At 72.4% G+C, this 51,113-nt stretch carries 43 protein-coding genes; 15 read left to right on the top strand and 28 right to left on the bottom strand.

Going from position 1 to position 51,113, the window contains the following annotated elements; translation table 11 throughout:
• Positions 1 to 593, bottom strand: a 593-nt coding sequence (locus IEZ17_RS09255; RefSeq protein WP_189298308.1) for a PHP domain-containing protein, incomplete at its 3' end; no start/stop codon positions are given.
• Positions 594 to 880: 287 nt separating this feature from the next.
• On the opposite strand from IEZ17_RS09255, the gene IEZ17_RS09250 reads away from it, so the two are divergent.
• From IEZ17_RS09250 to IEZ17_RS09235, 4 genes are all read left to right on the top strand, one after another.
• Positions 881 to 1,537: a hypothetical protein gene (locus IEZ17_RS09250; protein WP_189298306.1), complete on the top strand. Its 657-nt coding sequence runs from the start codon at positions 881 to 883 to the stop codon at positions 1,535 to 1,537.
• Between the two features lie 110 nt (positions 1,538 to 1,647).
• Positions 1,648 to 2,496 carry a thioredoxin domain-containing protein gene (locus IEZ17_RS09245; RefSeq protein WP_189298304.1) on the top strand — a complete coding sequence of 283 codons (849 nt, stop codon included), beginning with the start codon at positions 1,648 to 1,650 and terminating at the stop codon, positions 2,494 to 2,496.
• Positions 2,497 to 2,748: 252 nt separating this feature from the next.
• Positions 2,749 to 3,411 carry a hypothetical protein gene (locus IEZ17_RS09240; RefSeq protein ID WP_189298302.1) on the top strand — a complete coding sequence of 221 codons (663 nt, stop codon included), beginning with the start codon at positions 2,749 to 2,751 and terminating at the stop codon, positions 3,409 to 3,411.
• A gap of 60 nt (positions 3,412 to 3,471) precedes the next feature.
• Complete coding sequence (locus IEZ17_RS09235; RefSeq protein ID WP_189298300.1) at positions 3,472 to 4,377, top strand: thioredoxin domain-containing protein; 906 nt, start codon at positions 3,472 to 3,474, stop codon at positions 4,375 to 4,377.
• 78 nt (positions 4,378 to 4,455) lie between these two features.
• On the opposite strand, the gene IEZ17_RS09230 is transcribed toward IEZ17_RS09235, so the two are convergent.
• Positions 4,456 to 5,067, bottom strand: coding sequence for a dienelactone hydrolase family protein (locus IEZ17_RS09230; protein WP_189298298.1), 612 nt, complete (start codon positions 5,065 to 5,067; stop codon positions 4,456 to 4,458).
• Positions 5,068 to 5,197: 130 nt separating this feature from the next.
• On the opposite strand from IEZ17_RS09230, the gene IEZ17_RS09225 reads away from it, so the two are divergent.
• A complete protein-coding gene (locus IEZ17_RS09225; protein ID WP_189298406.1) occupies positions 5,198 to 6,292 on the top strand; it encodes a mechanosensitive ion channel family protein in 1,095 nt (364 codons plus the stop codon).
• Between the two features lie 21 nt (positions 6,293 to 6,313).
• Here IEZ17_RS09225 and IEZ17_RS09220 read toward each other — a convergent pair whose 3' ends face one another.
• From IEZ17_RS09220 to IEZ17_RS09205, 4 genes are all read right to left on the bottom strand, one after another.
• Positions 6,314 to 7,906, bottom strand: coding sequence for a Na+/H+ antiporter (locus IEZ17_RS09220; protein ID WP_189298296.1), 1,593 nt, complete (start codon positions 7,904 to 7,906; stop codon positions 6,314 to 6,316).
• A gap of 90 nt (positions 7,907 to 7,996) precedes the next feature.
• The gene (locus IEZ17_RS09215; protein WP_189298294.1) at positions 7,997 to 8,938 is read right to left on the bottom strand and encodes an RluA family pseudouridine synthase; all 942 of its coding nucleotides are present in this window, start codon (positions 8,936 to 8,938) and stop codon (positions 7,997 to 7,999) included.
• 99 nt (positions 8,939 to 9,037) lie between these two features.
• Positions 9,038 to 9,640, bottom strand: a complete 603-nt coding sequence (gene lspA / locus IEZ17_RS09210) for a signal peptidase II (protein WP_189298292.1) — start codon at positions 9,638 to 9,640, stop codon at positions 9,038 to 9,040.
• A gap of 126 nt (positions 9,641 to 9,766) precedes the next feature.
• On the bottom strand, positions 9,767 to 10,522 hold the full coding sequence (locus IEZ17_RS09205; protein ID WP_189298290.1) for a TraR/DksA family transcriptional regulator: 756 nt from the start codon (positions 10,520 to 10,522) through the stop codon (positions 9,767 to 9,769).
• A gap of 579 nt (positions 10,523 to 11,101) precedes the next feature.
• Between IEZ17_RS09205 and ileS the strand changes: the two genes are divergently transcribed.
• A complete protein-coding gene (ileS, locus tag IEZ17_RS09200; RefSeq protein ID WP_189298288.1) occupies positions 11,102 to 14,245 on the top strand; it encodes an isoleucine--tRNA ligase in 3,144 nt (1,047 codons plus the stop codon).
• A 219-nt stretch (positions 14,246 to 14,464) separates the two neighbouring features.
• On the opposite strand, the gene IEZ17_RS09195 is transcribed toward ileS, so the two are convergent.
• From IEZ17_RS09195 to rsmH, 16 genes are all read right to left on the bottom strand, one after another.
• Positions 14,465 to 15,568, bottom strand: a complete 1,104-nt coding sequence (locus tag IEZ17_RS09195) for a DivIVA domain-containing protein (RefSeq protein ID WP_189298286.1) — start codon at positions 15,566 to 15,568, stop codon at positions 14,465 to 14,467.
• 49 nt (positions 15,569 to 15,617) lie between these two features.
• Entirely contained in the window at positions 15,618 to 15,911 is a 294-nt protein-coding gene (locus tag IEZ17_RS09190; protein ID WP_189298284.1) for a YggT family protein, read from the bottom strand.
• A 66-nt stretch (positions 15,912 to 15,977) separates the two neighbouring features.
• Complete coding sequence (locus tag IEZ17_RS09185) at positions 15,978 to 16,598, bottom strand: cell division protein SepF (protein ID WP_043263944.1); 621 nt, start codon at positions 16,596 to 16,598, stop codon at positions 15,978 to 15,980.
• Positions 16,599 to 16,721: 123 nt separating this feature from the next.
• On the bottom strand, positions 16,722 to 17,456 hold the full coding sequence (locus IEZ17_RS09180) for a YggS family pyridoxal phosphate-dependent enzyme (protein ID WP_373299763.1): 735 nt from the start codon (positions 17,454 to 17,456) through the stop codon (positions 16,722 to 16,724).
• Positions 17,453 to 18,217, bottom strand: a complete 765-nt coding sequence (gene pgeF, locus IEZ17_RS09175) for a peptidoglycan editing factor PgeF (protein WP_189298280.1) — start codon at positions 18,215 to 18,217, stop codon at positions 17,453 to 17,455. Before pgeF ends, IEZ17_RS09180 begins: the two co-directional genes overlap by 4 nt.
• Before the next feature lie 13 nt (positions 18,218 to 18,230).
• Positions 18,231 to 19,469, bottom strand: a complete 1,239-nt coding sequence (gene ftsZ, locus IEZ17_RS09170; protein ID WP_189298278.1) for a cell division protein FtsZ — start codon at positions 19,467 to 19,469, stop codon at positions 18,231 to 18,233.
• A gap of 281 nt (positions 19,470 to 19,750) precedes the next feature.
• A complete protein-coding gene (locus IEZ17_RS09165) occupies positions 19,751 to 20,566 on the bottom strand; it encodes a cell division protein FtsQ/DivIB (protein ID WP_189298276.1) in 816 nt (271 codons plus the stop codon).
• Positions 20,567 to 20,588: 22 nt separating this feature from the next.
• Positions 20,589 to 21,680, bottom strand: a complete 1,092-nt coding sequence (murG, locus tag IEZ17_RS09160; RefSeq protein WP_159504319.1) for an undecaprenyldiphospho-muramoylpentapeptide beta-N-acetylglucosaminyltransferase — start codon at positions 21,678 to 21,680, stop codon at positions 20,589 to 20,591.
• 6 nt (positions 21,681 to 21,686) lie between these two features.
• The gene (gene ftsW / locus IEZ17_RS09155; protein ID WP_189298274.1) at positions 21,687 to 23,039 is read right to left on the bottom strand and encodes a putative lipid II flippase FtsW; all 1,353 of its coding nucleotides are present in this window, start codon (positions 23,037 to 23,039) and stop codon (positions 21,687 to 21,689) included.
• Positions 23,040 to 23,097: 58 nt separating this feature from the next.
• Complete coding sequence (gene murD / locus IEZ17_RS09150; RefSeq protein ID WP_189298404.1) at positions 23,098 to 24,591, bottom strand: UDP-N-acetylmuramoyl-L-alanine--D-glutamate ligase; 1,494 nt, start codon at positions 24,589 to 24,591, stop codon at positions 23,098 to 23,100.
• Between the two features lie 38 nt (positions 24,592 to 24,629).
• Positions 24,630 to 25,694, bottom strand: coding sequence for a phospho-N-acetylmuramoyl-pentapeptide-transferase (gene mraY, locus IEZ17_RS09145; RefSeq protein WP_189298402.1), 1,065 nt, complete (start codon positions 25,692 to 25,694; stop codon positions 24,630 to 24,632).
• 5 nt (positions 25,695 to 25,699) lie between these two features.
• Positions 25,700 to 27,142: a UDP-N-acetylmuramoyl-tripeptide--D-alanyl-D-alanine ligase gene (locus IEZ17_RS09140; RefSeq protein ID WP_189298272.1), complete on the bottom strand. Its 1,443-nt coding sequence runs from the start codon at positions 27,140 to 27,142 to the stop codon at positions 25,700 to 25,702.
• Between the two features lie 62 nt (positions 27,143 to 27,204).
• Positions 27,205 to 29,016 carry a Mur ligase family protein gene (locus IEZ17_RS09135; RefSeq protein WP_189298270.1) on the bottom strand — a complete coding sequence of 604 codons (1,812 nt, stop codon included), beginning with the start codon at positions 29,014 to 29,016 and terminating at the stop codon, positions 27,205 to 27,207.
• A gap of 18 nt (positions 29,017 to 29,034) precedes the next feature.
• Positions 29,035 to 31,038, bottom strand: coding sequence for a peptidoglycan D,D-transpeptidase FtsI family protein (locus tag IEZ17_RS09130; RefSeq protein ID WP_189298269.1), 2,004 nt, complete (start codon positions 31,036 to 31,038; stop codon positions 29,035 to 29,037).
• Positions 31,039 to 31,140: 102 nt separating this feature from the next.
• Positions 31,141 to 31,791: a cell division protein FtsL gene (gene ftsL, locus IEZ17_RS09125; RefSeq protein WP_189298268.1), complete on the bottom strand. Its 651-nt coding sequence runs from the start codon at positions 31,789 to 31,791 to the stop codon at positions 31,141 to 31,143.
• Entirely contained in the window at positions 31,788 to 32,747 is a 960-nt protein-coding gene (gene rsmH, locus IEZ17_RS09120) for a 16S rRNA (cytosine(1402)-N(4))-methyltransferase RsmH (RefSeq protein ID WP_189298267.1), read from the bottom strand. Before rsmH ends, ftsL begins: the two co-directional genes overlap by 4 nt.
• Before the next feature lie 519 nt (positions 32,748 to 33,266).
• Here rsmH and IEZ17_RS09115 point away from each other — a divergent pair.
• From IEZ17_RS09115 to IEZ17_RS09100, 4 genes are all read left to right on the top strand, one after another.
• Positions 33,267 to 33,827 (top strand): beta-class carbonic anhydrase, encoded by a 561-nt coding sequence (locus IEZ17_RS09115; RefSeq protein ID WP_189298266.1) that lies wholly within the window; start codon positions 33,267 to 33,269, stop codon positions 33,825 to 33,827.
• A gap of 254 nt (positions 33,828 to 34,081) precedes the next feature.
• Positions 34,082 to 35,104: an AAA family ATPase gene (locus IEZ17_RS09110; RefSeq protein ID WP_189298265.1), complete on the top strand. Its 1,023-nt coding sequence runs from the start codon at positions 34,082 to 34,084 to the stop codon at positions 35,102 to 35,104.
• Positions 35,104 to 36,471, top strand: a complete 1,368-nt coding sequence (locus IEZ17_RS09105; RefSeq protein WP_189298264.1) for a DUF58 domain-containing protein — start codon at positions 35,104 to 35,106, stop codon at positions 36,469 to 36,471. Before IEZ17_RS09110 ends, IEZ17_RS09105 begins: the two co-directional genes overlap by 1 nt.
• Positions 36,472 to 36,502: 31 nt before the next feature.
• Positions 36,503 to 38,926 carry a transglutaminase TgpA family protein gene (locus IEZ17_RS09100; RefSeq protein WP_189298263.1) on the top strand — a complete coding sequence of 808 codons (2,424 nt, stop codon included), beginning with the start codon at positions 36,503 to 36,505 and terminating at the stop codon, positions 38,924 to 38,926.
• Positions 38,927 to 39,577: 651 nt separating this feature from the next.
• On the opposite strand, the gene IEZ17_RS09095 is transcribed toward IEZ17_RS09100, so the two are convergent.
• The 3 genes from IEZ17_RS09095 to IEZ17_RS09085 form a co-directional block, all read right to left on the bottom strand.
• Positions 39,578 to 39,985 carry an SCO2097 family morphological protein gene (locus IEZ17_RS09095; protein ID WP_189298262.1) on the bottom strand — a complete coding sequence of 136 codons (408 nt, stop codon included), beginning with the start codon at positions 39,983 to 39,985 and terminating at the stop codon, positions 39,578 to 39,580.
• A gap of 272 nt (positions 39,986 to 40,257) precedes the next feature.
• Positions 40,258 to 41,013 (bottom strand): methyltransferase, encoded by a 756-nt coding sequence (locus IEZ17_RS09090; RefSeq protein WP_189298260.1) that lies wholly within the window; start codon positions 41,011 to 41,013, stop codon positions 40,258 to 40,260.
• A gap of 258 nt (positions 41,014 to 41,271) precedes the next feature.
• A complete protein-coding gene (locus tag IEZ17_RS09085; protein ID WP_189298258.1) occupies positions 41,272 to 41,775 on the bottom strand; it encodes an SAV_6107 family HEPN domain-containing protein in 504 nt (167 codons plus the stop codon).
• A gap of 256 nt (positions 41,776 to 42,031) precedes the next feature.
• Here IEZ17_RS09085 and IEZ17_RS09080 point away from each other — a divergent pair, with 256 nt between their 5' ends.
• The 5 genes from IEZ17_RS09080 (at position 42,032) to IEZ17_RS09060 (ending at position 48,180) form a co-directional block, all read left to right on the top strand.
• The gene (locus tag IEZ17_RS09080) at positions 42,032 to 42,829 is read left to right on the top strand and encodes an ATP-binding cassette domain-containing protein (RefSeq protein ID WP_189298256.1); all 798 of its coding nucleotides are present in this window, start codon (positions 42,032 to 42,034) and stop codon (positions 42,827 to 42,829) included.
• Positions 42,801 to 45,008: a YhgE/Pip domain-containing protein gene (locus tag IEZ17_RS09075; RefSeq protein WP_189298254.1), complete on the top strand. Its 2,208-nt coding sequence runs from the start codon at positions 42,801 to 42,803 to the stop codon at positions 45,006 to 45,008. Before IEZ17_RS09080 ends, IEZ17_RS09075 begins: the two co-directional genes overlap by 29 nt.
• A gap of 35 nt (positions 45,009 to 45,043) precedes the next feature.
• Positions 45,044 to 45,658, top strand: a complete 615-nt coding sequence (locus IEZ17_RS09070; protein WP_189298252.1) for a TetR/AcrR family transcriptional regulator — start codon at positions 45,044 to 45,046, stop codon at positions 45,656 to 45,658.
• 314 nt (positions 45,659 to 45,972) lie between these two features.
• Entirely contained in the window at positions 45,973 to 46,593 is a 621-nt protein-coding gene (locus IEZ17_RS09065) for a DUF4126 domain-containing protein (protein ID WP_189298250.1), read from the top strand.
• Positions 46,594 to 46,662: 69 nt separating this feature from the next.
• Positions 46,663 to 48,180, top strand: coding sequence for a phytoene desaturase family protein (locus IEZ17_RS09060; RefSeq protein ID WP_189298248.1), 1,518 nt, complete (start codon positions 46,663 to 46,665; stop codon positions 48,178 to 48,180).
• 28 nt (positions 48,181 to 48,208) lie between these two features.
• Here IEZ17_RS09060 and IEZ17_RS09055 read toward each other — a convergent pair whose 3' ends face one another.
• The 3 genes from IEZ17_RS09055 to thiE form a co-directional block, all read right to left on the bottom strand.
• On the bottom strand, positions 48,209 to 49,336 hold the full coding sequence (locus IEZ17_RS09055; RefSeq protein WP_189298246.1) for a hypothetical protein: 1,128 nt from the start codon (positions 49,334 to 49,336) through the stop codon (positions 48,209 to 48,211).
• Between the two features lie 36 nt (positions 49,337 to 49,372).
• Positions 49,373 to 50,290, bottom strand: a complete 918-nt coding sequence (gene metF / locus IEZ17_RS09050) for a methylenetetrahydrofolate reductase [NAD(P)H] (protein WP_189298244.1) — start codon at positions 50,288 to 50,290, stop codon at positions 49,373 to 49,375.
• A gap of 146 nt (positions 50,291 to 50,436) precedes the next feature.
• Positions 50,437 to 51,084 (bottom strand): thiamine phosphate synthase, encoded by a 648-nt coding sequence (thiE, locus tag IEZ17_RS09045; protein ID WP_189298242.1) that lies wholly within the window; start codon positions 51,082 to 51,084, stop codon positions 50,437 to 50,439.
• Positions 51,085 to 51,113: the final 29 nt, after the last annotated feature.

Raw genomic sequence — 51,113 nt, 5'->3', positions numbered from 1 at the left:
CCGTGGTCCATCAGCTCCAGGAAATACCGGTCCTTGCCGAAGATGTCCTGGTACTCGGCGGCGGCCTTCAGCGCCTCGTCGTGCTGGCCCAGCCGCAGCCGGGTCTGGAGCTCGCCCGAGGGGCAGCCGGTGGAGGCGATCAGCCCCTCCGACCACTGGGAGAGGGTCTCCTTGTCCATCCGCGGCCACTTCTGGAGCCAGCCCTCGGCGTACGCGTCCGAGGACAGCCGGAAGAGGTTGTGCAGACCGGTCTTGTTCGCCGCCCAGATCGTCTTGTGGGTGTAACCACCCGAACCGGAGACGTCATCGCGCTTCTGGTGCGGCTGGCCCCACTGGATCTTGCGCTTGTTGCGCCGGGACTCCGGGGCCACATACGCCTCGATCCCGATGATCGGCGTCACCCCGGCCTTCTGCGCACTGTGGAAGAAGTCGTAGGCACCGTGGAGATTGCCGTGGTCGGACATGGCGATGTGCGTCATGCCCATCTCGTTGCACGCGTTGAACATGTCCTTCAGCCGCGCCGCACCGTCCAGCAGCGAGTACTGAGTGTGGACGTGCAGGTGCGTGAAAGGGGGCCTGGACGAGGGGGCCACGGGCGCTGAACCTCCGGGAAAACAGTGCGCTGGGGGATGGATGGGGCGGTGTTGAAGTCTACGACTCCGCACCGACAGCCGACCGCGCTCCGAGCGCTCCCGCACCCCCGGGGGACGCCCCCGGAGACCCCCGCGGCGCCGTCCCGCCGGGCTCGTCCCCCGGGGTCGGCGGGACGTCCGGACTGGCGCACGAGCGGTCACCGTCCGTTCATCCCGTTTTTCCCTTACACACCACTTCATCCCCTCTTGGCAGCCACTCGTCCCGGCGCATGGCACACTCGCTACCAATGGACATCTCGGCGGCACATCTGCGGGCTCTGCGCGCGGCGCTCTTCACAGCGCTGTGCGTGACGCTGTCCTCGGCGTCCCATGTGCTGCTGTCCCGTATGCCGCTGCCCCCGGCCACCGTCGCCGGGCTCTCCGCCGCCGTGTTCGCGCTCGCCTACGCACTGGCCGGCCGCGAGCGCGGCTACTGGCGGATCGCCGCGCTGCTGCTCCCCCTGGAGCTGGCCGCCGACGTCGTCTTCAGCCTCGGCCAGCACACCTGCTACGGACAGGACGGCAACCCGATGGGCGGCCGGTTCTCCCTGGGCATGGGGCTGCTGTGCGGCGGCGACCCGGTCGGCGGCCCGCTGCCGCGGCTCGCCAGGGACGGCGCCGTCCCGGCCCCCGTCTGGCTGCTGCTGCTCGCGGTCCATCTGGCCGTCGGGCTGCTGGCGGCCGGCTGGCTGCGCCGCGGCGAGGCCGCGCTGGCGCAGCTGCTGGGCGCGGTGGCCGGCTTCGCCTTCCGCCCGCTGCTGATCGCGGTCGCGGTCATCGGCCGGGCCGCCGCCCCGCGCCGCGCGGTGCCCGCCCCCGTACGGACCTCCCGCCCGGCCCGTACCGCTCCCCTGCTCGTGCACTCCGTGGTGCGCCGCGGTCCGCCCTGCGCGCTCGCTGCCTGAGGCCGCCCGGCCCGGCAGCGCGCGGAGCGGCGCCCCCGAAGCGCATCCGCCTCCGACAGCACGCATCCCCCGTCCCCATGGACCACGGACCTCACGGAGCAGGAACAGTCATGAGCAACCGCAACAACCAGGCCAACAAGCAGGCAGCCCGCGAGCGGCTGCGCGCCGAGCGCGAGCGGCAGGCCAAGAAGGACAAGACCCGCCGGCAGCTGATCGTCGGCGGCGCGGTCGTCGCGGTGCTGGCGGTGGCCGGCGGCATCGGCTTCGCCGTCGCCAACTCCGGCGGCGGCAGCGGCTCCGGCAGCTCGGCCGCCGACGTCTGGGCGAAGGCCGCCAAGGCGAAGGCGGTCCCGCCCGCCCACACCAGCGGCCCCGACGGCACCACCATCGTCATCGGCAAGGCCGACGCCAAGAACACCCTCGACCTCTACGAGGACCCGCGCTGCCCCGGCTGTGCCGCCTTCGAGCAGAACGTGGGCGCGACCGTCGAGAAGGACATCAGCGACGGCAAGTACAAGGCGTCGTACCACATCGGGACGTTCCTGGACGGCAACCTCCAGGGCACCGGCTCCAAGAACGCGCTGAGCGCCCTGGGCGCCGCGCTGAACGTCTCCTCGGACGCCTTCCTGAAGTACAAGTTCGCGCTGTACTCGAAGGAGTTCCACCCGGACGAGACCGGCCCGGACAAGTTCGCCGACGACAGCTACCTGCTCAAGGTCGCCGACACCATCCCGGCGCTCAAGGGCAACGCCGCGTTCCAAAAGGACGTCAAGTCCGGCAAGTTCAACGCGTGGGCGATGGCGATGTCCAACGCCTTCAACTCCCACAAGGACGTCACCAGCACCCCGACGCTGAAGATGAACGGCACGACGCTGGGCACGGACAGCCCGCAGGGCAAGGTCGCGCCGTCCACGGTCGCCGACTTCAACTCGATGGTCGACAAGAACCTGAAGTCCTGAATCCGGCATGCCGATCCGGGAGTTGTGAGCCCGGAGCGACGGCCGGGGCACCGCCCCGGCACCCCGGCCGGTGTGCCCCGCGCACACCGCCCGATGCCAAATCTTGACCCGGCGTTCCGCCGCGCTCGTGGCAGACTCCCGACCGTGCAGGCGACGGGAGTCCGTCCGGCGGCCCGGCCCGGGGCCTCGTCCGGGGACCGGCTCAGGGTGGTGGGGGCACTCCCCCAGCTACCGCTGGGGGCACCCCCACCCATGCCCTTGAGGCTATGGGGGAGCGCGGCGCTGTTCACCGCGCTGTGCGTCACCCTGTCCGCGACCGCCCAAGTCCTGCTCTCGCACGCCCCGTTGCCGCCCGCGCCACTCGCCGCGGTCTGCGCCGGGGTCTTCACCGCCGCGTACGCGCACGCCGGCCGCACCCGCGGCTACCGGCGGACCGCCGCCCTGCTGCTCTCCCTGGAGCTGGCCGCCGACACCGTCTTCACCACCGGGCAGCACACCTGCTACGGCCGGGCCGGCGGGCCGGTCGCCGGCCCGCTGCACTCGGTCGGCGTCGATCTGCTGTGCCGGGGCGGCGAGTTGGGCACCCCGCTGGCGCGGCTGGCCGCCCGCCCCGCCGGCTCGCTGCCGCCGGCCACCCCGTGGGCCGCCCCCTGGCTGCTGCTCGCCGCGCATCTCGCGGTCGGCCTGCTCGCCGCCGGCTGGCTGCACCGCGGCGAGGCCGCGCTGGACACGCTGCTGCGCGCCGCCGCCGCGGGCGCCTGCCGGCCGCTGCTGACCGCGGCGGCGGCCCGTGCCGTGACCGCCCCGCTCCGCCGCCGGGTCCGTCCGCTGTACCCGCTGCCGCCGGCCCGCCCGCTTCCCCTGCTCGTGCACTGCGTGGCGCGCCGCGGCCCCCCGGTCCCGGCCGCCGTCTGAGCATCCGTACCGCCATCAGCCAGCGCAGCACGCAGGAACCGAAGGAAACGGACACCCCCCATGAGCAACCGCAAAGACCAGGACGGCAAGCAGGCGGCCCGCGAACGGATCCGCGCCGAACGCGAACGCCAGAAGAAGAAGGACCGGCTGCGCCGCCAGCTCGTCGTGGCCGTCTCGGTCGTCGGCGTCCTGGCGGTCGCCGGCGGGATCGGCTTCGCCGTGGTGAAGGCGAACGAGCCGACCGGCTGGGAGGCCGCCAAGGAGGCCAAGCTGGTCACCCCGGCGCACACCCAGGGCAAGAACGGCACCGAGATCCTCCTCGGCGACAAGAACGCCAAGGAGACCCTGGAGGTCTTCGAGGACGTCCGCTGCCCGGCGTGCGCGGCCTTCGAGCAGAGCGCGGGCAAGGAGCTGCTCAAGGACCTCGGCCAGGGCCGGTTCAAGGTCCGCTACACCATGTACACGTTCATCGACGGCATGTCGGGCGGCGAGGGCTCCAAGAAGGCGCTCAGCGCGCTGGGCGCGGCGCTGAACGTCGGCCCGGACGCGTTCCTGAAGTACAAGTCCGCGCTGTACTCGACCAAGTACCACCCCGATGAGCGCGAGGACCTCTACGCCAAGGACTCCGAGCTGCTCAAGGTCGCCGCGGACGTACCGGAACTGAAGGGCAACAAGGCGTTCGAGACGGCCGTCAAGAGCGGCACCTACAACCGCTGGGCGATGGAGATGACGGCGCTCTTCGGCCGCAAGGGCGTCCGGGGCACCCCCACCTTCATGCACGGCGACAAGAAGCTGGTGCTGCCCGAGATCCCGCAGCAGCAGATCACGCAGGAGCAGTACGACCAGCTCGCGCAGGCCAACTTCCGCAAGATGATCGACAAGGAGTTCGGCCCGGCGAAGAACGGCGGGCCGGGCGGCGGCAAGGGCATCGCCCCGGGTGAGAAGGACCCGACGGCCGGCAAGTGAGCGCCGTGCCGGGACGGTAGCGGAAGAGGACACGGGCGGGCGGTCCCGGGCGCACCGGACCGCCCGCCCGGACCGGTCTCAGAGCCCGGCCAGGAATCCCAGCGCCACCTTCCAGGCGCTCCGGGCCGCCTCCGCGTCGTAGTCCGGCAGCTCGGGGTCGGTGAAGAGGTGGCCGGCGCCGGCGTAGCGGAACACCTCGACGTCCGCGCCGGCCCGGCGCATCTGGAGGTACCAGGCGTTCAGCCAGTCGTGCGGCTCGTACGGGTCCGGGTCGGCGACGTGCAGCTGCACCGGCAGGTCGTCGGCCACCGTGCCCTCGGCGATGTCGGAGGTGCCGTGCAGCAGGAGCAGCCCGCGGGCCTTCTCGTCGCCCAGGGCCAGGTTCTGCGCGACCGCGCCGCCGAAGGAGAACCCGGCGTAGACCAGCCCCCGGTCGGAATACGGGGCGACGGCCGTGATGGCGCGCTTGAGCAGCTCCTCCTTGCCGATCTCGTCCTTGATCAGGATGCCGTCCGGGACCGAGTCCGCGGTCCGGCCGTCGAACAGGTCGGGCACGATCACCTCATGGCCCGCGGCACGCAACCGGTCCGCGCCGGCGTGCACCGCGGGGCGCAGTCCGCACACCGAATGAAACAACACGATGGTGGAGGAACCGCTGGTCGCGGGCTCGGTGGAGGCGGGCACTGACATCACTTCCCTGGGGTTGGATCGCTCTTCCCCCATCGTGCCAGCTACGGTCGAGGGGACCTGCACGAGCACACCGCACCGGCCCGCGGAGCACTCCGCGCGGCGCACCCGCACCGAGGAGGGTCCCGTGTCCCTGGAGGACGTGCTGCGCCCGATCGTCGTCATCGGCGGCTCGATCGTGGTCACGCTCATCGTGGTCTGGCTGATCGACCGCACCCTGCACCGGATCGACACCCGGCACCCGGAGACCCCGCTGTGGGGGCTGCTGCGGCGCTGCCGGATACCGCTCCAAGTCGTGCTGTGCTCAGCCCTGTTGCGCGGGGCGTACGACCAGACCCGGCTCGCGATCGTCGAGGACCACGCGGTCGGCATAGGCCGGACGCTGACCCTGGTGCTGATCGCGGCCACCGCCTGGCTGGCCATACGGGCCGCGGCGGCGATCGTGGAGTCCTCGTACTCCCGCTATGCGACCCGCGGGCACGACGCGGCGCGGGTGCGGCGGGTGCGGACCCAGGTGACGGTGATCCAGCGGGTGGTCACCGCCGTGCTGGTCGTCGTCGCGGCGGCCTCGATGCTGCTGACGTTCCCGGAGATGCGGGCGCTCGGCACGTCGGTGCTGGCGTCGGCCGGGCTGATCGGCGTCGTCGCCGGTGTCGCCGCCCAGTCCACCCTCGGCAATCTCTTCGCCGGGCTCCAGATCGCGTTCGGCGACATGGTGCGCATAGGGGACACCGTGGTCGTGAACGGCCAGTGGGGCACGGTCGAGGAGATCACCCTGACGTTCCTGAGCGTCCGGACCTGGGACGAGCGCCGGATCACCATGCCGGTCTCGTACTTCACCAGCAAGCCGTTCGAGAACTGGTCGCGCGGCGGCTCCCAGATGACCGGCGCGGTCTTCTTCCACCTCGACCACTCCGCGCCCGTCGAGAAGATGCGCCAGCGGCTGCACGAGATCCTCCAGGAGAGCCCGGAGTGGGACGGCCGGTCCTGGAGCCTGGTGGTCACCGACACCACCCCGTCCACCATCGTGGTGCGCGCCCTGGTCACCGCCCGGGACGCGGACCACATCTGGACGGTGCGCTGCCAGGTCCGCGAGCGGATGATCGAGTGGCTGCGCACCGAGCACGCCTACGCGCTGCCGCGGATCGCCACCGCGCCCGCGCCGTCCGCCCACGAGACGCTGCACGTGGTGCGGCCCGACCCGCGGGCCGACGACCCGGACCGCTGACGCCGGCTCCCGGCGCCCGTCCTACGGCGTGCCCCGCAGGCTCCGCACGTCCAGGTGGCGCAGCACCCGGTCGACGATCTCCGGGTCGGCGCCCGGCTCGCTGCGCGCCGCCAGCACCTCGTGCCGCGCCGCCGACAGCATCTCGCCCTGGATGCGCTGCACCTTCTTCATCCGCGAGATGCGCTTCTCGAAGAGCTCGCGCCGCTCGTCGTCGACGATGTCCGGCGCGATCCGGGCCCCGATGTCGTACGCCCTGCGGGACAGCTGGTCGGCGACCTCCTCGGACACCTCCTCGACCTCCAGGACCTCCCGCAGCCGCCGCTTCGACGCCTTGATCACCCGCAGCGCCAGCTCCCGCTCCAGCGCGTCCACGGCATCGGTGTCGGCCCGCACCCGCAGCCGGCGCACCAGCCAGGGCAGCGTCAGCCCCTGGACGAGCAGCGTGGAGAGCACCACCGCGAAGGCGATGAAGAGGATCTCGTCGCGGGCCGGGAAGGGGCCGCCGTCCACCCCGAACGGAATGGCCAGCGCCAGCGCCACCGAGGCCACCCCGCGCATCCCGGACCACCACATGATGACCGTCTCGCGCCAGCTCATCGGGATGTCCTCGTCGATGTCGCGGCGCCGGTGCATCCGCTTGGCCAGCCAGGCGGCGGGCAGCAGCCACACCAGGCGCACCGCCACCACCACCCCGACGACCGCCGCCCCCGCGCCGAGCATCTGGCCCCAGCGGCCGGACGCCGCCCCGAAGATGTTGTGCAGCTCCAGACCGATCAGCCCGAAGGCGACCCCGGTGACGAGGGTGTCGACGACCTCCCAGAAGGTGTAGCCGGCGAGCCGGCCCAGCACGTCGTCGGCGTCGACGGCGTACTCCGCCAGGAAGAGCGCGCAGGTCAGCACCGCCAGCACACCCGACCCCTTGAACTCCTCGGCCAGCACGTACGCCACGAACGGCACCAGCAGCGTCAGCCCGATCTGCAACGTCGGATCGTCCAGCAGCCCCATCAGCTTGTTGGCCACCCAGCCGAGCACCAGCCCGACCGCTATCGCGACGACCGCGGACAGCACCAGCGAGCCCAGTGCCCCGGGCACCGAGAAGGTGCCGCTGAGCACCGCGGCGAGCGCGACGTGGTAGAGCACGATGGCGGTGACGTCGTTGAACAGCCCCTCGCCCTCCAGGATGGAGACCATCCGGCGGGGCAGCCCGAGCTTGCCGGCGACCGCGGTCGCGGCGACCGGGTCCGGCGGGGCGACCAGCGCGCCGAGCACCACCGCGGCGGCCAGCGGCATCCCGGGCACCACCGCCTGCGCGACCGCCGCCACCGCCGCCGTGGTGGCGAACACCAGCAGCACGGCGAGCAGGAAGATCGGCCGGAGGTTGGCGGTGAACTGCCGCCAGGAGGTGCGCTGGACGGCCGCGTAGAGCAGCGGCGGCAGCACGATGGGCAGGATGTACTCCGGCGGCACCTGGACGTTGGGCACGAACGGCAGCAGCGCCAGCACCGCACCGGCGAGCGTCATCAGCACCGGCGACGGGAGCCCCAGCCGGTCGCCCACCGGCACCATGACCACGGCTCCGAGCAGCAGGAGGAAGATCAGAGCCAGCTGGTCCACGGCGGCGACGCTCCGGGGTCGTTTTCGATCATTTCCGACCCAAGCCTGCCACGAAGCGGACCAATGCCCGCTTTTCCGGCGGAACTTCCCTCAGTAGCTCTCGTCCCGGACCGTGTCCAGCGCATGCTGGAGATCGTCCGGATACGCGCTCGCGAACTCGACCCGGCGCCCGTCCGAGGGGTGCTCGAACCCCAGCCGGACGGCGTGCAGCCACTGCCGCCCGACGCCCAGCCGTTTGGCGAGCGTGGGGTCCGCGCCGTAGGTCAGATCGCCGACGCAGGGGTGCCGGTGCGCGGCCATGTGCACGCGGATCTGGTGCGTCCGCCCGGTCTCCAGCTTGATGTCCAGCAGGCTGGCCGCCCGGAACGCCTCGATGAGGTCGTAGTGCGTCACCGACGGCTTGCCGTCGGCGGTGACCGCCCACTTGTAGTCGTGCTGCGGATGCCGCCCGATGGGGGCGTCGATGGTGCCGCTCATCGGGTCCGGGTGCCCCTGGACGAGAGCGTGGTAGCGCTTGTCGACCGTGCGCTCCCGGAACTGCTGCTTGAGCAGGGTGTACGCACGCTCCGACTTCGCGACCACCATCAGGCCCGACGTCCCGACGTCGAGGCGGTGCACGATGCCCTGCCGCTCGGCCGCCCCCGAGGTGGAGATGCGGTAACCGGCCGCGGCCAGCCCGCCGATGACGGTGGTGCCGGTCCAGCCGGGGCTGGGGTGCGCGGCGACCCCCACGGGCTTGACGATCACGACGATGTCGTCGTCGTCGTGCACGATCTCCATGCCCTCGACGGGCTCCGCGACGATCTCCACCGGCGGCGCGGCCTGCGGCATCTCGACCTCCAGCCAGGCGCCCCCGCGGACCCGCTCCGACTTCATCACCTCGGAGCCGTCCACCCGCACCTTGCCGGCCGCGGCCAGCTCGGCCGCCTTCGTACGGGAGAAGCCGAACATGCGGGCCAGCGCGGCGTCCACGCGCTCGCCCTCCAGGCCGTCCGGTACGGGCAGGGTGCGGATCTCGGGAAGGGTGCTCACCCCACGAGTATGTCAGCCCCGCGGCGGTGCCCTGCCCGGCGGCGGGCACCCGGACCGGGCCCCGGACCCCCGGGCTCCCCCGGCCCGCTCCCCCGCCGCTCAGTCCTTGTGCACGGTCCCGTCGGGGTCCAGCCCCTTGAAGGAGAGCAGCACGATCAGCACGCCGCCGCAGACGATCGCGGAGTCGGCGAGGTTGAAGACCGCGAAGTGCGCCGGGGCGATGAAGTCCACGACGGCGCCCTGGAAGACGCCCGGCGAGCGGAAGATCCGGTCGGTGAGATTGCCGAACGCACCGCCCAGCAGCAGCCCGAGCGCGATGGCCCAGGGGAGGCTGTAGAGCTTGCGGGCGATCCGGAAGATCACCACGATCACCACCGTCGCGATGATGGTGAGGAAGATCGTCAGCGCCTCGCCGATGGAGAACGCGGCACCGCGGTTGCGGATCACCTCGAACTGGAGCAGCGTCCCGACGACCTCGACCGGCGCGTGGTGCTCCAGCTTGGCGACCACCGCCAGCTTGCTGCCCAGATCGAGCAGGTAGACGATCGCGGCCACCAGGAGCAGCGCGGCGATCCGCCGCCTGCCGCGTCCGGTGCCCCGCTCGCCCTCCGCCGGCCGTCCCCCTTCGGATCCCGCCTCGGGTTCCGCCCCGGAACCCGGCTCGGATTCCGGCGTACCGGTGATGCGTTCCGCCTCTGCCACGTGTGAGTCCCTCAGCCCGTCGAGTCAACCACCGGGCCGTACCCGGCTGACCACGAGAGTACGGCACACGCATCCGGCAGCGGGCGGGATGGGTACCCGCCCGCCACGAGCCGGTCCCGGGCCGGGTCAGCGGCGCTCCTGCTTCTGCTTGCACTCCACGCACAGCGTCGCCCGCGGGAACGCCTGCATCCGGGCCTTGCCGATCGGCTTGCCGCAGTTCTCGCACAGCCCGTACGTGCCCGCGTCCAGCCGGCCGAGGGCGCGCTCGGTCTGGAGCAGCATCTCGCGGGCGTTGGAGGCCAGCGCCAGCTCGTGCTCGCGGGTGATGTTCTTGCTGCCGGTGTCGGCCTCGTCGTCGCCCGCGCCGTCGCCGGAGTCCCGCATCAGCCCCGCGATGGCGTCCTCGGCGGCGACGATCTCGGACCGCAGCCGGACCGCCTCGTCCATCAGCCCGGACCGCGCCTCGGCGACCTCCGCGGGCGTCCAGGGGTCCTCGCCGGGCCGTACGGCGAGCTCGCCGGGTGCCGCGGAGGTACGCGCCGGCGGCACCGCGGATTCCGCGCCGTGCTCCTCGGCGGACGACGCCGCCGTCTTCTTCGCCACCACCGTCTTGGCTCCCGTCTTCCTCGCCACCGCCGCGGCCTTCTTGGCCGGAGCGTGGTCCACGGCCGTCTTCCCGGCGGCCGTCTTCTTCGCCGTGGTCTTCTTGGCCGCGGACTTGGCGGGCGCCGTCTTCTTCGCCGCCGCCTTCTTCGGGGCGGCCTTCTTGGGAGCCGCCGGGTGCCGGGCCGCCTTCTTGTGGGCGGGCTGCTGCACGACGTCCTCGTCGGCAGGTTCGCCAGGCGTCGTGCTCTGCTCCGCGGCGGTCTTTTTCGCCACCATGGCCGCGACCCCTTCACATACGTGATCTTGTTCGCGAATCGTGACGGGAACGATAAATCGCCGCACGGCACGCGGCAACGGGACGCACCGCCCGGCCGCCCCGCCACCGGAACCGGAAAGTCCGGTCTGCCTCGGTTGTGCCCCGCTCCCCGCCCCGTAATCCGCCCGGCAGGCCCGGCGCCCGGCGTATCGCCATTCGGGTCACCCACCCGGCGGCGGGCGGCAAAGGGGGCGGTCCGGAGAAATCCGGTCGGCCGCTGTCGGCGCGGCCCCTTACACTGGGCGAAGCGAAAGGCATTGATGGGACGAGTAGCGTCATACGCAGCCGACAGCGACCCGGGGACGGTGTGAGCCCGGGGGCGTGCATGACGTGAAGATCACCCCGGAGTCGCCGGAAGAAAGCTTGGGACAGTGGGCTCCGCACACGGGCCACGGATCGTCCCGGGCGAGTAGACCCGGCAGCGCGACCCCAATGAGGGGGCGGTGCAGCCGCGCCGCCAAGGAGGGTGGTACCGCGGGAGCCAGGGCTCTCGTCCCTCCGGACGGAGAACGCAGCAGCTGTCCGCCGGAGGAAGCCCGATGAGTCCGCAGCCCCTGTACCGCCAGGTACCCGCCCAGGTAGACCTGCCCGCCCTTGAGCACGCGGTGCTCGACTTCTGGCGGGAGCAGAAGGTCTTCGCCCGTACCCTCCAGCAGTCCGAGGGCCGCCCCGAGTGGGTCTTCTACGAGGGCCCCCCGACCGCCAACGGCATGCCCGGCGCCCACCACATCGAGGCCCGCGTCTTCAAGGACGTCTTCCCCCGGTTCCGCACGATGCAGGGCTACCACGTCGACCGCAAGGCCGGCTGGGACTGCCACGGCCTCCCGGTCGAGCTGGCCGTGGAGAAGGAGCTGGGCTTCAACGGCAAGAAGGACATCGAGGCGTACGGCATCGCCGAGTTCAACGCCAAGTGCCGCGAGTCGGTGACCCGGCACACCGACGCCTTCGCCGAGCTGACGACGCGGATGGGCTACTGGACCGACCTGGACGACCCGTACCGCACCATGGACCCCGACTACATCGAGTCGGTGTGGTGGTCGCTGAAGGAGATCTTCACCAAGGGCCTGCTGGTCCAGGACCACCGCGTCGCCCCCTGGTGCCCCCGCTGCGGCACCGGCCTGTCGGACCACGAGCTGGCGCAGGGCTACGAGACGGTCGTCGACCCCTCGGTCTTCGTCCGCCTCCCGCTGACCTCCGGCCCGCTGGCCGGCCGGGCCGCCCTCCTGGTCTGGACGACCACCCCCTGGACCCTGGTCTCGAACACCGCCGTCGCCGCCCACCCCGACGTCACGTACGTGGTCGCCACCGACGGCACCGAGCAGCTGGTCGTCGCCGAGCCGCTGCTGGAGAAGGCGCTGGGCGAGGGCTGGACGGCCACCGGCGAGTCCTTCACCGGCCGCGAGATGGAGCGCTGGTCCTACGAGCGCCCCTTCCGGCTCGTCGACCTCGACGGCGCCAACTTCGTCGTCAACGCCGAGTACGTCACCACCGACGACGGCACCGGCCTCGTCCACCAGGCCCCCGCCTTCGGTGAGGACGACCTGCGGACCTGCCGCGCGTACGGCCTCCCGGTGGTCAACCCGGTCCGCCCGGACGGCGCCTTCGAGGAGCAACTCCCCCTCGTCGGGGGCCAGTTCTTCAAGAAGGCCGACGAGGCGCTGGTCGCCGACCTGGACGCCCGCGGCCTGCTCTTCCGCCACCTCGCCTACGAGCACAGCTACCCGCACTGCTGGCGCTGCCACACCGCGCTGCTCTACTACGCCCAGCCGTCCTGGTACATCCGCACCACCGCGGTCAAGGACGCCCTCCTGCGGGAGAACGAGAACACCAACTGGTTCCCGGAGTCCGTCAAGCACGGCCGGTTCGGCGACTGGCTCAACAACAACATCGACTGGGCGCTGTCCCGCAACCGCTACTGGGGCACCCCACTGCCCATCTGGCGCTGCGAGGAGGGCCACCTCACCTGCGTCGGCTCGCTCACCGAGCTGTCCGAGCTGACCGGCACCGACCAGTCCGGCCTGGACCCGCACCGCCCGTTCATCGACGAGGTCACCTTCGACTGCACCCACGAGGGCTGCGCGCTCACCGCCACCCGCGTCCCCGAGGTGATCGACGCCTGGTACGACTCGGGCTCGATGCCGTTCGCGCAGTGGGGCTACCCGTACCGCAACAAGGAGCTCTTCGAGAAGCGGTACCCGGCGCAGTTCATCTCCGAGGCCATCGACCAGACCCGCGGCTGGTTCTACACCCTCATGGCCGTCGGCACCCTGGTCTTCGACAAGTCCAGCTACGAGAACGTGGTCTGTCTCGGCCACATCCTCGCCGAGGACGGCCGGAAGATGTCCAAGCACCTGGGCAACATCCTCCAGCCGATCCCGCTCATGGACCAGCACGGCGCCGACGCGGTCCGCTGGTTCATGGCCGCCGGCGGCTCGCCGTGGTCGGCCCGCCGGGTGGGCCACAACACCATCCAGGAAGTCGTCCGCAAGACGCTGCTGACGTACTGGAACACCGTCGCCTTCCAGGCGCTGTACGCCCGCACCTCCGAGTGGGCGCCGTCCGCGGCCGACCCGGCCCCCGCCGACCGCCCGCTGCTGGACCGCTGGCTGCTCGGCGAGCTCAACACCCTGGTCGAAGGGGTCACCGACGCCCTGGAGGGCTTCGACACCCAGCGCGCCGGCAAGCTGCTCTCCGCCTTCGTCGACGACCTCTCCAACTGGTACGTGCGCCGCTCCCGCCGCCGCTTCTGGCAGGGCGACCCGGCCGCGCTGCGCACCCTCCATGAGGTCATCGAGACGGTGACGCGCCTGATGGCCCCGCTCACCCCGTTCATCACCGAGCGGGTCTGGCAGGACCTGGTCGTCCCGGTCACCCCGGACGCCCCGGACTCGGTCCACCTCACCTCCTGGCCGGTCGCCGACAAGGCCGCCGTCGACCCGACGCTGTCCGCCCGGATGCAGCTGGTGCGCCGGCTGGTCGAACTGGGCCGCGCCACCCGCGCCGAGTCCGGGGTGAAGACCCGCCAGCCGCTCTCCCGCGCGCTGGTCGGCGCCCACGGCTTCGCGGACCTCTCCGAGGACCTGCGCGCCCAGATCGCCGAGGAGTTGAACGTCAGCTCGCTGGCCTCGCTCTCCGAGGTGGGCGGCTCCCTGGTGGACACCACCGCCAAGGCCAACTTCCGGGCGCTGGGCAAGCGGTTCGGCAAGGGCGTCCAGGCGGTCGCCAAGGCCATCGCCGGGGCGGACGCCGCGGCCCTGTCGCTCGCGCTGCGCGAGGGCACGGCGAGCGTCGAGGTCGACGGCGAGACCGTCAGCCTCGCCCCCGACGAGGTCATCATCACCGAGACCCCGCGCGAGGGCTGGTCGGTGGCCTCCGACTCGGGCGCGACGGTCGCCCTCGACCTGGAGATCACCCCGGAGCTGCGCCGTGCGGGCCTGGCCCGGGACGCGATCCGGCTGATCCAGGAGGCCCGTAAGAACAGCGGCCTCGACGTCGCCGACCGGATCGCCCTGCGCTGGCGGACCGCCGACGACGACGTGCGGACGGCGCTGTCCGACCACGCCGCCCTGATCGCCGACGAGGTGCTGGCCACCGACTTCGCCGCCGGCGAGCCGGACGCGTCCTACGGCCCCGCCTTCACCGACGAGTCGCTGTCCCTGACGTTCCACCTCCGCAAGGCGTAGGCAGCACACCCGGGCCCCGGCCCGCACCGAATGCCCCGGCGCACTCCGCGCCGGGGCATTCACTCTTGTCCGCCCCCCGCGCACCACCGCCGCGCCCCCCACACGCGCGACCGCACCACACCGGACCCGCACCGCCCGGCAGCACGAAAAAGGGCCGGGCCCCGAGGAGAGTTCCTCGGGGCCCGGCCCTGATTGCCGACTATCCGCGCCGTTGGGGCGTCAGTTGTCGTCCTCGTCGATGAGGAAGCCGCGCATCGGCGACGGCGTCTGCTGCATCGGCGACGGGCCCTGGGGCCGCACCGGTGCCATCGGCTGGGTCATCGCCGGCGACATCTGCTGCTGCCCGCCGTAGGACGGACCGCCGCTGGACGGGCCGCTCATCGAGTGGTTGGCGCCCAGGGACTGGCCGCCACCCATGGTGTGGTTGCCGCCCATGGTGCCCGCACCGGCCGACGCCATCGACGGGGACGGCGGCAGCGACGCGGCGGCCGGGGTCCGCGGCGGGGCCAGCGAGTCGTCGGCCTGGTTCTCCAGCTGGCGCAGCTGGCTCTCCAGGTACGACTTCAGGCGGGTGCGGTACTCGCGCTCGAAGCCGCGCAGGTCCTCGACCTTGCGCTCCAGCGTCGCGCGGGCCGACTCCAGCGACCCCATCGCCACGCGGTGCTTCTCCTGCGCGTCCCGCTCCAGCGCGTCGGCCTTGGCGCGGGCGTCCCGCTCCAGGCCCTCGGCACGGCTGCGCGCCTCGCCGACGATCTTGTTGGCCTCGGAACGAGCCTCCGCGATCGCCTGGTCGGCGGTCTGCTGTGCCAGCGAGAGCACGCGCGCCGCGCTGTCACCGCCGGGGCCGCCCGGCTGCTGGGCCGGCTGCGGCATCTGCTGCGGTCCGCCGGGGCCGCCCAGCGGGCCACCCATCGGACCGTTGGGGCCCATCGGACCAGGACCGAGCGGGCCCTGCGGGCCGTGGCCACCGGGACCGGGCGGCAGCTGAGGTGCACCACCGGGCAGTTGGGGCGGGCCGCCCATCCCCTGCTGCTGCGGCGGGACCGGCTGCGGACCGGATATGGCGGCGGGCACAGGTGCCCCCGGCCGCTGCTGCTGCTCCTGCTGGTCAGGACCCTTGCGCAGACCCTGCTGCTGGTTCTGCGCGGCGGCACGAGTGGCGGCGGCCAGCTTGGCCCGCAGGTCCTCGTTCTCCCGGAGCAGGCGGGTCAGTTCGGCTTCGACCTCGTCGAGGAAGGCATCGACCTCGTCCTCGTCATAGCCTTCTCGGAGGCGGACGGTCGTGAACTGCTTGTTCCGCACGTCCTCGGGGGTCAACGGCATCTCTACTTCACCTCAACGTAGTCGTCGGCAATCGGCAAGACCGTATCGTTCACACCAACAACACCGACCTCACGACGGTGATCAGGATGTAGACGATGATCATCAATACGAAGAAGGACAGGTCGAGCGCCACGCCCCCGAGACGCAGCGGCGGAATGACCCGCCGCAGAAGCTTGAGTGGCGGATCGGTGACAGTGTAGGTGGCCTCAAGAATCACCACCATCGCCTTGCCGGGTTGCCATGAACGGGCGAACTGGAAGACATAGTCCATCACCAGCCGGAAGATCAGCACGATCAGGAAGCAGTACAGCGCGATATAGATCACCTGACCAGCGACACTCATCTCGCGCGTCCCTCTCCCCTTGCTCCTGTGCTGACCTTATGGCCTTGGTGTGCCCGGTGTTGCGTCTCAGCTCTGGTTGAAGAACCCGCCCTCTGCGATACGGGCCTTGTCCTCCGCCGTGACATCGACGTTAGCAGGCGACAACAGGAACACCTTCTGCGTCACCCGCTCAATGCTGCCATGCAGTCCGAAGACCAGACCGGCCGCAAAGTCGACAAGTCGCTTCGCGTCGGTGTCGTCCATCTCCGTGAGATTCATGATCACCGGAGTGCCCTCACGGAAGTGTTCCCCGATGGTACGGGCTTCGTTGTAGGTCCGGGGGTGAAGTGTGGTGATGCGGTACGGCTCCCGCTCGGACACAACCTTGGGCATGATCACCGGTGCGTTCTTCTCCAGATTCGGACGGTCGGGTGTGATGGATGCCACGGGGGCGATACGCGCGGGTCGTCCGCTTTCCGCGGCGAGCGGGGCGGGTTCACGCTGCGCAGGAGGCGTGACAGCACGGACCGGTTCCTCCCGTTCCGGGCGCGTTTCGGCGGGTACTTGATGCTGCTGCCGCCGTCCCCGATCGGGCTCCGGGTCAAGCTCGGGCTCGAACTCGTCGTCGGGGTCGAACCCCCGGCCGTCGTACCCATCGTCCTCCACGAGGCCGAGGTAGACCGCCATCTTGCGCATCGCGCCGGCCATTCTCTGCGTCCTCCGCTCTGTGGTGGATCGGCTCCGTCACCGGGGGCCTTGGATCCACTCGGCCTGCCCGCTTTTTGCGGGAATGACCATATTTTGTGCTGTGGTCCGACTTGCTTGGCGACGTTACCCGAGCCGTGGTCGGACTCCGAGTACCGCAGTGCCGACGCGTACATGTGTCGCTCCGGCCGCCACGGCGTCCTCAAGGTCCGCGCTCATACCTGCTGACACCATGTTGGCAGCAGGATGGGTTGCGCGCAGGTCGGATGAGATTTCCATGAGCCGCTCGAAAGCGGCGAGTTGGCGTCCCGCATACGGGCCGGCCAGCGGTGCGACCGTCATCACACCGTCCAGCCGCAGCCCTTCGGCAGCCGCGATCGCGTCGCCCAGTTCCGCCACACCCTCCGGCGCCACCCCGCCGCGATCAGCGGTGTCCCGTCCGGTGCGATCCGACTCGGCGTCAAGTGCCACCTGGATCAGGCAGCCCAGCTCCCGCTCGGCGCGTACCGCTTCCCGGGAGAGCGCGGTGACGAGCCGGAGCCGGTCGACCGACTGGACAATCCCGGCGTAACGGGCAACTGACCGCACCTTGTTGGTCTGCAATTGACCAACAAAGTGCCAAGTCAGCGGCAAATCAGCGCATTCGGCCGCTTTACCTGCCGCCTCCTGATCGCGGTTTTCCGCAACCTGACGCACCCCGAGCTCGGCGAGCAGCCGGACGTCGCTCGCGGGATAGGTCTTGGTGACGACGATCAGCGTCACCTCGTCACGCGGCCGGCCGGCCTTGGCGCAGGCTGTGGAGATACGATCCTCCACCCGCGCCAGGTTGTCGGACAGTTGCGTTCTCCGGTCGTCCGTCACAGCACAGCCCCTCCCGGCCTCGGACCGGGGGCGTCCCCGAGCCATACGTAGCTCGCGAGCCGCCCCGTCGTACGGTCACGCCGATAAGAGAAGTGGTCCGCCGACTCCCGGGTGCAGATGTGGGAATCCTCACGCAACCGCACGCCGGCGGCGGCGAGTTGGGCCCGTACACCCGCGGTGACGTCCACCGACGGGGTGCTCCAGCTGGTCGTCGACCACGCCTCCGGGACGACCCCGGCGACCTCCGCGCGCATCGCCTCCGGCACCTCGTAGCAGCGCCCGCAGACCGCGGGCCCGGTGTACGCGAGGATCCGGGACGGCTCGGCCCCCAGCTCGGTCATCGCCGCGACGGCCGCCGGGACGACCCCGGCGACCAGGCCCGGCCGCCCGGCGTGCGCGGCGCCCGCGATCCCGGCGACCGGGTCGGCGAGCAGGACCGGCGTGCAGTCCGCGGTCAGCACGGCCAGCGCCAGACCCCGGCGCGCGGTCACCACCGCGTCCACGCACGGGATGTCGGCATCCCGCCAGGGTCCGTCGACCACCGCCACGTCCCGGCCGTGGACCTGGTTCATCCAGACCACCGCGGCCGGGTCGAGGCCGAGTTGCCTGGCGGCGAGTTCGCGGTTGGCGCGTACCGACGCGGGGTCGTCGCCGACCGCGCCGCCCAGATTGAGCTGCTCATACGGAGCGGCGCTCACCCCGCCCCACCTGTCGGTGAAGGCGAAGTGCGCGCCGCTCTCGTGGTGCTGTTGCCCTATCACTTCGGTGCTTCGGTCACTTCAGGAAGTCGGGGACGTCCAGCTCCTCGGCCGCTGCGTCCGAGTACGACGGACGGGCCGGGGGAACCGAAGGGCCGCCGGTCGGCGAGGCCGGAACCTCGCCCAGCGACGAGGGCTCGGACGTGGCCGGGGCCTCGTCCCGTACGGGCGGGACCGCGCCGAGACCGCCGAAGGCCGCGGGGCGCGGCTCGACCGGGGGCGCGGCCGGACGGCTGGGGGCGGGGGTGGGCTCGTCACGCTTCGGAGCCGGCATCGCGGACTGCTGCGCGTCGCGGCGGGCCGGCGGCTGACCGCCGTCGAAGCCCGCGGCGATGACGGTGACCCGGACCTCGTCGCCCAACGCGTCGTCGATGACCGCGCCGAAGATGATGTTGGCTTCCGGGTGCGCGGCCTCGCTGACCAGTTGCGCCGCCTCGTTGATCTCGAAGAGCCCGAGGTCGGAGCCGCCGGAGATGGAGAGCAGCACACCGCGGGCGCCGTCGATCGACGCCTCCAGGAGCGGCGAGGAGATCGCCATCTCCGCGGCGGCCACCGCGCGGTCGTCGCCGCGCGCCGAGCCGATGCCCATGAGCGCCGATCCGGCCTCCGACATCACGGACTTGACGTCGGCGAAGTCGAGGTTGATCAGGCCCGGGGTCGTGATCAGGTCGGTGATGCCCTGGACACCCGACAGCAGCACCTGGTCCGCGGACTTGAACGCGTCGAGCACGCTCACCTGGCGGTCCGAGATGGACAGCAGCCGGTCGTTGGGGATCACGATGAGGGTGTCGACCTCTTCGCGAAGGCTGGCGATGCCGTCCTCGGCCTGGTTGGCGCGACGGCGGCCCTCGAAGGTGAACGGCCGGGTGACCACACCGATCGTCAGGGCCCCCAGCGAGCGGGCGATGTTGGCGACGACCGGGGCACCGCCGGTGCCGGTGCCGCCGCCCTCGCCCGCGGTCACGAAGACCATGTCGGCCCCCTTGAGGACCTCCTCGATCTCCTCGCGGTGGTCCTCGGCCGCCTTGCGGCCCACATCCGGATTGGCGCCGGCGCCGAGTCCGCGCGTCATTTCGCGGCCGACGTCGAGCTTGACGTCGGCGTCGCTCATCAGCAACGCCTGCGCATCGGTGTTGATCGCGATGAACTCGACGCCCTTGAGCCCGACCTCGATCATCCGGTTGATGGCGTTCACGCCACCGCCGCCGATGCCGACGACCTTGATGACTGCGAGGTAGTTCTGCGGTGCTGCCACGTCGAAGGCCTCTCGCCTCGATTTACGTGTCGTCGCCGCACATTGCGTGTGGACGCCGACTGATGCCGAAGGGACGGTCCGTTTCGCCGAGCCGAACCCTAACCCTGAAGTTTAGGGTTACTGTGCCTGCGTTCCTGGTTCCCTGGTCCCTTTGGAACGAGACACTAAGTCGACAAGGCGCGCGCGTTCAACGAACACGCCGAACCTCCCGTTTTTCTTTTCACCCTATGTGATCACCCATAGTCGTAGCCATCCAGGGTGCTGGCCTGCGACTACGTACGTCAACTCCCCGACACCGCAGGGGCGCTGGGAACCGAGATGTCGAAGTGGCGCGCGTCACGTGCCGCTTTCAGCAGCGCGGCCAGCACCTTCGCCTTCTCGGCACCCTCTTCGGGACTGCCCCACATCACCGTGCGGCCACCCGCGAGTTCGACGGTCACGGAATCGTAAGACCTGACGCGAAGCTTGCGGACGTCCTTGCGAACGGCCGCCGGGAGCTCCCGGGCAACGCCGACCGCGGCACGCAGCAATCGGTCCGTTCCGAACCGGTGCAGGCTCGGGGAGTCGGAAGCGGTCATTTCCAGAAGCGGAACACCCTTGAGCGCGGCGCTCACGGTGGCGAAACGGACGCCCTCGCCGTCCACTTCCACAAACTTTCCGTCCGTTTGCAGCAGCAGTTCCGGGGTCCTTTCGGTCACTTTCAGACCGAGGGTGTGTGGCCAGGAACGGCTGACATCAACGGTTTTGATGCGCGGCAGCTTCGCGCGCAGCCGGCGCTCCAGCGCGCCGGTGTCCACGGAGACGAGCGGCGAATTCATCGGGGCGGCTGCCGCGGCGACGACCTCATCCGGCGTCAGAACGTCGGTGCCGGTGGCCTCGACGCGCTCCAGCCGGATCCAGTCCGAGCCGTAGAGGGCCCAGGCGCCGAACCCGCCCAGCAGCACGGCGAGTACCGCGATGATGATCACACCGCGCCGGCCCGGCCGACGCAGCCCGAGGCGCGGGAACCGGAAGCGCCCGAAACGGGACGGCGGAGAAGCGGGCGGGCCGGACGCTGACTTCTTCTCGCCGCGCCTGGCAGTGGTCGGTCCGGCCACGCTCTCCGCCTTCTCTCGTTCGCTACTTGTTACGCCGCTCGATCGCCTCGTACACCATGCCGACCAGCAGTTCGTCGGCGTCCCGGCGGCCGAACTCGGAGGCTGCGCGGGACATCTCGTACAGCCGGTGCGGATCGGCCAGGACCGGGAGCACGTTGCCCTGCACCCACTCCGGGGTCAGCTGGGCGTCGTCGACCAGCAGGCCCCCGCCGGCGTTGACCAGCGGCTGGGCGTTGAGCCGCTGCTCGCCGTTGCCGATGGGCAGCGGGACGAAGGCGGCCGGGAGCCCGACGGCGGACAACTCGGCGACGGTCATCGCGCCCGCGCGGCAGAGCATCATGTCGGCTGCGGCGTACGCGAGATCCATCCGGTCCACGTACGGTACCGGGACATAGGGGGGCATCCCGGGCATGTTGTCCACATGCGGCAGTTCGTTCTTCGGGCCGACCGCGTGCAGCACCTGGATGCCGGAGCGCTGGAGCGCCGGGACCGCGGCCTGAATGACCTCGTTGAGCCGGCGGGCGCCCTGGGAACCGCCGGAGACCAGCAGGGTCGGGAGGTTGGGGTCGAGGCCGAAGGCGGCGCGCGCCTCGGGGCGGACCGCGGCGCGGTCCAGGGTCGCGATGGTGCGGCGCAGCGGGATCCCCACGTAGCGGGCTCCGCGCAGCTTGCTGTCCGGGGTGCTGACGGCGACGAAGGTGGCGTACCGCGAGCCGATCTTGTTGGCCAGGCCGGGGCGGGCGTTGGCCTCGTGCACGACGATCGGCACCCCGAGCCGCTTGGCGGCCAGATAGCCGGGCAGCGCCACATAGCCGCCGAAGCCGACGACGCAGTCCGCCTTGGTGCGCTCCAGGATCTGCTCGGCGGCCTTGATCGTGCCGCGCAGCCGCCCGGGGACGGTGATCAGTTCGGGGGTGGGCTTACGGGGCAGCGGTACGGCCGGGATCAGGCCGAGCTCGTAGCCGCGCTCGGGGACGAGGCGGGTCTCCAGGCCCTTCTCCGTGCCGAGTGCCGTGATCCCCACGGTCGGGTCCTGCCTCCGCAGGGCGTCCGCGAGGGCGAGCGCGGGCTCGATGTGGCCGGCGGTCCCCCCACCGGCGAGTACGACATGCACCGAAATTCACCGCTCTCCGGACGGCCGCCTCTTGAGGCGCCGTCTCATCGTCTTCCATCTCAGCCCGGCCGGTCTTCTGCCGAAAACCGGCTTCCGCTTCGCCAGCGCGGCCAGGGTCGCCCGCGCGGCGGGCTCGTCACGCGCGAAGGCGATCAGCAGCCCGACGGCGAACATCGTCGGCAGCAGGGCGGAGCCTCCGTAGGAGAACAGCGGGAGCGGAACACCGGCGATCGGCAACAGCCCGAGCACCGCACCCATGTTGATCACGGCCTGGGCCATGATCCAGGTGGTCACGCCTCCCGCTGCGTACCGTACGAAGGGGTCCTCCGTGCGTCCGGCCACGCGGATACCCGCATAGCCTAGAGCCGCGAAGAGGGCGAGCACCGACAGCGTCCCCGCCAGACCCAGTTCCTCCCCGGTGATGGCGAAGATGAAGTCGGTGTGCGGTTCAGGGAGTTCTCCCCATTTTTCCATACTCGCCCCGAGCCCGGAACCGAAGAGTCCGCCGGAGGCCAGCGCGTAGATGCCGTGGACGGCCTGCCAGCACTGGTCGCCGGGGCCCGGATCGGTGGCGGCGATGCAGGCCAGCCGGGACATCCGGTGGGCGCTGGTCTTGATCAGCAGCGCGCCGAGCACGGTCGCGGCGCCCAGCACCCCGGAGAACAGCCGCGTGGGGGCACCGGCCAGCCACAGCAGTCCGAAGAGGATGGCGGTGAGGATGATCGTGGTGCCCATGTCGCCGCCGAGCATGATCAGCCCGAGCAGGAGAAAGGTCACCGGCGTCAGCGGAACCAGCAGGTGCTTCCACTGCGTCAGAAGCTTCTTCTCCTGTTTGCGGGCCAGCAGGTCCGCGGCCCACAGGACCAGCGCGATCTTGGCGAACTCGCTCGGTTGCATCTGGAAAGGCCCGCCCAGGCTGATCCAGTTCTGGTTGCCGTTGACCGAGACCCCGATGCCGGGAATCTGCACCATGCCCAGCAGGAACACCGAGCCGACGAGCAGTGGGTAGGCCAGCGCGCGGTGCCGCCGGACCGGCATACGGGCGCCGAGCAGCATCAGCCCGCCGCCGAGGACGGCCGCCAGCAGCTGTTTGCGGAAGAAATACGACGGCGCCAGACCGGACTGGAGGGCCTTGATCTGGGACGCCGAGTAGACCATCACCAGTCCGAGGACGGTGATCAGCAGGCTGCCGCCGAGGATGAGGTAGTAGGCGGTCAGCGGGCGGTCCCAGGCCCGCCGTGCGCGGGCGTAGAGCCCGCGCGGGCCGCCGGGGGTCCGGCTGCCGCGCGGCGGGCGCACCGTGGCGGGGGTCCGGCGTACCGGGCGCGGCTGCGCCGGTCTCGCCGATCGGGCGGTCATCCTCGTCCCCTCCACGGGTGCGCTCGCCGCCGGCAGCGACGGCAGCGGGGAGAAACGTCTAGTGACCGTTGGCGGCCAGTTCGCCCACCGCGTCGGCGAAGGCGTCGCCCCGCTTGTTGTAATTGACGAACATGTCCATCGAGGCGCAGGCCGGCGCCAGCAGTACCGTGTCGCCGGTCTCGGCCAGCCGGGTCGCTTCCCGTACGGCCTCGGACATCGCCCCAGTGTCGGTCCGGTCGAGGTCGACCACCGGGACATCAGGGGCGTGTCGCAGCAGGGCTTCGCGAATGAGCGCCCGGTCGGCGCCGATGAGGACCACTCCGCGCAGCCGCTCGGCGGACTTGCGCACCAGCTCGTCGAAGGTCGCGCCCTTGGCCAGTCCGCCGGCGATCCACACGATGTGCTCGTACGCCGCCAACGACGCCTCGGCGGCGTGGGTGTTGGTGGCCTTGGAGTCGTCGATGTAGCTGACGCCCGCGATGTCCGCGATGTGCTGGATGCGGTGTGCGTCCGGGTGGAAGGCACGCAGTCCGTCGCGTACCGCGGTGGCCGGGACGCCGAAGGCGCGGGCCAGGGCCGCGGCGGCCAGGGCGTTGGCGATGTTGTGCGGGGCCGCGGGCGTGATGTCCGAGACCTCGGCGAGCTCCTGCGCCTGGCGGTGCCGGTTCTCGACGAAGGCGCGGTCGACGAGGATGCCGTCGACGACGCCCAGTTGGGAGGGGCCCGGGGTGCCGAGGGTGAAGCCGATCGCGCGGCAGCCCTCCTCGACGTCGGCGTCCCGGACCAGGTCCTCGGTCACCGGGTCGGCGGCGTTGTAGACGCAGGCGACGGTGTTGCCCTCGTAGATCCGGCCCTTGGCGGCGGCGTACGCCTCCATGGAGCCGTGCCAGTCCAGGTGGTCCGGGGCGAGGTTGAGGACGGCCGCGGAGTGCGCCCGTACGGAGGGCGCCCAGTGCAGCTGGTAGCTGGAGAGCTCGACGGCGAGGACGTCGTAGGACGTGCCGTCCTCTTGGCCCTCGCCGAGCACCACGTCGACGAGCGGGACGCCGATGTTGCCGACGGCGGCGGTCCGCAGACCGGCCGCCTTCAGGATCGAGGCCAGCATCTGGACGGTGGTGGTCTTGCCGTTGGTGCCGGTGACCGCCAGCCAGGGCGCCGCTTTTCTGCCGTCCCGTCCGCGCAGCCGCCAGGCCAGCTCGACATCGCCCCATACGGGGACGCCGGCCTTCTCGGCCGCCAGGAAGAGCGGGCTGGCCGGCTTCCACCCGGGGGTGGTGACGATCAGCTCGGTGCCCTCGGGGAGGGTGTCGCCGTCGCCCAGCCGGACGGTCACGCCCGCCCGTCGCCCACCACCACCCTCCGTGGAGGCTCCCCCAGACTTCGTCCGGGGGGACCCCCACCGCGCCGCAGCCCATTGCTCCAGCTCGGCCGCCTGGGCCCGTTCGCGGTCGCCGTCGGTGCTGTTGACGACGGTGACGCGGGCGCCGAGGCCGGCCAGGGCGCGGGCGGCGGGGACGCCGCTCACGCCGAGACCGGCCACGGTGATGTGCATTCCCGCGAAGTCGTGGGAGTCCTGCGGCTCGTTCCCGGTCACTTCGAGGCCTGCCAGCCGCCGTAGAAGATGCCCAGACCGACGATCACGCACATGCCCTGGATGATCCAGAACCGGACCACCACAAGGACTTCGGACCACCCCTTCAATTCGAAGTGGTGCTGGAGTGGCGCCATGCGGAACACCCGCTTGCCGGTGAGCCGGAAGGAACCGACCTGGATGACCACGGACATGGTGATCAGGACGAACAGGCCGCCGAGGACGGCCAGCAGCATCTCCGTGCGGGAGCAGATCGCCAGACCGGCGAGCGCGCCGCCCAGGGCCAGCGAGCCGGTGTCGCCCATGAAGATCTTGGCGGGTGAGGTGTTCCACCACAGGAAGCCGAAGCAGGCTCCCATCAGGGCGGAGGCGACGACCGCGAGGTCGAGGGGATCTCGTACTTCGTAGCAGCCGGGTCCCGCGGTGATCAGGTTGGCGCAGGACTCCTGGTGCTGCCAGATGCCGATGAAGGTGTACGCGCCGAACACCATCACCGAGGCGCCGGTGGCCAGGCCGTCGAGGCCGTCGGTGAGGTTCACGCCGTTGGACATCGCCAGGATCATGAACAGCGCCCAGAGGACGAAGAGCACCGGGCCGATCTGCCAGCCGAAGTCCTGGGTGAAGGAGAGCCGGTCGGAGGCCGGGGTCGCGCCGCGCAGGTCGGCGAACTGGAGCGAGAGCACCGCGAAGGCGATGCCGACGATCAGCTGGCCGGCCATCTTCGCCTTGGCCCGCAGGCCCAGCGACCGCTGCTTGACGATCTTGATGTAGTCATCGAGGAAGCCGACCAGGCCCATGCCCGCGAAGAGGAAGAGCACCAGCACACCCGAGAACGTCGGATCGCTGGAGGTGATCACCTTCGTCAGGGCGTAGGCGATGATCGTGGCCAGGATGAAGGAGATACCGCCCATGGTGGGCGTGCCCTTCTTGCTGCCGTGGGTGCGGGGGCCGTCATCGCGGATGAACTGCCCGTACCCCTTCTTGGCCAGCAGCTTGATCAGCAGGGGGGTGCCGATCAGGGTCAGGAAGAGCCCGATCATTCCGGAGAAGAGGATCTGCTTCATGGAGTTCATCGGGACGCGGCTCCGCCCTCAGCGCCGGACACGCCCTCGTCGTCCAGCAATGCCGCGGCCACCCGCTCCAGACCCACCGACCTGGACGCCTTCACCAGTACGACGTCTCCCGGTCGCAGCTCCCTGCGCAACAGGTCGACCGCCGCCCGCGTGTCGGACACGTGCACCGACTCCTCACCCCACGAACCCTCGTTCTTGGCGCCCATGTCGAGCCAGGCCGCTTCCCTGCCGCCGACCGCCACGAGCTTGCTGACGTTGAGCCGGACGACCAGCCGCCCGACCGCGTCGTGTTCGGCGAGTGACTCCCCGCCCAGCTCGGCCATCTCACCGAGCACCGCCCACGTACGAGCGCCCCGCGCCTTGCCGGCGGCGCCCATGGCGACCAGCGCACGCAGCGCAGCTCGCATGGACTCGGGGTTCGCGTTGTAGGCGTCGTTGACGACCGTCACGCCGTCCGCGCGCTCGGTGACCTCCATCCGCCAGCGGGAGAGCGTGCCGGCTTCGGAGAGCGCGGTGGCGATCTCGTCTACGGGCATGCCCGACTCATGGGCGACGGCGGCCGCGGCGAGCGCGTTCGACACGTGGTGCTCACCGTACAGCCGCATCGTCACATCGCTGCACCCGGAGGGTGTGTGAAGCGTGAAGGACGGCTGTCCGAGGTCGTTGAGCCGGACATTCACGGCACGTACGGCGGCGTCCTCGGCCTCGCCGAAGAGGACCGTACGGGCCTTCGTACGGGAGGCCATGGCACGGACGTACGGATCGTCGGCGTTGAGCACCGCCACCCCGCCGTCCTCAGCCGCCGGCAGCGCCTCGACGAGTTCGCCCTTGGCCTCGGCGATCTGCTCGCGGCCCCCGAACTCGCCGATGTGCGCGGTGCCGACGTTGAGGACCAGCCCGACCCGGGGCGGGGTCAGCTCGGTGAGGTAGCGGATGTGGCCGACGCCGCGGGCGCCCATCTCCAGGACGAGATGGCGGGTGGTGGCGTCGGCACGGAGGGCGGTGAGGGGCAGCCCGATCTCGTTGTTGAGGTTGCCTTCCGGCCACACGGTGGGGCCGTGCCGCTGGAGGAGCTGGGCGATCAGGTCCTTGGTGCTGGTCTTGCCTGCGGAACCGGTGAGGGCGACGACGGTGGTGCCCAGCCGCTCGACGACGGCGCGGGCCAGGGCGCCGAGAGCTGCGACGACGTCGTCGACGACGATCGCCGGGACGCCGACGGGGCGGGCGGCGAGCACCGCCACCGCGCCCGCTTCCACCGCGCCGACGGCGAAGTCGTGCCCGTCGGCGCGCTCACCGGCGAAGGCCACGAACAGGCCACCGGGGCGGACCTCACGGGAGTCCGTCACGACCGGCCCGGTGACCTCGCGGCCCGGGTCCGGTATGTCGTGCTGCTGTCCGCCGACGATGCTCGCGATCTCGGCGAGCGACAGGGAGATCACAGGTCACCCCCGGAGCCGTGCAGGAAGTGCCAACAAGAGGATTGTGCGCGCATGGCGGTGTGTCATCCCTGGTGGTTCGGCTGCTGTGACTGCTGCGACTTCTGCGCTGCCATCGTGGATTCGATCGCAGCGCGCAGCACCTGGCGGTCGTCGAAGGGCCGGACCACTCCGGCGATGTCCTGGCCCTGCTCGTGGCCCTTGCCCGCGACGATCACGGTGTCGCCGGGCTCGGCGCGGGCGACGGCGGCGGCGATGGCGGCGGCCCGCTCCTCCTCGACCAGCACCGTGCCGCGTTCGTGGACCGGCACCTCGGCGGCGCCCGCCAGCATGGTGGCCAGGATCGCGAGCGGGTCCTCGTTGCGCGGGTTGTCGGAGGTCAGGATGGCGGTGTCGGCGAGGCGGGCCACCGCGGCGCCCATGGGGGCGCGCTTGTGCGGGTCGCGGTCGCCGCCGCAGCCGAGGACGGCGTGCAGCTTGCCGGTGGTGACCTTGCGCAGGGCACGCAGAACCGATTCGACGGCGTCGGTCTTGTGGGCGTAGTCGACGACCGCCAGATACGGCTGGCCGGCGTCCACCCGCTCCAGCCGGCCGGGGACGCCGGGGACCGCGGCGACACCGTCGGCGGCGGTCTGCGGGTCGATGCCGGCGACGACCAGCGAGACGATCGCGGCGAGCGCGTTGGCGACGTTGAACGGGCCGGCGATCGGGGAGGCGGCGCGCACCTTCTGGCCCCCGGGGCCGTGCACGATGAAGGTCGAGCCGAGCGCGCCGACCTCGACGTCGGAGGCGCGCCAGTCCGCGTCCGGGTGGCCCTCCGCGGAGAACGTCGTCACCGGGACCTCGGCTTCGCCGGCGGCCAGCCGCTTGCCGTACTCGTCGTCGATGTTGACCACGCCGGCCCGGCTGCGGGCCCGAGTGAACAGCTGGGCCTTGGCCTGGAAGTAGTCCTCCATGCCGGAGTGGAACTCCATGTGCTCCGGGCTGAGGTTGTTGAAGATCGCGACGTCGAAGACGCAGCCGTCGACCCGGCCGAGGACCAGCGCATGGCTGGAGACCTCCATCGCCACCGCGCGGACCCCGCGCTCGCGCATCACGGCGAACAGCGCCTGGAGGTCGGTGGCCTCGGGGGTGGTGCGCTCGGACTTGATCCGCTCGCCGCCGATCCGGGTCTCCACAGTGCCGATCAGGCCGGTCGGCGCGCCCGCCCGTCGCCCACCGCCGTCCTCGGCCGGCTGCGCTGCGCGGAGGCCCCCCTCTTCGGGGCGCCGGGCCGCGGCGGCGCGCAGCCCGCCCTCGATGAGGTACGCGGTGGTGGTCTTGCCGGAGGTTCCGGTGATGCCGATCTGGAGGAGGTCCTCGCCCGGTGCGCCGTAGATCGAGACGGCCAGGGCGCCCATCCGGCCGCGCGGGTTGTCGACGGCCAGGACCGGCAGGCCGGTGGCGGCGGCCCGCTCGGCGCCCGACGGGTCGGTCAGGATCGCGGCGGCGCCGAGGTCGGCGGCCTGGGCGACGAAGTCGGCACCGTGCAGGCGGGCGCCGGGCAGCGCGGCGTAGATGTCGCCGGGGCGGACCGCACGGGAGTCGTGCGTGATGCCGGTGACCTGGACGCCGGAGGCGCCGGGCGGTACCGGGATCGCCAGCTGCTCGGCGAGGTCCGCCAGGGGGGTGGGGCGGACCTGCTCGGGTCGGGGCGCACCCGGATATCTGCCGGGGCCGCCCTTCTCCGCCTTCTTCGCGTGCTGGGTTTTCGGGGACTGATCAGCTTGTGACACGGCGGTGAGCGTACCGGGCGCAACGGGCCCGGGGCGAAAAGAGGGCATCGCCGGGGCTCTGTTTCCGGGCTCGTGCGGCCCGTCGGGAGTGATCGTCGTCACGGCGGTGTTGCCTCGATTTCATTCGCCTGGCTTGAACGTGACCGGCAGCCGCGGAGCGGCGGCGCCGGTCGGCGGGACCTGGAGGGTTTTCAGCGCGAACGCCATGACCTGCTGGAAGACCGGGCCGCAGACCTGGCCTCCGAAGTAGCTGCCCTTGGTGGGGTTCTGTACGGCGCAGTAGACGGTGATACGGGGCTTGTCGGCGGGCGCGAAGCCGGCGAACGAGGCGGTGTAGCCGTGGTAGCGGCCGGTCTTCGGGTCCACCCGGTTGGACGTGCCGGTCTTGCCGCCGACGCGGTACCCGTCGATCTTCGCCTTCGCTCCGGTGCCCTCCTCGTCGTCCACCACCGACTCCAGCATGGTGGCGAGCGTCTCGGCGGTCTTCCGGCTGACCACGCGGTCCCTGGCGGGCTTGGGGGCCGATACGTACCGGCCGTCGGGTCCGGTGGTGCCGCGGACGAGCGTCGGGGCGATCCGCTCGCCCCCGTTGGCGATGGTGGAGTAGACGGAGGCGGCCTGGACGGCGTTGAGGGACAGGCCCTGTCCGAACGGGATCGTGTACTGCTGGGAGGTGTTCCAGTTCTGCGGCTTGGCCAGGATGCCGTCCGTCTCGCCGGGGAAGCCGAGGCCGGTCGGGCGGCCGATGCCGAACTTGCGCAGGTAGGAGTAGAGGACCTGGTTGGCCTGGGGCTGGGTCTTGCCGAGCTGGCCGGCCGCCATGATCGTGCCGATGTTGCTGGACTTGGCGAGGACGCCGTTGAGCGTCAGGTTCCAGGTGGCGTGGTCGACGTCGTCGGAGAACAGCCGGTCGCCGCGGTGCAGCCGGTTGGGCACGGTGACGCGGGTGTACGGGGTCGCGACGCCCTCTTCCAGGACGGCGGCCATCGACATCAGCTTGCTGGTGGAACCCGGCTCGAAGGCGTCGGTGAGCGCGGCGTTGCCCAGCGCCTCCGGGTTGGCCTTCGCGACGTTGTTGGGGTCGAAACCGGGCGCGTTGGCCAGGGCCAGGATCTCGCCGGTGCGGGTGTCCTGGACGACGACGTATCCGCGGTCCGCCTGGGACCTTTTGACCTGGTCGGCGATGGCCTGCTGGGCCGCCCACTGGATGTCGCGGTCGAGGGTCAGCTGGACGGCGGTGCCGGGGACGGCGGGGCGCTCCTGGGTGTCGGCGGTGGGCACCCGCCGGCCGCCGGACTGGGCGTAGACGAGCTTGCCGTCCTTGCCGGCCAGTGCCTTGTCGAGCTGGGCCTCCAGGCCGCCGGCGCCCTTGCCGTTGCCGCCGACGAAGCCGAGGACGCCGGCGGCGAGGTCGTGGCCCGGATAGACGCGCTTGCTGTGCTTGTCGGCGAAGACCCCGACCAGGACGTCCGGCCGGGGCGCGCTCTTGGGAGCGGCGGCGGCCTTGGCGTCGAGGGATTTGCGCAGGTCCTTGATCCGCTTCCAGACCTGGGGGGTCCGCTGCCGGGCGAGGAGCACGTAACGGGACTTGGGCCGGGCGAGCTGGGCGGCGAGGGTGTCCTGCGGCTCGCCGAGGATCGGCGCGAGCAGCGCGGCGGCCTGCTGTGGCGCGTCCTTGATCTTGATCTTGTCGGGGGCGAGCAGGCTCGGGTCGGCGGTGATGTCGTAGGCGTCGACGGTGGTGGCCAGGTCCACCCCCTCCCGGTCGGTGATCGCACCGCGCGCGGCGGCCAGCTTGACCGGGACATAGCGGTTCTCGTTGGCCTTGGCGGCGTACGCCCCGGCGTCCACGGCCTGTACCTGCACGAGCCGTACGACGAAGGCCAGCATCACCAGCGTCAACGCCAGGGAAACCAGCCGCAGCCGGGGGCGCGGGCTGCCCAGGCGGAGCGCGTTGATGGCCGGCCGGGGGCGGCCTGCCGGCGGCCGGGCGCCCCCGGACCGGGAGGTGCCCTGCCGGGGCGCGGGGCGCCGGCCTGCGGCCGGCCGGCCGCCGCGGGCGCCGGCTTGGCTGCCGGGCCGGGCGGGACGCGGGACGCGGCGGGGGTCCCTGGGCTCGGTCATACCGCGGTCTCCGGGGCGTGCGCGGGGGTGGTGGGGAGCGGGGCGCCATACGGCCGCGGGGCCGGTGCGGCGTACGGGACTGCGGCCTCGGGCATCACGGGGTCACCTGCCGGAGGTCGTCGGGGAGTGGGCGGCGGAGCGGCCGGACGCCGGGACGGCGGGCACCGACGGGGACGGCGAGTCGGTGAGCACGGCGGCCGGTACCACCGGGGTGGCCATCGGGCCCGGGAAGGCGGTGGCGCCCGGCGTGCTGGGCGCGAGCGGGCCCAGCGGCCACCGGGCGGCCTCCGGCATCGCCGCGGCCTGCGGGCTGGGCGCGGGGGGCTCGCCGGACGGGCCCAGCGGCGACGGTCCGGCGGACGCGCTCAGCGGTGCCTCCTCGGACGAGGCCACGCCCGGCTTGCCGCGGACCGTACCGTCCGGCAGCAGGAAGACCGGGATGCCGCCGGGCACCATGCCCAGCTTCCGGGCCCGCCGCGCCAGCTCGCCCGGCGCGGAGTAGCCGTCCACCTCCTGCTGGAGCGCCTGCTGCTCGTCCGTCAGCTCGCTGGTCTTCCGCTCCAGCTTGCTGAGCTCGAACGACCCTTGGTTGAGCGCCGAGTTGAGCAGCAGCAGGGTGATCAGCCCGGACCCCAGGAGCACCACGACGAGCAGCACGAAGGGCGTTCGCGCGGCCGTACCGCCCCGAGGAGCGGAGGGCAGCAGCGCGGCGAGGCGCTGCTTCCCGCGCGGCCGGCCCCCCTGGCGTGTCACGCGATGTCCTCGCGGATGCGCTCGGCGCCGCGCAGCCGGGCGGGGGCCGCGCGCCGGTTCTCGGCGACCTCCTCCTCCGTGGGCAGTTCGGCGCCGCGGGTCAGCAGCTTCAGCCGGGGCTGGTAGCGCTCGGGGACGACCGGCAGCCCGGGGGGCGCGGTGTTGGTCGCACCGGCCGCGAAGACCTGCTTGACCAGCCGGTCCTCCAGCGAGTGGTACGAGAGCACGGCGATCCGGCCGCCCACGGCGAGCGCCTTGACGGCGGCCGGGATGGCGCGCTCGACGCAGGCCAGCTCGCCGTTGACCTCGATGCGCAGCGCCTGGAAGGTGCGCTTGGCCGGGTTGCCGCCGGTGCGCTTGGCGGCCTGCGGCAGCGCCTCGCGGATCAGCTCGACCAGCCGCGCGCTGTTGTCGAACGGCTCCTTGGCCCGCTCGCGGACCACCGCCGAGACGATCCGCTTGGCCTGCTTCTCCTCCCCGTAGGAGCGCAGGATCCGGACCAGCTCCCCGGGCGGGTAGGTGTTAAGGACGTCGGCGGCGCTGATGCCGGTCGTCTGGTCCATCCGCATGTCCAGCGGGGCGTCCTGGGCGTACGCGAAGCCGCGCTCGGCCTCGTCGAGCTGCATCGAGGAGACCCCGAGGTCGAACAGCACGGCCTGGACGCGCGGCAGCCCCAGCCGGTCGAGGACCTGGGGGAGCTCGTCGTAGACGGCGTGCACGAGGGTGGCGCGGTCACCGTAGGGGGCCAGCCGCTCCCCGGCGAGCCGCAGCGCTTCCGGGTCGCGGTCGAGGGCGACGAGGCGGGCCTCGGGGAAGGCGGAGAGCAGCGCCTCGCTGTGCCCCCCGAGGCCGAGGGTGCAGTCGACGACGACCGCGCCGGGCCCGGCGAGCGCCGGAGCGAGCATGTCCAGGCACCGCCGGAGCATGACGGGTACGTGGCGGGTGTTGCTGCTCATGCGGCGGCCCCACTGCGCTCGGCGGGCCTGCATGCGCAGAGCGCGCACCACTTTCTGATTCGCTCGCTGCGCTCGCTCATATGCCTTCCGATGGTGGGCGGCAGGTGGGTCCCCGGCCGTTGGCTGGGGGGTTGCCGCACGTACCGCTTGGTCCCCGCCCGCTCTGAAGGGGAAGTGGCCCTCCGGCGACGGGGAAGAGACGCCGGATGACCGTGGAGCGGGAGGAGGCCGAACCGTACGTACGGATTTCACGCACGCGAGGGATCCGGGATCCTTAAGGAGAGCGTCACGCCTCCCACTTCGCGCCACTTTAGTCCACCTGCTGCCCCGGTCAATCAACCGGTTCCGCGCGTCCCGCGGCGGCTTCCCGGGGGCGTGCGGACGGCGCCGCGCGCGGCGCCGTCACCCGTCCCGCGCCGGCGTGAACGCGTCTGTGGACTACCTCACAAGCTGCGAGGTTGCCCCCTATGCCCGCCCTCACATGCGGCTGAACAAGCCATCGGCGATTACCTTGATTCCATGCCCATACCTGCGTCGCAGCCGTTGCCCCCGTCCCCTGAGAGCGCCGCCGACCGTGCCGGCGGCACGGTCACCGACCGCCTCGTCGAGGCGAACCAGCGCTATGCCGCTGCCTTCACCGACCCCGGAATGGACGCCCGGCCGGTCCTCAAGGTCGCCGTGGTGGCCTGTATGGACGCCCGGATCGACCTGCACGCCGCGCTGGGCCTGGAGCTCGGCGACTGCCACACCATCCGCAACGCCGGCGGCGTGGTGACCGACGACATCATCCGCTCCCTGACGATCAGCCAGCGCGCACTCGGCACCCGCTCGGTCGTCCTCATCCACCACACCGGCTGCGGCCTGCTGGGCCTGACCGAGGACTTCCGGCACGAGCTGGCGGCCGAGGTCGGGCAGCGGCCCACCTGGGCGGTCGAGGCGTTCAAGGACCTCGACGAGGACGTCCGGCAGTCCATGCAGCGGGTGCGCACCTCCCCCTTCCTGCCGCACACCGACGACGTCCGCGGGTTCGTGTTCGACGTGACGACGGGGCTTCTGCGGGAGATCGATCCGCGGAGCTGACGTGGGGCGGGACCGCCGTGGCGTGCGGCGATCCCGCCTGCCCACTCCCGCCCCAGGCTCGTATTGCCCGGCTTGCCCTGATGCGACCGGCACAACGGTGTGAGTTATCCACAGGCCATGACGCGAAGCCGCGCGGGCGGCAAGAATGCCTGGGTGACATCGCCCCGGCCGTGGCCGGGCGCGATGCACGATCGGGGAGGGCCGGGTCCGTCAAGGGGGCGTCGGCCACCCGTGTACGGGCCGAGGAGGGCCGAGTGACGACGTATGACGAACGAGCGAGCCTCAGCGATCTGACCAGCACCGCCGAGCGGGTTCACCGGTCGGTGGAGGGTGTGATCGAGGGCAAGCCGGAGGTCGTACGGCTCGCGCTGACCGTCCTGCTCGCCGAGGGGCATCTGCTCATCGAGGACGTGCCGGGTGTCGGCAAGACGATGCTCGCCAAGGCGCTCGCCCGGTCCATCGACTGCTCGGTGCGCCGCATCCAGTTCACCCCTGACCTGCTGCCGTCGGACATCACCGGCGTCAGCGTCTACGACCAGCAGCGGCAGGACTTCGAGTTCAAGCCGGGCGCGATCTTCGCCCAGATCGTGATCGGTGACGAGATCAACCGCGCCTCCCCCAAGACCCAGTCGGCGCTCCTGGAGTCCATGGAGGAGCGCCAGGTCACCACCGACGGGCAGACGTACGAACTGCCCAGCCCCTTCATGGTGGTCGCCACCCAGAACCCGGTGGAGATGGAGGGCACCTACCCGCTGCCCGAGGCGCAGCGCGACCGCTTCATGGCGCGGGTGTCGATCGGCTACCCCAGCCCGGCGGCCGAGCTCCGGATGCTCGATGTGCACGGCGGCGCCTCCCCCTTGGACGACCTCCAGCCGGTGGCGCACGCCCACGACATCGTGAAGCTGACCGAGGCGGTGCGCACGGTCCATGTCGCGGAGCCGGTGCGCAGATACGCCGTGGATCTGGTGGCGGCCACCCGCAGCCACCCGGATCTGCGGCTGGGCGCCTCGCCGCGGGCGACGCTGCATCTGCTGCGCGCGGCGAAGGCCGCGGCGGCCATGGCCGGGCGGGAGTTCGCGCTGCCGGACGATGTCCAGTCACTGGCGGCGGCCGTCCTCGCGCACCGTCTGCTGCCCACCGCCCAGGCCCAGTTGAACCGCCGTACGGCCGAGCAGGTCGTGCTGGAGATCGTGCAGCGCGTCCCGGTTCCGGACCCGTCCGCGCCGCAGTGGCGGCAGGTCCACGGCCGGCAGCCGCCCGGCGCACGGGAGCTGTGATGTCCGTCGGGGGGAGCGAGGGCACCCCGGAGCCCGGCGGGCTGCGCGCGGCCCTCGGGGGGCTGACGACGCGCGGCCGGTCGTTCCTGGCGGCCGGGCTGGCCGCCGCGGCGTGCTCGTATCTCCTCGGGCAGGCGGATCTGCTGCGGGTCGGCCTGCTGCTGGCGGTGCTGCCGCTGGTGTGCGTCCTGGTCCTGCACCGCACCCGCTACCGCGTCGCGGGCAGCCGGACCCTCTCCCCCGCCCGAGTCTCCGCCGCCGCCGAGGCCCGGGTCCGGCTGCGGATGGAGAACGTCTCCCGGCTGCCCACGGGGGTGCTGATGCTCCAGGACCGGGTGCCGTATGTACTCGGGCCGCGGCCCCGCTTCGTCCTGGACCGGGTAGAGGCCGGCGGCCGGCGGGAGGTGTCCTACCGCGTCCGCTCCGACCTGCGCGGCCGGTATCCGCTGGGCCCGCTGCAACTGCGGCTCTCCGACCCGTTCGGCATGTGCGAGCTGACCCGCTCCTTCAGCGCCTCCGACACCCTGACGGTGGTGCCCCGGGTCGAGCCGCTGCCCGCGGTCCGGCTGACCGGCGAGGCCGCCGGGTACGGCGACGGCGGCCACCGCTCGCTCGCGCTGGCCGGGGAGGACGACGTCATCCCGCGCGGCTACCGGCACGGCGACGATCTGCGCCGGGTCCACTGGCGCTCCACCGCGCGCTACGGCGAGCTGATGGTGCGCCGCGAGGAGCAGCCGCAAAAAGCCCGCTGCACGATCCTGCTCGACACCCGCGCCACCGCCCATGAGGGCTCCGGGCCCGACTCGGCCTTCGAGTGGGCGGTCGCCGGCGCCGCCTCGGTCGCGCTCCATCTGCTGGAGCGGCGGTTCTCGGTGCGGCTGCTGACCGACACCGGCAGCTCGGTTCCCGGCCCGGACAGCGGCGGCGGCAGCGAGTCCGCCGACGCGGCCGGGCTGCTGCTGGACACCCTCGCGATCGTGGAGCACTCCGACGAGGAGGGCCTCTCCGCGGCGTACGAGGCGCTGCGCGGCGGCACGGAAGGACTGCTGATCGGCTTCTTCGGCGACCTGGACGAGCGGCAGGCGGCGGTCGCCGGCCGGATACGCCGGCACGGCAGCACCGCGCTCGCGTTCGTCCTGGACGGCGACGCCTGGACCCGCGGCCCCGGCAGGATCCGCGTCTCCCGCGGGCAGACACCGGTCGCCGAGCGGCTGCGGATGCTGCGCGAGGCGGGCTGGGCGGCGCTGCCGGTGGAGCCGGGCGCCTCACTGGCCGAGCTGTGGCAGACCGCGGACGGGGCCGGAGCGGGTCCGGAGCCGGCGGCCGGGGCGGATCCGGTCGGCAGGGCGTCGGGAGGTGGGGCGTGAACGGCGCTCCCGAGCGAAGTGAGGCAGGAGCATGAGCGGCCGGGCGCGGCTGGCGCTGTGCGCGATGGTGGCGACGCTGTGTGCCGCATGCACGCTGCTGCCGCTGGTGGATCCGATCAGCTGGATGTTCCAGGCCGCCGTCCTGCTGGCGCTGGTGACCGGCGTGGGGGCGCTGGCCCGGCGGGTCCCGCTGGCCAGGCCCCTGACCATCGGCACGCAGGTGCTGGCGGTCGTACTGCTGCTGACCGTGCTGTTCGCGCGCGACCAGGCGCTGGCCGGGCTGCTGCCGGGCCCGGACGCCATCGCCGCCCTCGGCAGCCTGGTGCAGGAGGGCGTGCACGATGTCGGCCGGTACGCCATCCCGGCCCCCGTCACCCCCGGAATCCGGCTGCTGCTGGTCGCCGGGGTGCTGCTGATCGGCGTGGTCGTGGACGCGCTGGCGGTCACCTACCGCAGCGCCGCGCCGGCCGGGCTGCCGCTGCTCGCGCTCTATTCGGTGGCGGCCGGGCTCTCCCAGGGCGGCTCCGGCTGGCTGTGGTTCCTGGTGGCCGCCGCCGGCTATCTGCTGCTTCTGCTCGCCGAGGGCCGCGACCGGCTCTCCCAGTGGGGCCGGGTCTTCCGCGGTGCGGGCACGGGCCGGCCGGGGTTCGCCGACGGGCCGGCGCCGGTACCGGTCCGTACGGGCCGCCGGATCGGCGCGCTGGCGCTGGGGATCGCGCTGGCGGTGCCCGCCGTGCTGCCGTCCATGGGCGGCGGGCTGCTCGGCCCGGCCGCCGGTGCCGCCGGCCCGGGCGGCGGGGGCGGCACCATCTCCGCGATCAACCCGCTGGTCTCGCTCCAGGACAGCCTGAACCAACCGGAGGACCGCGAGGTCCTCAACTACCGCACGACCGCGGCCGACACCCGGGAGATGTATCTGCGGATCGTCGCCCTGGACCAGTTCGACGGCACGACCTGGAAGCCGTCCGAGCGGACGGTCACCGACGTCCCCGGCGAATTGCCGAGCCCGGCCGGCCTGAGCTCCACGGTGGCGAACACCCGGATCAACACCTCCATCTCGACCGCCCCGTGGTACGCCCAGAACTGGCTGCCGCTCCCGTACCCGGCGTCCAAGGTGGACATCCCCGGCCGCTGGCGCTTCGAGCCCGAGGGCCGCACCCTGGTCGGCGACCGCGGACAGAACACCCACGGCCTGCAATACCAGGTCGAGAGCCTCCAGCTGCGGCCCACCGCCCAGCAGCTGGCCGATGCCCCGGCGCCGCCGGCCGCGCTGCTGCACGAGTACACCAAGGTGCCGGACACCCTCCCCTCGGTCGTCCGCACCACCGCCCGCCAGGTGACCCGGGGCGCCACGACCGCGTACGCCAAGGCCGTCAAGCTCCAGGACTGGTTCGCGCTCTACGGCGGCTTCAGCTACAACACCGAGGTCCGGGCGGGCAGCGGCTCCGAGGCGATAGCCCGCTTCCTGGAGGACAAACAGGGCTTCTGCGTCCACTTCTCGTTCTCGATGGCGGCGATGGCACGCACCCTGGGCATCCCGGCCCGGGTCGCGGTCGGCTTCACACCGGGCACCAAGCAGCCCGACGGCACGACCTCGGTCGGCCTCAAGGACGCACACGCCTGGCCGGAGCTGTACTTCCAGGGCGTCGGCTGGACCCGCTTCGAGCCGACCCCGAGTCGTGGCAGCGTCCCGGACTACGCCTCCCCGGACACCTCGCACCCGACCGGTCCCGGCAGCCCCGCTCCCGAGCCCGCACAGTCCGCGGCCCCCTCGTCCGAACCGTCCGCGGGCCCGTCCTGCGGCCCCGGTGAGCACCGGGCCGGGTCCGGCGCGGCGTGCCTGTCGGCGCCTGCCCTGCCCGGATCCGGCCCGCCGGGCGGCGGCCCCTCGCCGTGGCCGCTGGTGGGTCTGGTGGCGGCGGTGCTGCTCGTCGTGCTGCTGCTCGCGGTCCCGCTGCTGTGGCGGGTCCGTACGCGCGCCCGGCGGCTGGCGGGCGGCGGACCGGCCGGCGACGGCGCGGAGGCCACCCTCGCCGCCTGGCGGGAGCTGCTGGACACCGGCTGGGACTTCGGCATCCTGCCGGACGAGTCGCTGACCCCGCGCAAGGCGGCGGCGCGAATCATTCGTGTCGGGGATCTGCAACCGGACGCCGCCGGTGCCGCCCGGCGCGTCGCGGCGGCGGTGGAACAGGTTCTGTACTCCCCGCAGCCGCTGCCGGCGACCGGGCTCACCGCGGACGTCCGGCTGGTGCGGTCCGGCCTGCGGGACGGGGCGACCCGCGGCCTGCGGCTGCGCGCCGGCATCGCCCCGCGCTCCGCGGCCCGCCTCCGGTGGGCCTGCGCGGACCGGTGGTCGGCCGTGCTGCTGCGCTGCCGCGGCAGCCGCCCGGTGGCCGCGGCACGGCGCGCCACGGCCGCTCTCCGGTCACGCCGACGGCCCGGCTCGCGGGCGTAGGGCGCGTCCGCGACGCTCCGCCCGCGCGCCGAGCCGCCGGTCACCGGTGCCGGTCACCGGCAGGTCGGACGCGTGGGGTGCGGACGCGCGGCGCCCGGTGTGATGCGGCGGCTCGGGCTCCGGCGTGTCGGCGACCGGGCCCGGGTGAGTACAGGACGGAGACGGGCGTGCACCTTCCGCGGCAAGCGCCGCGCGCCGGGTGGAGGCCTGCGGACCTGTCCTGGCTTCCGCCGTCCGGCCCGGTCAGAAGCCAAGACAGGTCGGGCAGGCCCTACGGGTGGGGCAGCCCCGGCCCCCGGCCAGGTCACGCGTCAGGGCAACGTGGTGCGGCCCCCGACAGGATCGGGGGCCGCACCACGACATCGTATGGAAGCACCACGGCCCGTGCGCACGCGGCGCAGCTCGGCTCAGCCCGCCACGGCGGCGACACCACTCACCATTGCACCGAGAAGAACCGTTCCTCGACCGGTCACGGCTCGCCCTGGTGCATCCCAGCCAAAGCGGGTGAAACTCGGCGAAGAGATCGAGCGGGGGCTCTCGTGCGGAGACGATCAGGCCGTTCCACGCTGCGGGACATCTCCGCTGGGCATCGCTGCGGGGCTTCGGAGCGTACAGACGCGGAGCGCCCCTCAGCGGCTGGCCAGAAGCCGGTCAGTGGCCCTGTTCGTCGCGCCGGCGCTGCCAGCGGTCCTCGATACGGTCCATCATCGAGCGGCGCTGCCTGGCCTGCCGTCGCGCCGGCCCGCCGACGCCTCCGGGGGCCCCGCCCGCCCGCCGCTCGCCCGTCTTCGGGGCCTTGCGCCACCCGGTGACGGCCAGTACGGCACAGCCGAGCATGACGAGGAAGCCGACCACGCTGATCCAGATCTGCTGCGCGACCATTCCGGCCATGAGCAGGGCGATACCCACCAGGAAGCCCGCGACCGCTTGGTAGACCCGTCGCCGGGTGTACGTACGCAGCCCGCTTCCCTCAAGCGCTGTCGCGAACTTGGGATCTTCGGCGTACAGCGCTCGCTCCATTTGCTCGAGCATGCGCTGCTCGTGCTCCGAGAGCGGCACGGAGTCCTCCTACTCGTCGGTCGCGGGGGGCGACCGGGGTGCGACCCTTTCAGGATAGGCAGGGAATCGCCCCCGTGAAACCCGCCCCTCTACGCCAATTCACTGGCCAAGCCGCCGCGGCGGCCGGTGGTGATGCTGGCTGCATTCCCCACCCGCCAGTCCGTCATGCCGGAACGTCGTACACCGATCATACGGGGCGAAGGGGCTGTTCGGGTGGCCTGTGGCCGACCGCACGCGGTGGTCGGGGCCGCCGCGGGGCCAGCCGTCCTCGGTCAGTCGCGCTCGGCGAGGACGTGCAGCTGGGTGGCCACGGAGTGGAAGGCGGGCTGCTCGGCAGCGGCGGCCTCCAGCTTCAGCAGCGCGTCCATGGCGCCGGGCTCGGTGTCGACCAGCACGCCGGGGACCAGGTCGGCGAAGACCCGTACTCCGTGCACCGCGCCGACCTTGAGGCCGGTGGCGGTGACCAGTTCGATGAGCTGGTCGGCGGTGAACCGGCGCGGGACCGGGTCGCCCTGGCCCCAGCGACCCGAGGGGTCGGTGAGGGCGTGGCGGGCCTCGGTGAAGTGGCCCGCCAGGGCGCGGGCGAGGACCGCCCCGCCCAGGCCGGCGGCGAGCAGGCTGAGGGTGCCGGCCGGGCGCAGCGCGTCGGCGACGTTGCGCAGGCCCTCGGCGGGGTCGTCGACGTACTCCAGCACGCCGTGGCACAGCACGGCGTCGTAGCCGCTGCGCTCGACGACCTGGAACAGGCCGTGGGCGTCGCCCTGGACCCCGCTGATCCGGTCGGCCACCCCGGCCTCCGCGGCCCGGCGCTCCAGGGCGAAGAGGGCGTTCGGGCTGGGGTCGACGACCGTGACGCGGTGGCCGAGACGGGCCACCGGCACGGCGAAGTTACCGCTGCCGCCGCCGGTGTCGAGGACGTCCAGGGCGTCGCGCCCGGCGGCCTTGACCCGGCGCTCCAGGGCGTCTTTGAGGACCTCCCAGACCACGGCGGTACGAAGGGATGCGCGCGGGCGCAGCAGGTCAGACACGGCGGGTGGCTCCTCGGCGGGGGCATGAACATCCAGTCGCTCACCACCCTATTCCGTATTCCGTCCGGCGCCGTGCCCAGCCCGCGCCGCCGCGCTCGGCCGGCCCGCGCAGCCCGCGCGGTGCAGTGCGCTGCCCATCCCCCGCGGCGCTGCCCGCATCCCCGCGCCGTGCAGCCCGCGCCGCCGCGCTGTTCCCGTCCGCGCTGCCGCGCTGCTCCCGCCCGCGCTGCCGCGCCGTTCCTGCCCGCGCTGCCGCGCTCAGCCCGCCCGTTCCGTCCGCTCCGCGCGCTGCGGCGGGAGTGCCGGCTGGATCCGCAGCAGCCGCTCCACGAGGTGCAGGAACATCTCCGCATCGCGCAGCAGGTCGTCGGCGTCACGGTGGCCGGCCGCGCCGGCTATGCCGGCCTCCGCCCTGGCCCGCCGGCCGGCGCCGGCCGCGAACAGGGCGCTCCACTCGGCCAGTTCGGGAGCGACCTCCGGCAGCACGTCCCACGCGCTCCGGATACGCTGCCTCCGACGCACAGTGGTCTCCGGTCGGCCGCGGACGGCGAGGACGGCGGCTGCGGTGCGCAGCGCGGCCAGATGGGCCGTGGCGAACCGCTCGTTGGGGCTTTCCAGGGTCTGGGCCTCGTCGAGGCCGTGCTGAGCCTGGGCGAGCAGGTCGAGGGCGGCGGATGGCGCTGCCGTCCGCCGCAGGACGGGGTGGACATCGCTCGGGGGACCGTACGCAGCGGAGCTGCCCGCGGTGGGACGAGCTGCCATGACGAACCTCCTGTCGTCGCATGCCGGTTCAGGACCGAATGCCGATTCGGACCGCTGACCCCATCGTGAGGTACACCACTGACAACCGGCCCTGACCTGCACTTTCGTCCGAATCGAGGGGGATTGCCGGGGGTGCGGGTCACCGCCGCGGCACGGGTGGGGGGTGCGTCCCGCACGGATCGTCGCGAACCCCTTGCGGAAAGAGTCGCGGAATCCCCATACTTTTTGAACTGACCAGTCAGTTCAAGGAGGGATCGTGGACAGCACCCCGCACGGGGCGGCGGTCACGGCCGCGGGATACGGGGTCAAGGGCCCCCGCGGATGGGCGTTCCGAGGCATCGACATCACCGCGGAGCCCGGCGCGCTGATCGCCGTACAGGGACCGTCGGGCTCCGGCCGTACATGTCTGCTGCTCGCGCTCACCGGCCGGATGAAGACCGCCGAAGGCACCGCCGAGGTCGGCGGGCTGCCGCTGCCCAAGAAGATGGCCGCGGTCCGGTCCGTCACCGCGCTCGCCCATGTGCCCGGGATCGCCGAGCTCGACCCGGCGCTGACCGTGGGCGAGCATCTGCGCGAACGTGCCCTGTTGCAGGGCCGGTTCGGCGGTTCGCTCGCCACCCTGCTGCGGCCTCGGCAGGAGCGCCGGGCCGCGGCCCGCGCCCTCGTGGACGACGCGCTCACCGCCGCCGGGCTGGACCTCGACGCGCTGCCCAAGGGGATCCGCACCTCCGTACGCGATCTGGAGCGGCTGGAGGCGCTGCGACTGTCCGTGGCGCTGGCGCTGATCGGCGGCCCCCGGCTGCTGGCCGTGGACGACACCGATCTGAAGCTGTCCGACGAGGAGCGCGCCGCGGCCTGGGCGATGCTGCGCTCCCTCGCGGCGGCCGGCACCACCGTGCTCGCGGTGTGCAGCGAGCCGCCGCAGGACGCCCCGGACGTGGTGCTGGTGCGCACCGGCCGCCCGGAGCAGGACGCTGCCGACGCCCCCGTGGACGGCGGGCACGACGACGAGGAGGGGGCGGCCGATGCGCTCGCCGAAGCTGGCCGCGCTTGAGCTGAAGCGGTTCGGGAGGGGGAAGCTGCCGCGCGCCGCGCTGGCCGCTCTCCTGCTCCTGCCGCTCCTGTATGGCGCGCTGTACCTGTGGTCCTTCTGGGACCCGTACGGCCGGCTGGACAAGATCCCGGTCGCGCTGGTCAACGAGGACAAGGGCGCCGAGGTCGACGGGAAGCGGATCTCGGCGGGCGACGGCATCGTCGCCGGGCTGCGCGACAGCCACACCTTCGACTGGCGCCACGTGGACGCCAAGGAGGCCGCCAGGGGTGTGGAGGACGGCTCGTACTACCTCTCGCTGTCCATCCCGCAGGACTTCAGCCGGAAGATCGCCTCCAGTTCGGGGAGCCACCCGGAGACCGGCCTGCTCAAGGTCCGCACCAACGACGCGAACAACTACATCGTGGGGCAGATCTCCCGGACGGTGTTCTCCGAGGTCCGCTCGGCGGCCTCGGAGAAGTCCTCGCGCACCTTCCTGGACAAGATCTTTGTCTCGTTCTCGACCCTGCACGGCAAGACCGAACAGGCCGCCGACGGCGCCGACCGGCTCAGGAACGGCATCGGGCAGGCCAAGGACGGCGCCGGCAGACTGGCCGACGGCCTGGGCACCGCGAAGAACGGCAGCGGCAAACTGGTCAACGGCCTGGGAGATCTGGACTCCGGCGCCGGGCAGCTCACCCAGGGCAGCGCCGACCTCGCCAAGGGGGCCGGTACGGCCGCCGACGGATCGCGCCAACTGGCCGACGGATCCAGGCAGGTGGCCGACGGGACCCAGCAGCTTGCCGACACGGTCAACGGGTTCGCCGGCAAGGTCGGGCCGTTCATCCGGGCGCACGGCAAGGAGATCGGCGAGGCGGCGCAGCTGGTGGCCGACGGCTCGCAGGCGGTCCGCGACCATCTGGACAAGCTGCCCGCCGCAGCCGCCACGGGGGCGAAGCTCTCCCGGGGGATCGCCGACCACCTGGACACGTACTACCGGCTGCACTGCGACAGCGTCATCACCCTGGACACCTCCTGCGCCGAGCTGAAGCAGATCAGGGACCAGGCGGCCACCGCGGCGGACACGGCCGAGGAGGTCAGCGGCTACGCCCACGACCAGCAGAACCTCGACCAGCTGGGCCGCGACCTGGACACGCTGCACTCCCTGGCGGCCGAACTGGCGCAGCACGGCCCGACCCTCGGCGCCGACATGGACGCCGCGGTCCAGAAGATCAACGACCTCAACGACGGCGCCCACAAGGTCTCCGCGGGCGCCCGCAAACTGGCCGCGGGCAACGCCCAGTTGGCCACCGGTGCGGGCCGGCTCAACGACGGCGCGCAGCAGCTGCACGACGGAACCGGGCGCGCCGCTTCCGGTATGGGCGACCTGGACTCCGGCGTCGGCAAGCTCAAGGACGGCGCGCGGACGCTGGACGGCGGGATGTTCAAGCTGTCGGACGGCTCGGCCAAACTGGCCGGCGGGCTGCACGACGGGGCGAAGCAGATCCCCGACTACGGCAAGAAGGACCGCGACGCGCGCACCCTGGTGATGTCCGACCCGGTCCAGCTGGCGTCCGATGCCGCCCACAAGGCGCCCAACTACGGCACGGGCTTCGCCCCGTACTTCATCCCGCTGTCCCTGTGGGTCGGCGCGATGGTGGCGTACATGCTGATCGCGCCGCTCAACCGGAGGGCGCTGGCGATGGGCGCGTCATCGTGGCGGGTGACGCTCTCCGGATGGCTGCCGGTGTTCGGCATCGGGGTGCTCCAGACCGCGGCGCTGATGTCCGTCCTGCACTTCGCGCTCGGCCTGGAGATGGTCAGGGCGGCCGGCACGATCGGCTTCCTGGTCCTGGTCACGGCGTGCTTCTCGGCGATCGTGCAGTGGCTGAACGCGAAGTTCGGACCGGCCGGCCGGATCCTCGTCCTGGCGCTGCTGATGCTCCAGCTGACGTCGGCGGGCGGCACGTATCCGGTGCAGACCAGTCCGGGCGTCTTCGGGGCCATCCACCCCTATCTGCCGATGAGTTACATCGTGGCGGGGCTGCGGCGGCTCATCACGGGCGGCGACCTCGCGCCCGTATGGCAGGGCAGTGCGGTGCTGCTGGCGTTCACTCTCGGCGCGCTCGCGCTGACCTCTCTGGCGGCGCGTGGCCGCCAGGTCGTGCGCATGAAGGACCTGCACCCGGAGCTGAGCCTGTGAACGAGCACACAGCGAGGAACGGCACAATCGCCTCCATGGACAGCTCCAACACACGCCGCGACGCCACCCGGCGCAAACTCTTCGAAGCCGCGGTCACGCTCATCGCCGAACAGGGCTTCTCCTCCACCACGGTGGACGAGATCGCCGAGCGGGCGGGCGTCGCGAAGGGCACCGTCTACTACAACTTCGCGAGCAAGAACGTTCTCTTCGAAGAGCTGCTGCGGCACGGCATCGAGCTGCTGGCGACCTCTCTCCAGGCCGCCGCCGATGAGGTCACCGACCGGGGCGGCAGCCGGATCGACGCGCTGGACGCCATGATCTGGGCGGGTCTGGACTTCATCTCCCGCTACCCGGCGCTCACCCAGCTCTACGTCGCCGAGCTGTGGCGCACCAACCGCGCCTGGCAGTCCACGCTGATGGTGGTGCGCCAGCGGGCCATCACGGTGGTGGAGGACGTCCTGCGGGAGGCCGTGGCCGGAGAGGAGCTGAGCGAGGAGATCGACATCCCGCTGACCGCATCGGCGCTGTTCGGGATGGTGCTGGTCGCCGCCCTGGACTGGCAGTCCTACCAGCCGGACCGCTCGATCGACGAGGTGCACGCGGCGCTGTCGCGGCTCCTCCAGGGGCGGGTCACCGGCCGCCCCGCCTGAGAGGCGGGCGCCGGCCCGTACGCACAAGTGCGCTGCCCTGGCACGGATCGTTCCCCCACCGATCCGACCAGGGCAGCGCTTCCCCCGTGTTTCCCCCGTACATCCCCCGTCACGTCCGGGAGCCGCGCCGCTCCGCCGCCCCGTGTCGGCGGTGCGGCGCCGCTTCCCGTCCGTGGCCCCCACTCTTCCGTCCAGGGGGGTGTCGGCCCATCCGCGTACCTACTCATCTCGGCGTCTGAGTACGGATACTCAAAGCTGAGCACCAGGCCTCAGCAGCCGGGCGCCCGGTCCGGCGACCGCCTACGATCTCCGGCGTGTCCGTACTTCCCTTGGTCTTCACCAGCGGCTGGGCGAGCGGGATCAACGCCTACGCCGTCGTCCTGCTCTTCGGCCTGCTCGGCGCGACCGGCGTCACCGACGAGGTGCCCGCCGCGCTCCAGCGCCCCGATGTGCTGATCGTCGCGGCGGTGCTCTTCGTGTGCGAGGCGGTCGCCGACAAGATCCCGTACGTGGACTCGGTCTGGGACGCCGTGCACACGGTGATCCGGCCGATCGCGGGCGGTGTGGTGGCGGCGCTGCTCGCCGGGCACAACGGCTCGCTGCCCGAGCTCGCGGCGGGCGCCGTGGGCGGCTCCACGGCGCTGCTCAGCCACCTGGTCAAGGCGGGCACCCGGATCGCGGTCAACACCTCGCCGGAGCCGGCCAGCAACATCGTCCTGAGCCTGGTGGAGGACCTGGGCGCCGCGGGGATCGTCGTGTTCGCCGTCTTCCATCCGGTGATCGCGGCGGTGATCGCGGCCGTGCTGCTGGCCGCGGGCGTCACGGTGGTGGTCCTCCTGTGGTCGCGGATCCGCCGCTACCTGCGGCGCAGGCGGCAGCGGCGGTCGGAGAAGCGGCTGTCCACGGCCGGCGGCGCGGTACCGCCCGCGGGCTGAACCGCCGCCTCCGGCCCGCGCGACCGGCCGTCGCGGGCGTTGTCAGTGCCGCCGGATAAAGTCGCAGGCATGGCAGGGATTGCGGTGATCGGCGCCGGGATGGGCGCGATGGCAGCCGCCGCCCGGCTGGCCGTCGCGGGCCACCGGGTGGCGGTTTTCGAGCGCGGTGCGACGTACGGCGGCGCGCTGCGCCGGTACGAGCGGGACGGCTTCGCCTTCGACACCGGGCCCGGCCTGCTGCACCTCCCGGCGGTCTACCGCGACCTGTTCCTCAAGACCGGCCGGGAGCCGCTGGAGAGCTGCGTCGAGCTGACCCAGGTCGATCCGGCGAGCCGGCATGCCTTCGCCGACGGCACCTCCGTCGCGCTGCCGAACGCCTCGCGGGCCGGGGTCCTGGCGGCCCTGGACGAGGCGCTCGGCACCGGCGCCGGTGAGCGCTGGAGCGATCTGGTGGGCCGCGCCCGCGAGGCGTGGGACGCCACCCGCCGGCCGCTCCTGGAGGAGCCGCTGCGGGCGGACTGGCGGGTCCTGGGGCGCGACCCGTATCCGGCGGTGCGCCGGCGCGGCCTGTTCGGGCGCGGCAAGGGCCCCACCACCGCCACCCTCGCGGAGATCGCCCGGCGCGAGCTGGCCGACCCGCGGCTGATCGCCCTGCTGGAGAGCCATGCGCTGGCCTACGGCTTCGACCCGCGCAGCGCCCCGGCGAGCGCGGCCGTGCTGCCGTACATGGAGCAGACCTTCGGCAGCTGGTACGTCCGCGGCGGGATGCGGGCGCTGGCCGGCGCGCTGTACGAGCGCTGCCGGGCGCGCAAGGTGGAGTTCTCCTTCGGCGCCCAGGTGACCCGGATCGTCGAGAAGGACGGCCGGGCGGCGGGCGTCGAACTGGCCGACGGGCGGCTCGCCGAGGCGGAGTTCGTGGTCGCCGGCATCGACCCCGTGCAGCTCCCCGGGCTGTGTGCCGGGCGGGATCCGTGGGGCGCGGACGCGGTCCGTCCCGACCCGGGGCCGGGAGACCGGACCACCGCGCGGCTGACGGTCTGTCTGGCGCTGCGCGGGGCCCGCCCGCAGGGGGCCGTCCACCGGACCGTGGTCCACGCACCGGACCGCGCGGCGGAGCTGGCAGGCGTCTTCGGTGACGGCCACGGCCTCCGGGAGCCCTGCGCCCGGCCGACGGTGACGGTGCTGCGCCCCGACGACCCCACCACCCGGCCCGGCGACGGCCACGAGGCGGTCACCCTGACCGCCACGGTCGCCCCGCACGGCCCCGTCGACTGGCACGACCCGGAGGCGCTGGCGCGGGACGCGGACCGCATGACCGAGGTCGCCGAGGCCGCGATACCGGACCTGCGGGAGCGGGTGCTGTGGCGCGAGATCGTGCCTCCCACGGAGAGCGGCCCGGTGCCGGGCCCGGCGCTGGCGGGGCAGGAGGGACGCTTTCTGCGCCCCGGCAACCGCACCGCGATACCGGGGCTCTACGCGGTCGGCGGCTGGTCTCATCCGGGCGGCGGGCCGGCGCACTCCGGGATGTCCGGCGCGATCGTCGCGGGCCTGATCGTGAACGGCGACGACTGGCACGGCTCGACGTGACGCCGCCGCGGTCCCGGGGGCCGGCGGCTCAGTAGCGGTAGTGCTGCTCGCCGTACCCCTGCTGCGGGGGCGGGTAGGGCGGCTGCTCGCCGGGGTGTTCGGGGTCGCGCTGCTGCGGCATCCAGACCCCGCCGGCCGGTGTCTCGCCGTAGCCCTGGCCCGTGGCGCCCAGCGGCTGCCCCAGGGCGTCGTACTGCTGGGCGGCGTAGGGCGCCTCACCGAAGGGGCTGGGCTCCTCGTAGGCGTCGTAGTGCGTGGCGTACTGCTGGGTACCGATGTACGGGTCCGAGTAGGGCGCCTGCTGCCCCTGGTGCAGACCGTCGTCGTAGGCCGGGTAGGGGTCCGTGTAGGCGTCCTGGCCGGGGGCGGGCGAGCCGTAACCGCCGCCGTAGGCATAGCCGTTGCCGTCGCTGTCGGCGCCGGCGTTGCCGAAGAGGTCATACGACGGCGAGGGTGCCGGCGCGGACGCCTGGGTGGCGCGGGCGTCGGGGCTGTAGACGCCGTACGCGCCGGTCTCGTCGGGCAGCGGCTGCGGCGCGTAGACGGTGGCGTCGGCCTGGGCGTAGACGGTGGCGGCGTCCGGCTGCGGGTACGGCTCGGCGTACTGCCGGCCGTACTGCTCGCCGTAAGGCTCGGCGTACGCGGAGCCGTCCTGGCCGGGGGCGGACTGCGGGGCGTAGCCGGCCGGGTCCGGGGCCGCCCCGTAGGGGTCCTGGCCCTCGAAGCCGCCGGTGCCGTAGCCGCTCCCGGCCGCGTACGGGTCCTCGGCGGCGCCCTGGGCGGGGGCGTCGGCGGGCTCGGTGTCGGCCGGCGGGACCGCCTCGACGTCGGAGACCTGGAGGGCCGGTTGGGCGGCACGCCCGCCGGACGGGCGGGCCCGCCGCCGGCGGTTCTCCTTGGGCTTGCCGCCGATGGCCCAGCCGGCGGTGAAGCCGCGGCGGAAGGAGAGCGTCACAAAGGTCTGCCCGACCGCGAAGGCGACGGCGCCCACCCCGATCACGATCACCGAGGGGATGAGGACGCCGGCCACCACCCCGAGGAATCCGGTCAGGGCCAGCAGCCGCCAGCGCAGCCGGGCCTTGTGCTGGAAGAGGACCTCACCGAGCAGCCACAGGGCGACCAGGGCGAACGCGATGTAGAGGATCGTCCAGCCCATATGCGCCCCTCTTCCGCCGGATTCCGGCCACCGTGGTCAGGGCCGCTGGTGCAGCCCCAGATTCTCGTAGATTTCCAGGGTCGCCGTGGAGTGGTTCAGGGTAATGAAGTGCAACCCCGGAACGTCCTCGGCCATCAAGCGCGCACACAGTTCCGTCGCGTACTCGATGCCAATGGAGCGTACCGCCGCCGGGTCGTCCTTGACGGCGAGGATGCGCGCCGCGAGCTCGGGCGGGAACGCGGCGTTGCTGAGCTGCGCGAACCGCTCGATCTGCCGCACGTTCGTGACCGGCATGATCTCCGGAATGATCGGCGTCGAGCAACCCGCGGCGGAGACGCGGTCGCGCAGCCGGAGGTAGTCCTCCGGGTAGAAGAACATCTGGGTGATCGCGAAGTCGGCGCCCGCGCGGCACTTGGCGATGAAGTGCGCCACGTCCGTGTCCCAGTCCGTCGAGCGCGGGTGCATCTCGGGGAAGGCCGCCACGCCGACGCAGAAGTCGCCGGACTCCTTGATCAGCCGGACCAGTTCGGCGGCGTAGGAGACGCCCTCGGGGTGTTTGATCCACTCGCCCATGGGGTCGCCGGGCGGGTCGCCGCGGAGCGCGAGCATGTTGCGGATCCCGGCGTCGGCGTACTGGCCGATGATGTTGCGCAGGTCGGCCAGGGAGTGGTTCACCGCGGTCAGATGGGCGACCGGGGTGAGGGTGGTGTCGGTGGCGATGCGCTCGGTGGCGCGCACCGTGCCGTCACGGGAGGTGCCGCCGGCACCGTACGTCACGGAGACAAAGGTCGGGGCGACGGCCTCGATCCGGCGAATGGCGTTCCACAGGGTCCGCTCGCCCTTCTCGGTCTTCGGCGCGGCGAACTCGAACGAATAGGACCGCTTGCCGGAGGCGAGCAGTTCGCGCACGGTCCGGGCGCGATCAGTCCTGGTGGAAGCTGTACCTAGGGCCATACGGGCAGGTTAACCACACCTCGCACGCACACCAACCGGCATCGACGTAATGCCAGGTTGGTCCGGTTGCTGTCCACTACGTGGACATCTCGCGGCCATCCGGCGGCCCGCTCGGTGGCGCGGATCACCGGCGCCTCTCCGGCGGGTCAGCCCCAGGTGCGGATCCGCTTCGCCAGGCTCGCCGCAGCGGCGCCCGGATCGTCCGCCTCCGTGAGGGCGCGGACCACGACCACCCGGCGGGCGCCGGCCGCCAGCACCTCGTCGAGATTGCCGGCGTCGATCCCGCCGATCGCGAACCACGGGCGCTCGGGGGCGCGGGCGGCGGCGTACCGGACGAGGTCCAGGCCGGGGGCGTGCCGTCCCGGCTTGGTCGGCGTCGGCCAGCAGGGGCCGGTGCAGAAGTAGTCCACGCCGGGCTCCGCGAGCGCGGCGTCCACCTCGGCCTCGGCGTGCGTGGAGCGGCCTATGAGGACGTCCTGGCCGAGGATCGCGCGGGCGGCCGGGACCGGGAGGTCGCCCTGCCCCAGGTGGAGCACATCGGCGCCCGCGGCATGGGCGACGTCCGCTCGGTCGTTGACCGCCAGCAGCTTGCCGTGCCGCCGGCAGGCGTCCGCGAAGACCTCCAGGTGGCGCAGCTCCTCGCCGGCCTCCATGCCCTTGTCGCGCAGCTGGACGATGTCCACGCCCGAGGCCAGCACCGCGTCCAGGAACTGCGGGAGGTCGCCCTGGCGGGTGCGCGCGTCCGTGCACAGATACAGCCGGGCGTCGGACAGGGCCTGTCGTGCGGTGGTCATCGGGCGGCTTCCCCCCTGGTCGGCGGCGT

Source organism: Streptomyces albospinus, from assembly GCF_014648695.1.
GTDB lineage: Bacteria > Actinomycetota > Actinomycetes > Streptomycetales > Streptomycetaceae > Streptomyces > Streptomyces albospinus.
This window is presented reverse-complemented; position numbering and strand designations above follow the sequence as displayed.

Excerpts from the sequence above, each read along its gene's own strand:
- IEZ17_RS09195 (WP_189298286.1), bottom strand. The coding sequence starts at position 15,568 with ATGCCGTTGACCCCCGAGGACGTGCGGAACAAGCAGTTCACGACCGTC.
- IEZ17_RS09245 (WP_189298304.1), top strand. The coding sequence starts at position 1,648 with ATGAGCAACCGCAACAACCAGGCCAACAAGCAGGCAGCCCGCGAGCGG.
- IEZ17_RS09115 (WP_189298266.1), top strand. The coding sequence starts at position 33,267 with ATGCCCATACCTGCGTCGCAGCCGTTGCCCCCGTCCCCTGAGAGCGCC.
- IEZ17_RS09070 (WP_189298252.1), top strand. The coding sequence starts at position 45,044 with ATGGACAGCTCCAACACACGCCGCGACGCCACCCGGCGCAAACTCTTC.
- IEZ17_RS09100 (WP_189298263.1), top strand. The coding sequence starts at position 36,503 with ATGAGCGGCCGGGCGCGGCTGGCGCTGTGCGCGATGGTGGCGACGCTG.
- rsmH (WP_189298267.1), bottom strand. The coding sequence starts at position 32,747 with ATGAGCAGCAACACCCGCCACGTACCCGTCATGCTCCGGCGGTGCCTG.
- IEZ17_RS09075 (WP_189298254.1), top strand. The coding sequence starts at position 42,801 with ATGCGCTCGCCGAAGCTGGCCGCGCTTGAGCTGAAGCGGTTCGGGAGG.
- metF (WP_189298244.1), bottom strand. The coding sequence starts at position 50,290 with ATGGCCCTAGGTACAGCTTCCACCAGGACTGATCGCGCCCGGACCGTG.
- murD (WP_189298404.1), bottom strand. The coding sequence starts at position 24,591 with ATGCACATCACCGTGGCCGGTCTCGGCGTGAGCGGCGTCCCCGCCGCC.
- IEZ17_RS09190 (WP_189298284.1), bottom strand. The coding sequence starts at position 15,911 with ATGAGTGTCGCTGGTCAGGTGATCTATATCGCGCTGTACTGCTTCCTG.
- IEZ17_RS09250 (WP_189298306.1), top strand. The coding sequence starts at position 881 with ATGGACATCTCGGCGGCACATCTGCGGGCTCTGCGCGCGGCGCTCTTC.
- IEZ17_RS09055 (WP_189298246.1), bottom strand. The coding sequence starts at position 49,336 with ATGGGCTGGACGATCCTCTACATCGCGTTCGCCCTGGTCGCCCTGTGG.
- IEZ17_RS09105 (WP_189298264.1), top strand. The coding sequence starts at position 35,104 with ATGTCCGTCGGGGGGAGCGAGGGCACCCCGGAGCCCGGCGGGCTGCGC.
- IEZ17_RS09230 (WP_189298298.1), bottom strand. The coding sequence starts at position 5,067 with ATGTCAGTGCCCGCCTCCACCGAGCCCGCGACCAGCGGTTCCTCCACC.
- IEZ17_RS09060 (WP_189298248.1), top strand. The coding sequence starts at position 46,663 with ATGGCAGGGATTGCGGTGATCGGCGCCGGGATGGGCGCGATGGCAGCC.
- ftsW (WP_189298274.1), bottom strand. The coding sequence starts at position 23,039 with ATGACCGCCCGATCGGCGAGACCGGCGCAGCCGCGCCCGGTACGCCGG.
- IEZ17_RS09235 (WP_189298300.1), top strand. The coding sequence starts at position 3,472 with ATGAGCAACCGCAAAGACCAGGACGGCAAGCAGGCGGCCCGCGAACGG.
- IEZ17_RS09185 (WP_043263944.1), bottom strand. The coding sequence starts at position 16,598 with ATGGCCGGCGCGATGCGCAAGATGGCGGTCTACCTCGGCCTCGTGGAG.
- IEZ17_RS09240 (WP_189298302.1), top strand. The coding sequence starts at position 2,749 with ATGCCCTTGAGGCTATGGGGGAGCGCGGCGCTGTTCACCGCGCTGTGC.
- thiE (WP_189298242.1), bottom strand. The coding sequence starts at position 51,084 with ATGACCACCGCACGACAGGCCCTGTCCGACGCCCGGCTGTATCTGTGC.
- IEZ17_RS09205 (WP_189298290.1), bottom strand. The coding sequence starts at position 10,522 with ATGGTGGCGAAAAAGACCGCCGCGGAGCAGAGCACGACGCCTGGCGAA.
- ileS (WP_189298288.1), top strand. The coding sequence starts at position 11,102 with ATGAGTCCGCAGCCCCTGTACCGCCAGGTACCCGCCCAGGTAGACCTG.
- IEZ17_RS09085 (WP_189298258.1), bottom strand. The coding sequence starts at position 41,775 with ATGGCAGCTCGTCCCACCGCGGGCAGCTCCGCTGCGTACGGTCCCCCG.
- mraY (WP_189298402.1), bottom strand. The coding sequence starts at position 25,694 with ATGAAGCAGATCCTCTTCTCCGGAATGATCGGGCTCTTCCTGACCCTG.
- IEZ17_RS09130 (WP_189298269.1), bottom strand. The coding sequence starts at position 31,038 with ATGACCGAGCCCAGGGACCCCCGCCGCGTCCCGCGTCCCGCCCGGCCC.